The 57,671-nt window shown below is 36.7% G+C and carries 55 protein-coding genes and 2 pseudogenes (1 of these 57 running past the window's edge); 40 read left to right on the top strand and 17 right to left on the bottom strand.

Annotation, left to right across the window (positions count from 1 at the left end; translation table 11 throughout):
- Positions 1-78: the 3' portion of a VOC family protein gene (locus AC3WJF_RS11765; protein ID WP_492452346.1), read on the top strand. The gene continues 363 nt to the left of window position 1, outside the view; 78 of the gene's 441 nt are visible here — the last part of the coding sequence; its start codon lies off the left edge, out of view; it ends in the stop codon at positions 76-78.
- A gap of 177 nt (positions 79-255) precedes the next feature.
- On the opposite strand, the gene AC3WJF_RS11760 is transcribed toward AC3WJF_RS11765, so the two are convergent.
- Positions 256-468: a hypothetical protein gene (locus AC3WJF_RS11760; protein ID WP_492452344.1), complete on the bottom strand. Its 213-nt coding sequence runs from the start codon at positions 466-468 to the stop codon at positions 256-258.
- Positions 469-1,101: 633 nt separating this feature from the next.
- Here AC3WJF_RS11760 and AC3WJF_RS11755 point away from each other — a divergent pair.
- The 14 genes from AC3WJF_RS11755 (at position 1,102) to AC3WJF_RS11690 (ending at position 13,975) form a co-directional block, all read left to right on the top strand.
- Positions 1,102-1,338, top strand: a complete 237-nt coding sequence (locus AC3WJF_RS11755) for a hypothetical protein (RefSeq protein WP_492452342.1) — start codon at positions 1,102-1,104, stop codon at positions 1,336-1,338.
- Between the two features lie 36 nt (positions 1,339-1,374).
- A complete protein-coding gene (locus AC3WJF_RS11750) occupies positions 1,375-1,608 on the top strand; it encodes a hypothetical protein (RefSeq protein ID WP_492452340.1) in 234 nt (77 codons plus the stop codon).
- Between the two features lie 26 nt (positions 1,609-1,634).
- On the top strand, positions 1,635-1,871 hold the full coding sequence (locus tag AC3WJF_RS11745) for a spore germination protein (RefSeq protein ID WP_492452338.1): 237 nt from the start codon (positions 1,635-1,637) through the stop codon (positions 1,869-1,871).
- A gap of 637 nt (positions 1,872-2,508) precedes the next feature.
- Positions 2,509-3,369, top strand: coding sequence for an AraC family transcriptional regulator (locus tag AC3WJF_RS11740; RefSeq protein ID WP_492452336.1), 861 nt, complete (start codon positions 2,509-2,511; stop codon positions 3,367-3,369).
- Between the two features lie 168 nt (positions 3,370-3,537).
- On the top strand, positions 3,538-3,846 hold the full coding sequence (locus AC3WJF_RS11735; RefSeq protein ID WP_492452334.1) for an iron-sulfur cluster assembly accessory protein: 309 nt from the start codon (positions 3,538-3,540) through the stop codon (positions 3,844-3,846).
- A gap of 654 nt (positions 3,847-4,500) precedes the next feature.
- Complete coding sequence (locus AC3WJF_RS11730) at positions 4,501-5,358, top strand: SAM hydrolase/SAM-dependent halogenase family protein (RefSeq protein ID WP_492452332.1); 858 nt, start codon at positions 4,501-4,503, stop codon at positions 5,356-5,358.
- A gap of 46 nt (positions 5,359-5,404) precedes the next feature.
- Positions 5,405-5,962, top strand: a complete 558-nt coding sequence (locus tag AC3WJF_RS11725) for an ECF-type riboflavin transporter substrate-binding protein (protein WP_492452330.1) — start codon at positions 5,405-5,407, stop codon at positions 5,960-5,962.
- A 33-nt stretch (positions 5,963-5,995) separates the two neighbouring features.
- Positions 5,996-7,708 (top strand): ABC transporter ATP-binding protein, encoded by a 1,713-nt coding sequence (locus tag AC3WJF_RS11720; protein ID WP_492452328.1) that lies wholly within the window; start codon positions 5,996-5,998, stop codon positions 7,706-7,708.
- The gene (locus AC3WJF_RS11715; RefSeq protein ID WP_492452326.1) at positions 7,699-8,532 is read left to right on the top strand and encodes an energy-coupling factor transporter transmembrane component T family protein; all 834 of its coding nucleotides are present in this window, start codon (positions 7,699-7,701) and stop codon (positions 8,530-8,532) included. Before AC3WJF_RS11720 ends, AC3WJF_RS11715 begins: the two co-directional genes overlap by 10 nt.
- A gap of 164 nt (positions 8,533-8,696) precedes the next feature.
- Positions 8,697-9,464 carry an ABC transporter ATP-binding protein gene (locus tag AC3WJF_RS11710; protein ID WP_492452324.1) on the top strand — a complete coding sequence of 256 codons (768 nt, stop codon included), beginning with the start codon at positions 8,697-8,699 and terminating at the stop codon, positions 9,462-9,464.
- Positions 9,451-11,382, top strand: a complete 1,932-nt coding sequence (locus tag AC3WJF_RS11705) for an FtsX-like permease family protein (RefSeq protein WP_492452322.1) — start codon at positions 9,451-9,453, stop codon at positions 11,380-11,382. The genes AC3WJF_RS11710 and AC3WJF_RS11705 overlap by 14 nt, the downstream gene beginning before the upstream one ends.
- A gap of 21 nt (positions 11,383-11,403) precedes the next feature.
- The gene (locus tag AC3WJF_RS11700; protein WP_492452320.1) at positions 11,404-11,760 is read left to right on the top strand and encodes a YxeA family protein; all 357 of its coding nucleotides are present in this window, start codon (positions 11,404-11,406) and stop codon (positions 11,758-11,760) included.
- A gap of 94 nt (positions 11,761-11,854) precedes the next feature.
- Positions 11,855-12,562, top strand: coding sequence for a response regulator transcription factor (locus AC3WJF_RS11695; RefSeq protein WP_492452318.1), 708 nt, complete (start codon positions 11,855-11,857; stop codon positions 12,560-12,562).
- A gap of 3 nt (positions 12,563-12,565) precedes the next feature.
- On the top strand, positions 12,566-13,975 hold the full coding sequence (locus AC3WJF_RS11690) for a sensor histidine kinase (protein WP_492452316.1): 1,410 nt from the start codon (positions 12,566-12,568) through the stop codon (positions 13,973-13,975).
- Between the two features lie 97 nt (positions 13,976-14,072).
- Here AC3WJF_RS11690 and AC3WJF_RS11685 read toward each other — a convergent pair whose 3' ends face one another.
- Positions 14,073-14,351, bottom strand: coding sequence for a hypothetical protein (locus AC3WJF_RS11685; RefSeq protein ID WP_492452315.1), 279 nt, complete (start codon positions 14,349-14,351; stop codon positions 14,073-14,075).
- Positions 14,352-14,495: 144 nt separating this feature from the next.
- Positions 14,496-16,313, bottom strand: coding sequence for a terpene cyclase/mutase family protein (locus tag AC3WJF_RS11680; protein WP_492452314.1), 1,818 nt, complete (start codon positions 16,311-16,313; stop codon positions 14,496-14,498).
- Between the two features lie 392 nt (positions 16,314-16,705).
- Between AC3WJF_RS11680 and AC3WJF_RS11675 the strand changes: the two genes are divergently transcribed.
- On the top strand, positions 16,706-17,212 hold the full coding sequence (locus AC3WJF_RS11675) for a CcdC protein domain-containing protein (protein WP_492452312.1): 507 nt from the start codon (positions 16,706-16,708) through the stop codon (positions 17,210-17,212).
- Positions 17,213-17,256: 44 nt separating this feature from the next.
- On the opposite strand, the gene AC3WJF_RS11670 is transcribed toward AC3WJF_RS11675, so the two are convergent.
- The gene (locus AC3WJF_RS11670) at positions 17,257-18,495 is read right to left on the bottom strand and encodes an MFS transporter (protein WP_492452310.1); all 1,239 of its coding nucleotides are present in this window, start codon (positions 18,493-18,495) and stop codon (positions 17,257-17,259) included.
- A gap of 112 nt (positions 18,496-18,607) precedes the next feature.
- Between AC3WJF_RS11670 and AC3WJF_RS11665 the strand changes: the two genes are divergently transcribed.
- The 3 genes from AC3WJF_RS11665 to AC3WJF_RS11655 all read left to right on the top strand — a co-directional run bounded on the left by AC3WJF_RS11665 (position 18,608) and on the right by AC3WJF_RS11655 (position 22,589).
- Entirely contained in the window at positions 18,608-20,380 is a 1,773-nt protein-coding gene (locus tag AC3WJF_RS11665) for an ABC transporter substrate-binding protein (RefSeq protein ID WP_492452308.1), read from the top strand.
- Between the two features lie 73 nt (positions 20,381-20,453).
- A complete protein-coding gene (locus AC3WJF_RS11660) occupies positions 20,454-21,917 on the top strand; it encodes a response regulator transcription factor (RefSeq protein WP_492452306.1) in 1,464 nt (487 codons plus the stop codon).
- Between the two features lie 150 nt (positions 21,918-22,067).
- Positions 22,068-22,589, top strand: a complete 522-nt coding sequence (locus AC3WJF_RS11655; protein ID WP_492452305.1) for a YcxB family protein — start codon at positions 22,068-22,070, stop codon at positions 22,587-22,589.
- A 126-nt stretch (positions 22,590-22,715) separates the two neighbouring features.
- Here AC3WJF_RS11655 and AC3WJF_RS11650 read toward each other — a convergent pair whose 3' ends face one another.
- Positions 22,716-23,063, bottom strand: a complete 348-nt coding sequence (locus AC3WJF_RS11650; RefSeq protein WP_492452303.1) for a YkgJ family cysteine cluster protein — start codon at positions 23,061-23,063, stop codon at positions 22,716-22,718.
- Between the two features lie 343 nt (positions 23,064-23,406).
- On the opposite strand from AC3WJF_RS11650, the gene hutU reads away from it, so the two are divergent.
- From hutU to AC3WJF_RS11615, 7 genes are all read left to right on the top strand, one after another.
- Entirely contained in the window at positions 23,407-25,074 is a 1,668-nt protein-coding gene (gene hutU / locus AC3WJF_RS11645; protein WP_492452301.1) for a urocanate hydratase, read from the top strand.
- Positions 25,075-25,094: 20 nt separating this feature from the next.
- Positions 25,095-26,372, top strand: coding sequence for an imidazolonepropionase (gene hutI, locus AC3WJF_RS11640; protein WP_492452299.1), 1,278 nt, complete (start codon positions 25,095-25,097; stop codon positions 26,370-26,372).
- Positions 26,366-27,367 (top strand): agmatinase family protein, encoded by a 1,002-nt coding sequence (locus AC3WJF_RS11635; RefSeq protein ID WP_492452297.1) that lies wholly within the window; start codon positions 26,366-26,368, stop codon positions 27,365-27,367. The genes hutI and AC3WJF_RS11635 overlap by 7 nt, the downstream gene beginning before the upstream one ends.
- 417 nt (positions 27,368-27,784) lie before the next feature.
- Positions 27,785-28,534 carry a sulfite exporter TauE/SafE family protein gene (locus AC3WJF_RS11630; protein ID WP_492452295.1) on the top strand — a complete coding sequence of 250 codons (750 nt, stop codon included), beginning with the start codon at positions 27,785-27,787 and terminating at the stop codon, positions 28,532-28,534.
- A gap of 347 nt (positions 28,535-28,881) precedes the next feature.
- On the top strand, positions 28,882-29,406 hold the full coding sequence (locus tag AC3WJF_RS11625) for an RNA polymerase sigma factor (RefSeq protein WP_492452293.1): 525 nt from the start codon (positions 28,882-28,884) through the stop codon (positions 29,404-29,406).
- Positions 29,393-30,346 carry a DUF4871 domain-containing protein gene (locus AC3WJF_RS11620; RefSeq protein ID WP_492452291.1) on the top strand — a complete coding sequence of 318 codons (954 nt, stop codon included), beginning with the start codon at positions 29,393-29,395 and terminating at the stop codon, positions 30,344-30,346. The genes AC3WJF_RS11625 and AC3WJF_RS11620 overlap by 14 nt, the downstream gene beginning before the upstream one ends.
- A 74-nt stretch (positions 30,347-30,420) precedes the next feature.
- Positions 30,421-31,530 carry a DUF1835 domain-containing protein gene (locus AC3WJF_RS11615; protein ID WP_492452289.1) on the top strand — a complete coding sequence of 370 codons (1,110 nt, stop codon included), beginning with the start codon at positions 30,421-30,423 and terminating at the stop codon, positions 31,528-31,530.
- 111 nt (positions 31,531-31,641) lie between these two features.
- Here the strand turns inward: AC3WJF_RS11615 and AC3WJF_RS11610 are convergent, their stop codons facing one another.
- The 4 genes from AC3WJF_RS11610 to AC3WJF_RS11595 form a co-directional block, all read right to left on the bottom strand.
- Complete coding sequence (locus AC3WJF_RS11610; RefSeq protein ID WP_492452287.1) at positions 31,642-32,088, bottom strand: C40 family peptidase; 447 nt, start codon at positions 32,086-32,088, stop codon at positions 31,642-31,644.
- Between the two features lie 181 nt (positions 32,089-32,269).
- Positions 32,270-32,818, bottom strand: coding sequence for an NADPH-dependent FMN reductase (locus tag AC3WJF_RS11605; protein WP_492452285.1), 549 nt, complete (start codon positions 32,816-32,818; stop codon positions 32,270-32,272).
- A 342-nt stretch (positions 32,819-33,160) separates the two neighbouring features.
- On the bottom strand, positions 33,161-34,693 hold the full coding sequence (locus AC3WJF_RS11600) for a glycine betaine ABC transporter substrate-binding protein (protein ID WP_492452283.1): 1,533 nt from the start codon (positions 34,691-34,693) through the stop codon (positions 33,161-33,163).
- A gap of 32 nt (positions 34,694-34,725) precedes the next feature.
- Complete coding sequence (locus tag AC3WJF_RS11595; RefSeq protein ID WP_492452281.1) at positions 34,726-35,856, bottom strand: ABC transporter ATP-binding protein; 1,131 nt, start codon at positions 35,854-35,856, stop codon at positions 34,726-34,728.
- 563 nt (positions 35,857-36,419) lie between these two features.
- Between AC3WJF_RS11595 and AC3WJF_RS11590 the strand changes: the two genes are divergently transcribed.
- The 10 genes and pseudogenes from AC3WJF_RS11590 to AC3WJF_RS11545 all read left to right on the top strand — a co-directional run bounded on the left by AC3WJF_RS11590 (position 36,420) and on the right by AC3WJF_RS11545 (position 44,579).
- On the top strand, positions 36,420-37,166 hold the full coding sequence (locus AC3WJF_RS11590) for a GNAT family N-acetyltransferase (protein WP_492452279.1): 747 nt from the start codon (positions 36,420-36,422) through the stop codon (positions 37,164-37,166).
- A gap of 13 nt (positions 37,167-37,179) precedes the next feature.
- Positions 37,180-37,617: pseudogene (locus AC3WJF_RS11585) on the top strand (NUDIX hydrolase); the annotation flags it as partial.
- Positions 37,618-39,237: 1,620 nt separating this feature from the next.
- On the top strand, positions 39,238-39,771 hold the full coding sequence (locus tag AC3WJF_RS11580) for a GNAT family N-acetyltransferase (RefSeq protein ID WP_492452277.1): 534 nt from the start codon (positions 39,238-39,240) through the stop codon (positions 39,769-39,771).
- Between the two features lie 17 nt (positions 39,772-39,788).
- Positions 39,789-40,331: a GNAT family N-acetyltransferase gene (locus AC3WJF_RS11575; RefSeq protein WP_492452275.1), complete on the top strand. Its 543-nt coding sequence runs from the start codon at positions 39,789-39,791 to the stop codon at positions 40,329-40,331.
- A gap of 229 nt (positions 40,332-40,560) precedes the next feature.
- Positions 40,561-40,890, top strand: a complete 330-nt coding sequence (locus AC3WJF_RS11570; RefSeq protein ID WP_492452273.1) for an HIT domain-containing protein — start codon at positions 40,561-40,563, stop codon at positions 40,888-40,890.
- A gap of 19 nt (positions 40,891-40,909) precedes the next feature.
- Positions 40,910-41,983, top strand: coding sequence for a DUF3626 domain-containing protein (locus AC3WJF_RS11565; protein WP_492452271.1), 1,074 nt, complete (start codon positions 40,910-40,912; stop codon positions 41,981-41,983).
- A 162-nt stretch (positions 41,984-42,145) separates the two neighbouring features.
- Positions 42,146-43,177, top strand: a complete 1,032-nt coding sequence (locus AC3WJF_RS11560; protein ID WP_492452269.1) for a S66 family peptidase — start codon at positions 42,146-42,148, stop codon at positions 43,175-43,177.
- Positions 43,178-43,196: 19 nt separating this feature from the next.
- Positions 43,197-43,661 (top strand): GNAT family N-acetyltransferase, encoded by a 465-nt coding sequence (locus AC3WJF_RS11555; RefSeq protein WP_492452267.1) that lies wholly within the window; start codon positions 43,197-43,199, stop codon positions 43,659-43,661.
- A gap of 16 nt (positions 43,662-43,677) precedes the next feature.
- Positions 43,678-44,026 (top strand): annotated as a pseudogene (locus AC3WJF_RS11550) (cupin domain-containing protein).
- Positions 44,007-44,579, top strand: coding sequence for a 2'-5' RNA ligase family protein (locus AC3WJF_RS11545; protein WP_492452265.1), 573 nt, complete (start codon positions 44,007-44,009; stop codon positions 44,577-44,579). Before AC3WJF_RS11550 ends, AC3WJF_RS11545 begins: the two are co-directional and overlap by 20 nt.
- A 630-nt stretch (positions 44,580-45,209) precedes the next feature.
- On the opposite strand, the gene AC3WJF_RS11540 is transcribed toward AC3WJF_RS11545, so the two are convergent.
- A complete protein-coding gene (locus tag AC3WJF_RS11540; protein ID WP_492452262.1) occupies positions 45,210-46,430 on the bottom strand; it encodes a CynX/NimT family MFS transporter in 1,221 nt (406 codons plus the stop codon).
- Positions 46,431-46,448: 18 nt separating this feature from the next.
- A complete protein-coding gene (locus AC3WJF_RS11535) occupies positions 46,449-47,126 on the bottom strand; it encodes a FadR/GntR family transcriptional regulator (protein WP_492452260.1) in 678 nt (225 codons plus the stop codon).
- 130 nt (positions 47,127-47,256) lie between these two features.
- Between AC3WJF_RS11535 and AC3WJF_RS11530 the strand changes: the two genes are divergently transcribed.
- The gene (locus AC3WJF_RS11530; RefSeq protein ID WP_492452258.1) at positions 47,257-47,709 is read left to right on the top strand and encodes a GNAT family N-acetyltransferase; all 453 of its coding nucleotides are present in this window, start codon (positions 47,257-47,259) and stop codon (positions 47,707-47,709) included.
- 168 nt (positions 47,710-47,877) lie between these two features.
- Here the strand turns inward: AC3WJF_RS11530 and AC3WJF_RS11525 are convergent, their stop codons facing one another.
- Together AC3WJF_RS11525 and AC3WJF_RS11520 are read right to left on the bottom strand one after the other, a co-directional pair.
- Positions 47,878-50,475 (bottom strand): ABC transporter permease subunit, encoded by a 2,598-nt coding sequence (locus AC3WJF_RS11525; RefSeq protein WP_492452256.1) that lies wholly within the window; start codon positions 50,473-50,475, stop codon positions 47,878-47,880.
- Positions 50,456-51,358: an ABC transporter ATP-binding protein gene (locus AC3WJF_RS11520; protein WP_492452254.1), complete on the bottom strand. Its 903-nt coding sequence runs from the start codon at positions 51,356-51,358 to the stop codon at positions 50,456-50,458. The genes AC3WJF_RS11525 and AC3WJF_RS11520 overlap by 20 nt, the downstream gene beginning before the upstream one ends.
- A 143-nt stretch (positions 51,359-51,501) precedes the next feature.
- Between AC3WJF_RS11520 and AC3WJF_RS11515 the strand changes: the two genes are divergently transcribed.
- On the top strand, positions 51,502-52,152 hold the full coding sequence (locus AC3WJF_RS11515) for a histidine phosphatase family protein (protein WP_492452252.1): 651 nt from the start codon (positions 51,502-51,504) through the stop codon (positions 52,150-52,152).
- Between the two features lie 49 nt (positions 52,153-52,201).
- Here the strand turns inward: AC3WJF_RS11515 and AC3WJF_RS11510 are convergent, their stop codons facing one another.
- The gene (locus AC3WJF_RS11510; protein ID WP_492452250.1) at positions 52,202-52,723 is read right to left on the bottom strand and encodes a MarR family transcriptional regulator; all 522 of its coding nucleotides are present in this window, start codon (positions 52,721-52,723) and stop codon (positions 52,202-52,204) included.
- Between the two features lie 146 nt (positions 52,724-52,869).
- Between AC3WJF_RS11510 and AC3WJF_RS11505 the strand changes: the two genes are divergently transcribed.
- Positions 52,870-53,901: a quinone oxidoreductase family protein gene (locus AC3WJF_RS11505; protein WP_492452248.1), complete on the top strand. Its 1,032-nt coding sequence runs from the start codon at positions 52,870-52,872 to the stop codon at positions 53,899-53,901.
- Between the two features lie 78 nt (positions 53,902-53,979).
- Positions 53,980-54,945: a quinone oxidoreductase family protein gene (locus tag AC3WJF_RS11500; protein ID WP_492452246.1), complete on the top strand. Its 966-nt coding sequence runs from the start codon at positions 53,980-53,982 to the stop codon at positions 54,943-54,945.
- 317 nt (positions 54,946-55,262) lie between these two features.
- Here AC3WJF_RS11500 and AC3WJF_RS11495 read toward each other — a convergent pair whose 3' ends face one another.
- Genes AC3WJF_RS11495 through AC3WJF_RS11485 form a run of 3 tightly spaced genes read right to left on the bottom strand, consistent with a single transcriptional unit; the run spans position 55,263 to position 57,282 of the window.
- Positions 55,263-55,874: an alpha/beta hydrolase gene (locus tag AC3WJF_RS11495; protein WP_492452385.1), complete on the bottom strand. Its 612-nt coding sequence runs from the start codon at positions 55,872-55,874 to the stop codon at positions 55,263-55,265.
- Between the two features lie 14 nt (positions 55,875-55,888).
- Positions 55,889-56,860 (bottom strand): ring-cleaving dioxygenase, encoded by a 972-nt coding sequence (locus tag AC3WJF_RS11490; RefSeq protein WP_492452244.1) that lies wholly within the window; start codon positions 56,858-56,860, stop codon positions 55,889-55,891.
- 14 nt (positions 56,861-56,874) lie between these two features.
- Positions 56,875-57,282: a MarR family winged helix-turn-helix transcriptional regulator gene (locus AC3WJF_RS11485; protein WP_492452242.1), complete on the bottom strand. Its 408-nt coding sequence runs from the start codon at positions 57,280-57,282 to the stop codon at positions 56,875-56,877.
- Positions 57,283-57,671: the final 389 nt, after the last annotated feature.

Below are 57,671 nucleotides of genomic sequence, written 5' to 3'. Positions count from 1 at the left end.
TCTTGGCAATTGAACTTTGCAAAAAATAATGAAAAGGGCCATCGTTTTGGCCCTTTTTCAAAAGGTAAGAAAGTATAAATTTTTAATAAAATTAATTATTTAACTAATGTAGACTCTGTCTAGCTCCAGGTGAAATTTACACTACAATTTCAATAGCTTGTGGACTACCTCAGCACGGGTTCCTAAGTCTTGCGTCGAAGACTACGAAATTCGTACGCTAGAGCTGCGGCGCTTACGCTTTTCTTACTACTTTGATTAGTGTTGTTCTGTAGTGGTGTTCTCAGAGGACATTTCCGTACTTTCTTGAACTCTTTGCTGGCCTCTCCAGAAGAAATCCCATGGATTTCTTCTCTCTGGTTGAGGTGGAGTGTGATTCTCTTGATGCTCTTGAATAATCTCCACATTTTTAGCATGGATGACAAGATTGTCGACATGAATAACTTTTTCACGTTTCTTATTAGATGACATAATTCCCCTCCTTTATATCCCGTTATTAAATGGTATTCAATAAAACCTAAATGGTTTGGGCATTAATCTAATGTATTTCTTAGAAAGTGTTCGGGAAGTGGATGAAAAACGGTTGTATATTTTAAACGCTTGAAAGGGAACGAAGCAAAATGATTAAAGCTGTTTTATTTGATTTAGATGGTACGCTGCATAATCGTGATGCCTCTATATAAAAAGTTTGTACACCCTCAATGCGATCGACTTTATCAATGGATAAGTCATATTCCAAAAGAAAAATACACTTCTAGACTTTTAGAATTAGATTGTCCTTCAGCGCCTGTCGGCTAGCGGATTTCTCCGTCTTCTCCCTACGATAAGTCAACATCAAGTGAAATTTGAAGTGCCAATTTCAATAGCTCGTGAACTACCTCAGCACGGGTTCCTAAATCTTGCATCGAAGACTACGAAATCCGTACTCCGATGGACAAGGGGCTCTTGCGCCTTTGTTCTTAGGAAATCATATATCTCACAGTAGTATATAAAATCCCTAATGATAAAAGCAGGACAGGAAATAAAAAAGTTATACAGAATATTATTCCTCTGCTTTACATAATATTAAATAATTCTTTTAGTCTTTGGGAAGGGAAATGAGATATGAAATTTAACCCGACACGGATAAATCTTAGTGATTTAATTATTGTTAACGCTTCTCATTTAAGTAGCGTTTCTTTAGGATCAACATTTCAAGTAAATAAAAATGTCAGTGAAAAACTAAATCAAGCATTCGGACAACAATTTTCCGATGGCAGTGTTCAATTTATTAACGCAAGTGAAATAATTGATGATGATATTTTAGATTTTTTCGGAACAAAACAATCCAATATTGAGTAAATGGACAGTTGCATTCTTTAGATTAGGAGGTAATCTATGAATTTTGCCCCAGTGGAGATAAACCTGCAAGGTTTTAAAATAAATATTGTGGATCATGCCTCCGTTGTTAATATGGGTGCTAGCCAACACATTGATGTATTCGTTTCTTATAAACGAAATCAAGGAACTGGAGAAGTGAATGGTGACTTCTCCCCAGTCTTTTTCCCTGTTACAACTGCTATTGATTGTGATTTCATAGATACACCTTCTGTAAAGAATAGCATAATATAGGTTTATGTTTATAAGGAGGTATAAAAATGGTGTTTATTACTCCTTTCGCTTTAAATCTCCTGGGGTTCAAAGTTAATAATGTTGATAATGCATCAGTGGTGAATGTAGGTCCTATTCAATATATAGACCAATTTACCACATATAAGCGTAATCAGGGTTTTGGGGAAGTAAATGGTGATTTATCTCCGACATCTATTCCAATAGATTATTTAATTGATCCTGATGTAATTGACACTCCTTCAATAAAAAATAGTGTTGTGTAGCCTGTATAGGGAAGGAGAGGTATTTAACGAAGAGTTAAATGTAAAAAAAGCACGATAGTGAACTACATCCCAATTTTTAGTTGGCCAAACAATTGAGATGCAGTTTTACTGCGTGCTTTTCTTATTTCTAATAATCACTTGCAGGGAAGATGACTATGTTCTATTTAAGATAAAATGAATATGGATTATTTCAAAATGAGGATAAACATTGTAAAATATAATCAAAAATAGCTAGAAAAAATGAATAGTTTTAAACTAAATATAATTTATGTAGATAATTTTCTATTTTAATGACTTTTTAATGATAAATAATTTAATATATAAAACGATTTTAAACTCCTTAGATAACCACCCAATACCAATAGTTCGGGGTATACCAACAAGATAAAATTGTATCAATATCTCGTATACATTTCATGTACAAATCTTTTCATGCCTTCCATTCTTATATCCAAAACCGGCATAGGCACAAAAGTAACGCTTACCCTTCCGATACTATAAGAAGTCTTTATAAAGGGGATGGAAAGGAAGAATCTATTATTTTAGGGATTATCAAATACTGCCATCATAAAGCACAAACAGACAGGATAGAAGGATATTCAGATGTTAGGATAGAACTAAGGAGTGGGGGAGTAATATGGCTTGGGTTGAGTCATTACAGAGGGCTATCGACTATATAGAAAAACATTTATTAGACTCTCTTCGTATCGATGATATTGCCAAACAAGCGAATGTATCCGTGTTTCATTTTCAACGAACATTTTCTGTTTTGACAAATACATCGATAGGGGAATATATACGTCGTCGCCGTCTAACACTGGCCGCAGAAGAATTATCTAGAACTAATGAAAAAATCATCGATCTAGCCTTCAAATATGGCTACGATACTCCCGAGGCTTTCACCAAAGCCTTTCGCAGGCAGCATGGTGTGTCACCGAGTGAAGTAAGAAAAGGGATTGGGAAGCTGCAATCTTATAACCGCCTGACGATTCAGGTGAGTCTGAAAGGGGTAGAACCAGTGAAATATAGTATTGTGGAGAAGGATGCGTTCCAAGTAGTAGGTATCAAACGAGAGTATTCTGTCGAAAATAATGAAAATTTGATTGAAATCCCAAAGTTTTGGGAAGAGGTAAATGCGGATGGTACGAGCAGGCTATTAGGTAGTCTGAATAATGGTCCGGTCAAAGGTGTTCTAGGTGTTTGTGTGGATAACAGTTCGACGGAAGCAAAGAAAATAGATTATTGGATAGGGGCTGCATATGAAGGAGAAACGCCTAAGGATATGCTTAGCTTGGAAATTCCTGCTTCTAATTGGGCTGTTTTTGAAGTACATGGACCAATGCCAGAAGCAATGCAAAAAACATGGGAAAAGATTTTCACAGAATGGTTTCCGTCCAGTGGTTACAAACATGCAGGGACTCCTGAACTAGAAGTTTATCCTGAAGATGATGCGTATCAGCCTGAGTATTACTCAGAAATTTGGATTCCAGTAAAATAATAATAAAAGTTGTAATAGCCCTTTAATGAATAAAGGGTCTTTACTTTTCACAAAACTTAATATGTATAAGGTGGATTTTTAGGATCTTATCATGTTTTTCTTTTACACTATTGTGATAAAATAATGGAATATATAGTAAATGAATGAATTAGAATCGAGGTCTTATCCATGCAGGTGAAAATAAACCGTAACGCAGCAAAAATCATGAACAAGATGTTGAATGATGAAGAATCAGAAGGGAAAATGCTTCGTGTTATTATCACTGAGATGCACGGAGATCATGCACATTATGCTTTACAATTCGATAACCAAACAGAGCACGATGAAATTGTAAAGACGGATAAAGGCATTGATATCCTATTAGACAAGCGGGATGCGGAATACCTGGATGGAGTTTGGATTCAATTTTTCTTTGTTCCTGAAGAAGAATTTGTTATTACCAACCCTAAAAAAGGCCACACAGATCACCACCATTAAAATGGTGGTGTCATTAATGGTGTCAGGCACCACTAGTGGACACATAAAAGCAACGTTTTTTATTTTAGGTGTTGATGCTGTGGTGGCTTAGCTGACCATATTTTTTTCATCTATTTTTTTCTATTTTTTTATTAATTCTCCGCTACGAAATGAATCCCACACAAATGGCTAAATTCACACTATTTTAAATTTACTCTTGCATTGTCAAATATTGTTCCGTATAATAACGATAATATTAAAACAGAATATGAAAAAACCTTTTAAAAACGATGAAGAGAAAAGTAAGATTTCAATATTTTTACAAAGAGAGCTTCGGTAGCTGAAAAGAAGCAAAAAATAGAAATCTGAACAATGGCCTCTGAGTTTCGTGCTGAACGTATCAAGTTTAGCTTTTTGAATTAAATGTGTGCTTTCGATAATATAAGCAACCGTTTAAGAAAAGAGCCATTGATACTAGTAGGTTCCGACGAGATTTGGTACTCGTTATCCATACCACAGTATAAAGAGTCCTTATGACTTATGTACTTGATGAGACTGTATGTGTGAGCATGCAGTGAAGTAAGGTGGTACCACGTTGATTCCAACCACGTCCTTATCAATTATTGATAATGGCGTGGTTTTTTATTTTTTATAAACAAAAAAGGAGGAAAGAAAATGGGAAAAAATTTAGTTCTTCAAACAGACTTTGGTAAAAGTGATGGTGCGGTATGTGCGATGTATGGAGTAGCCATATCCGTCGATTCTTCCCTAAAAATATTTGATTTAACACATGATATTCCACAATACAATATATGGGAAGGTTCATATCGTCTCTATCAAACGACCTCATATTGGCCAGAAGAAACGGTATTTGTTTCCGTTGTAGATCCAGGAGTTGGATCTGATCGATTAAGTATTGTTGCAAAGACAGCCGATAACCGTTATATCATTACACCAGATAATGGAACTATCACACATATCAAACAGAATATTGGGATTGTTGAGGCGCGTGAAATAGATGAATCGATAAATCGTTTGCCAAACTCAGGAGAATCGTACACATTTCATGGCAGAGATGTCTACGCATACACTGGTGCCCGTTTGGCTGCAAATATTATTTCTTTTGAGGAGGTTGGCCAAATTGTAAATGTGGATGACCTTGTTGAACTGCCTTTATCTGATCCTACCCTACAGGGAGATCTAATTACTGGTACTATCGATATTTTAGATATTCGTTTCGGTAACCTTTGGACAAATATAAGCCGGAAATTATTTGAAAAAGCGGGAATATCATATGGCGATTCCTTACAAGTAACCATCGATAATAATACTCGCCAAGTTTATAAAAACATTATGACCTTTGGTCGATGCTTCGCTGATACCCATTTAGGTGAACCGTTGCTTTATGTGAATTCGCTAGATAATTTAGGGGTCGCTATTAATCAAGGGTCATTTGCTAAAGCGTATCATATTTCCACGGGAGCGAATTGGAAAATCACTATTCGCAAAGTCCCGAAAATCAGCTATAATTAGAAATCGAAAGTTTGAAAACTAAAAAAATTCAGAGGGGGAAGAATAGATGAAAAGAAAAGGATTATCTGTTAAAACGATTGTTGCAATCGGTATAGGAGCAGCCGTTTTTGCTGTATTAGGGAAGGCCGCATCCATTCCAAGTGGAATAGCTAATACTTCCATTGAAACTTCATATGCCTTTCTAGCATTAATGACGATTGTTTTTGGACCAATTGCAGGAGGATTGATTGGATTAATTGGTCACGCTCTAAAAGATGCGATATTCTTTGGATCTGTTTGGTGGAGCTGGGTAATTGTTTCCGCATTTGTTGGATTTTTTATTGGTCTAGTGTCTAAGAAAATCAATATTGAATCAGGTGTCTTTGGAGTGAAACAAATTGTGACGTTTAACATTGTGCAAGCTATTGTGCAAGCAATAGGTTGGTTCCTCATTGCGCCATCATTAGACGTCTTAATTTATGCAGAACCATCCAATAAAGTATATGTACAAGGATTGGTCGCAGGGACATCGAATATTGTAACTGTTGGTGTAATTGGGACGATATTATTACTTGCCTATGCAAAAACGCGCAGCAAAACAGGAAGTCTGACAAAGGATATGTAATGAAATAGAACTAGAATTATAGGGAGTACTTTGATGAAACAAGCCATTATTTCTTTTGAAAACTTTACTTTTAAATACCGAAGTCAAGCAGAACCGACTCTTCACGATATTAATCTAACGATATTGGAAGGGGAAAAAGTATTAATTGTAGGCCCTTCAGGTTCTGGAAAAAGTACACTGGCTCATTGTATCAATGGGCTTGTTCCCTTTTCTTATACCGGGGAGATACAAGGAAGTCTTAAAATAAATAATAAGGAAACAAAGGAATTAGATCTGTTTGCTATCTCCAAAATGGTTGGTACCGTTTTACAAGACCCTGATGGACAATTTATTGGTTTATCGGTTGGCGAAGATATTGCTTTTGCTTTAGAAAACGACTGTGTATCTCAAGAGCAGATGATCGATCAAGTCGTCGACGTTTCGAAACTTATCGAAATGGAGGGCTATTTAGATGCCTCTATTCATGAGCTCTCCGGTGGACAAAAACAACGAGTATCACTCGGAGGGGTAATGGTAGATAAGGTTGATATTCTGCTTTTTGATGAACCTTTAGCAAATCTTGATCCTGCAACAGGAAAGCATGCAATCGAACTGATTGATCGCATAAAAAGAGAAACCAATACAACGGTTATTATCGTGGAACATCGTTTGGAGGATGTTTTACATCGTAATGTTGATCGAATTATTGTGATGAATGAGGGAAGGATTGTAAGTGATTCAACACCGGATGAATTATTAGCCTCCCATATTTTAGAGGAAAATTATATTCGTGAACCACTGTATGTAAAAGCAATGAAATATGCTAGCTGTAATATAACGAAGGACATGCATCCTGCACAATTGGAAGCTCTAGATATCCATTCATGCAAAGAAAAATTACATCAATGGTTTGCGAAAACAGAGCGGCCAAATGTACAAGGTAAAAGTGCACCAATTTTAGAAGTGGAGAATCTGACATTCGGGTATCATGCTGGTAAGGATACATTACAGGAAATTTCTTTTTCCGTTAATAAAGGAGAAATGGTCAGTATTGTCGGCAAGAATGGTGCAGGCAAATCCACCTTGTCTAAGCTAATTTGCGGATTTGAAAAAGTAAGGTCTGGAAAAATTCTTTTTGATGGAAAGGATATTACAAAGGATACCATTAAAGAGCGGGCGGAAAGAATCGGAATGGTCATGCAAAATCCGAACCAAATGATATCAAAGCATATGATTTTTGATGAAGTAGCTATGGGCCTTGTAACACGCGGTGTTCCTGAAAAGGAAATAAAGGAGCGGGTTGAGAAAACATTACAAGTTTGTGGACTGTATCCTTATCGAAATTGGCCAATTTCTGCTTTAAGCTTCGGGCAAAAGAAGCGAGTTACGATTGCATCTATTTTAGTTCTAAATCCAGAGATTTTGATACTCGATGAACCGACTGCTGGTCAAGATCTTCGTGCGTATACAGATATTATGGAATTTTTAGTAGAGCTAAACAGCCGAGGGGTAACCATTTTGATGATTACTCACGATATGCATCTTATGCTTGAGTATACGCCGAGAGCAATCGTGATAGCTGATGGAAAACTTATTGCAACTGATTCTGCTGCCCATGTACTTACGAATAAACAATTAGTTGAAAAAGCAAATTTAAAGGAAACATCCTTATATGAATTAGCAGTTCGTGCCGATTTCCCGGATCCGCAAGAGTTTGTGGAGAGATTTATTGATTATGATAAGGGGGTCAGAAAGACATGGCAGTAGAGATGCTCTCTTATATTAACCGTAAATCGCCAGTACATGCTCTTTCAGGTGCAACCAAACTTATCCTTTTTATCATGTGGTCAACTGCAGCCATGCTAACATATGATACTAGAGTATTATTATGTTTATTATTCATTAGTATAGCTTTCTTTATTGTTTCAAAGATTCGTCTTTATGAGGTTTCTTTCGTATTGCTATTTATACTATTCTTTTTATTTTTAAATAATATCGCTATTTATATTTTTTCCCCGCAAGAGGGTGTCCAAATTTATGGAACAAGCCATGTATTATTTGAAATAGCTGGGAGATATAATATCACCTTAGAGCAGCTTTTTTATCAGTTTAATATAACGATTAAATATTTTGTTGTGATTCCTGCGGCACTTCTTTTTATTGTAACGACACATCCAAGTGAGTTTGCTGCCTCTTTAAATAGGATCGGTGTTCCGTATAAAATTGCCTATGCAGTTTCTATCGCACTTCGCTATATTCCGGAAATTCAACGAGATTTTCGAAATATAGCCCAATCACAACAGGCACGAGGTATAGATCTTTCCAAGAAAGAAAAACTGATAAAAAGGATAAAAAATGTAATATCTATTATTATTCCATTGATTTTGTCGAGCTTGGATCGTATTGAGGTAATTACGAATGCGATGGAACTGCGAGGCTTTGGAAAAAATAAAAGACGTACATGGTATAGTAGTAAACCTTTTAAACGAGCGGATTATATTACTATTACTTTAGGTACATGTATTTTAGCTGCTACCTTGATTATTACATTTCATGATGGCAATCGTTTTTATAATCCTTTTGTAAAATAGCTTGTTTTTTAGTAAGAGTGAAGCTTTTAGCTTCACTCTTTTTCATTTTTATTTCCATCTTTAAGGTTTATGTAAGGTTCATATTAAAATAGGTTAAGCTTCGAAGGGTATACTCACTTTTGTAGGCAAGATTGCTTAAGTCAGATTTTAATAGGAGATATCACATGAAAACAATCTTAACAGCTATAAATGTACAAAAAGTTTTTGGTGCTAAGGGAACGGTGTATACGGCACTTAAAGATATTAATATAGATATTCAAGAAGGTGAGTTTGTCGGAATTATGGGTCCATCTGGTGCGGGAAAATCTACACTATTAAATATTTTTTCTACCATAGATACTCCATCATCAGGCGATGTTATCATCGATGGACAAAATATCGTGAAAATGAACGAAGAACAATTATCTGATTTCAGACGGAATAAGCTAGGATTTATTTTCCAAGATTATAACTTACTAGATACCTTAACTGTAAAAGAAAATATTTTATTGCCTCTAGCATTATCAAAAGTTTCCGCTAACGAAATTGAAAAACGCGTGGAGAAAATCGCTGATACCTTTGGGATACGTGAAATATTAAATAAATATCCATATCATATTTCGGGTGGTCAAAAGCAAAGAGTGGCTGCATCACGCGCTATCATTGCCAATCCAAGTTTAATATTAGCTGACGAGCCAACGGGTGCGTTAGATTCAAAATCTGCTACTAGCTTGCTTGTAAGCTTAAGCAGTTTAAATGAAAAGAACCGATCTACGATTATGATGGTTACCCATGATGCATATGCAGCTAGTTTCTGTAAACGAGTTCTATTTATTAAAGATGGGAGATTGTTTACGGAACTTCGAAAAGAACAACAATCTAGCAAGGAATTCTTCCAAACCATATTAGATGTTCTCGCTTCACTTGGAGGTGGGCATAATGACGTTATTTAGTATAGCAAGAAAAAATATTATTAAAAATTTCACTAATTATTTTTTATACTTTGCATCCATGATCTTTAGTATTGTCATATACTTTACATTCGTTTCATTAAAATATGATAAAACGATTCAGGCTACATCTGATTCATCACCAAAAATTGGTTCAGCGTTTAGTGGAGCGGCTGTCGTATTAATGATTTTCGTGGCTATTTTTATATGGTATTCTAACTCCTTTTTTACCCGAAAACGAAAAAAAGAGGTAGGACTCTATTCCTTATTAGGAGTTCGTAAAAAACAAATTGGTCGTATGCTTTTTTATGAGAATTTTATTATGGGGATTCTTGCACTTATTATCGGAATTGCATTAGGATCCATTCTTTCAAAGGGTTTTGTAGGACTTCTTATGATGGTCATGGGCTATAATGCCATTGCAACATTCTCTATCTCTTTTGCAGCAATCATGAACACGATTGTCGTTTTCTTAATTACTACCTTGATTACTTCGCTACAGGGATACCGATTAATCTATCGCTTTAAATTAATTGAATTATTCCAGGCTGATAAAGAAGGTGAAAAAGAGCCGAAAGCATCTCTTGTCATTGCTTTTCTATCAATTATTTTAATCGGCTTTGGTTATTGGGTTGCTTTACAAAATCTAGTGACTTCAAGTGTCTGGAAAACATTAGGTTTTATGATGACGCCACTAGTAATTTTATTTACAGTTATCCTTGGAACCTATTTCTTGTTCAGTACATTAACGGTCTTTTTATTAAAAATAGCAAGGAAAAACAAAAAAACCTATTGGAAGGGTATTAATTTAATAGGAACATCACAGCTTCTATATCGAATTAAAGGAAATGCACGTACATTAACCATTATTTCCGTTTTGAGTGCTACCACATTAACAGCGGTTGGAACAGCTTATAGCTTGTATTACAACAATCGAAGCATGGCGGAAAAATCCAATCCAAATAGCATGATGTTTATTGATTCCGATAAAAGCGCAACAAAGCAAGTGAATCAGCTTGTGATGAGCAGTAAAAATCATCAAGTGGAATACCATGAAACATTGCCAACCCTTCAAGTGGAGGCAGATATTACAGGTCTCAATGATAAATTCTCGGATAATAAAAAGGCATATACGATTATTGCTAATAGCAGCTTTAACAAACTAGCAAAAGAGCAAAAAAGAAGTGATCTCCTATCATTACATGGAAATGAGGCTACGGCTTTGGATCCAATGAATATGGAAGGGATGTCACCAAAATATGTAGGCGCAACTATTTCTTTAGATATCAAAAAACATGATGAAAATATAACTTTTAAAAGCTTAAAGAAATACAGTGTCCTCAATATGTATACAGCTTCTTCAACCATTGTAGTCAGTGATGACCTATTTGCGAAATTAGAAAAAGAAATAAAGCCTATCAATATGGAAGTGTTCAGTATTACCAATGAAGATCATGCCAAACAATTAACCAAAAAAGTTCAAACGATCTTACCGGAAGAAGCGGCATTCTCTAACTTTTATGAGAATTATTCAGCAGGCTTAGAATCGTCAGGCCTAATGATTTTCATGGGTGGATTTCTAGGCCTTGTTTTCTTAGCGGCAACAGGCAGTATCATTTACTTTAAACAACTGACAGAAGCAAATTCTGATAAAGGACGCTATGAAATTCTCTACAAAATTGGTGTGAAGAAAAGAGAGATGAAAAAAACAATATCTAAACAGGTCTTGTTTATCTTTGCTTTACCTTTGATAGCTGGAATGGCACATTGTGCAGTTGCCTTAACGGCATTATCTAAACTAATGCTTACGAATCTAGTCATCCCTGTCATGATTTGTATGGGTATCTATACATGTATTTATATTGTGTATTATTTTCTAACCGTCCATTCTTATTTCAAAATCGTGACCAAAACAAAATAAGTAGAAAGTGGTGGATATAAAATGAAAAAATTTATGATTCCTGGAATTATTATTATATTGATCATTGGATTTATTTTATTTATTCAACATGTAAATATAAATCGAATTGGTGCAGATAACTATTATGTTCAAATTAAAGGTGCAGGTGAAAAAATAACAGACAAAGCAGATAATGGCCAAGAATATGTATCATATAAATATACTTTACCTGCATACGACAAGAATGGTAACGAAAAACAAGTCAGCTTTACAGCTATTAAACAGCTTCGCGAAAAAGCATATTTAAACTTGTTTATTAAAGGAGAAAAAGGTGTTACCTCATACCAAGAAGTAAAGCTGAAAGACATACCTAATAAGGTGAAAGAAAAATTGAAGTAATTACTAAGTTAAATAATTTGGACAAGTAGAGAACCTGATTTTAATTTAGGTTCTCTCTTCTATATAATGGATACGACAATGAGGAGGAAAATCGATGTCTTTTATAAATAAAAAGGTGTTAATCATAGATGATGAAGAAGATCTGTTAAGACTACTCAAAACCGTTTTGCAAAAAGAAGGATTGGAGAATATCATTACTGCGACAACAGCTAAGGATGGTTGGAACCAATTTCAACAAACACAGCCTGATATTGTATTGCTAGATATCATGCTTCCTGATGGAGAAGGCTATGATGTGTGTAAACAAATTAGAATGATATCGAAAGTACCTATTTTATTTTTATCAGCAAAATCAGAAGAAATTGATAAAATTGTAGGATTTGCTATCGGTGGAGACGATTATATAACCAAACCATTTAGCCCGAAGGAAGTTGCCTATCGTGTAAAAGCACAGTTACGGAGATCCGATTATCTACAAGAAACCGAAGTAACTCCAATCATAAAGTTAGGTCCATTCGAGTTAAATGAACAAAGTGCAGAATTAAAAAAGAATGGAAAAATAATCGAGTTAAAACCGAAAGAGCTTGGAATCATGAGCCATTTACTTAGGCACCCAAACCAAATTATTAGTAAAGAAAGTATTTGCGATAAAGTATGGGGAGAAGATTTTTTTGGGTTTGACAATACGATTATGGTTCATATCAGAAGGTTACGTGAAAAAATCGAAGAGCAGCCCTCCAACCCAGAGTACTTAGTCACGGTAAAAGGCTTAGGGTATAAGCTTGTCATAAAGGAAGAATAGTTTATGAAATGGAAATTAACCGGAAGATTTCTGTTTTCTGTCGTAATCGTTGTGATTCTAGTTGTATTTATTAATATTTTCATCCTATTAGGTTTTTTCATTGTTCAAGCATATGTAAATCATTCGGCGCTCCATAATAATGAAACTTCTGCAGAAGCTTTTACAAGAGTGTTTCAAAAGCAAATCATCATTTCAAATGAGCATATTACCCTTACCAATAAAGGAAAGAAAGAGCTCATTAAAAAGAATGCCTGGGTACAAATATTAGATGATAACGGTAAGGAATTATTCGGTTATCGAATACCGACAAACCTAAAGGAAAAATATACTCCTTTAGATATTATCCAAATATATAAATATCGAGAGATCGATGGCGACACTCTTGTATTTATTGGCGAAAAAAAGGTAAATCACAAAAAATATAGTTATTTTATTGGATTTAAGAACCGTAACATTCAAAGAATCGTTGTATCCTATGATTATCGAGATATCGCACATTTATTCAAGGTAGGCGGAGGTACATTGATTTTTATTGATAGCTTAATCGCTCTATTTATCGGTTACTTATTTAGTAAAAGGCTAACCAAACCAATTAATACTTTAATTGATGGAATTAAAAAATTAGCTAATAAAGAATACGATATTCACTATCCACCTAGTGGAGTCTATAAAGATGTTTTTTATAATGTAAATCATTTATCCTTTCAATTAAAAGCGAATGAAAACGAAAGAAAGAAATTAGATCAAATGAAAGAAGAGTGGATTGGAAACATCTCACATGATATTAAAACACCACTCGCCTCTATTCAAGGCTATGCAGAAATGATGAAAGATATGGACTACCATTTTACAATTGAGGAAATGAGAGAATACGCAGAAATCATTGAACGAAAGTCTCAATACTTAAAAGAGGTTATTGAAGATTTAAATTTATCAACAAGGCTAAAAAATAAGGAGCTTTCCTTAACGAAAAAAAGGATAAACCTTGTTGCTTTATTAAGAAGCATCGTGATTGATATTTTGAATGATGCGAAGTACTCCAATAGAAATATTGACTACCAGTTTGACGAAGAAAAAATCGACATCGAGATGGATGAATTATTAATTCGTAGAGCTATCAATAATTTAATTTATAATGCGATTGTTCATAATAACGAGGATGTTCATATAATGGTATCTATCGAGAAAACAGATCGAGTACTTATTGTCATTAAAGATGATGGGAAAGGCATAAAGAAAGAAGATCTTGACCGTATTTTTGACCGTTATTATCGTGGAACAAATACGGGAGAGGCACATAAAGGATCAGGATTAGGAATGGCTATTGCCAAGGATATTATTCAGGCTCATGATGGTGATATTAAAATCGAAAGTTCCCTTAGACATGGGACAGTTGTTAATATTACTTTATAAAAGAAAAAGTGGGGACGAAGGTGAGTCCCCACATATAAAAAATAAGCAAAAATAAAGAGTAGACAAAAATGTTAGAAAGCAGTCATGAAATAAATGTTTACCATCCACCCCTAACCATATTCCACATTTGTCTGCGGTGCATTGGATTCCGTGGATCAACACCACAGCCCATTAACCACTGTGCTGCGTTATGTCTTTGTGCTGCGTTAACTGGAACCCCACATGCACGGGATAGTCCATCAACCAAACCGTATGCACCTGCGGGACTTCTTAAATTACCACAACGTCTTAGAACACCGCAACAACGGGCAAAACATCTAGGATCTCTAATCCTCCCTCGAAAAGTATTCATCAAATACGGATCAATATACGCCATTTTCTCCCCCCTAGCTGTGTTTCATTTCAAGCATTTTATTATGCTTTATTTAGATTATGAGCAGTCTATGAGAGAGAAAACGGCATAAACCCGTAGACATTTTAAATTGAGTCATTGTCCTAAAAATAAGCATATGTTTTAAAGCTATCTAATAAATTTTTGTTGATAATGACTTAAGGTAACCAATGGCCAAATTAAATGATAGCTATGGTAATTAATATAAAAATGCCCTGGTAATCCAGCACCTGTTGGATACATTAACGATTTTGTCGAATGATAATTTGTTAAAAAACGAATACCTCGTTCGATTTCCGGTGTAGATACTTCCGATACGGAGATTAAAGCATCTACGGCCCAGGAGGTTTGCACAACTGTGGAATATGGAAGGGGGACATAGGATCTTTCTTTATCACTTTTGCATGATTCTCCCCAGCCTCCGTCTAATTGTTGGATTGTCTTTAGCCACTGGACAGCCTTTTGAATGGAAGAATGTTCAGCAGTTACTCCCACAGCTCTCATTCCTGTAATAGCTGCCCACGTACCGTAAATATAGGATACTCCCCACCGTCCGTACCAAGAACCATTTTTTTCTTGATGTTTTATTAACCACTGGACGCCGGAATTTACTTTCGAATGTGAAACGGTCATATTTACATAGTTTCCGAGAAAATCTAACGTTCTTCCTGTTAAATCTGCGGTGGAAGGATCAATGGCTGTATCTTTAAAATTTTCAATAGGGAATAAGCGAATCATTGCTTTGTATTGGTTTCTCTCAAATGCCCCCCATCCGCCATCATCATTTTGCATGGATAGCAACCAATTAACCCCGGCATTCCAAGCCCTTCTACATTGCGGATCTTCTGATGCTAATCGTGAAATGGCTCTAAGGGCTGCTTGTGTGTCATCAATATCCGGATGAATCGTATTACTTTCGGAAAAGCCCCAGCCGACAGGCATATTTTTCGCATCTAATTGTTGAATGGATTGCAGGTACTGGACAGAGGACTTTACTGCAGGATTCTCAAGGCTTGCACCTGCTTCCTGTAATGCATAACTTAATAATGCTGTATCCCATATGGTAGATGGAGAGTTTTGCAAATGAAGTTCTCCGTCTGCTTCAAATAGCATAGATTTCAAGCCATCAGTGGCATGTTGAATATAAGGGCAACTCGGCTTAAACCCGAGTGCAAGTAATGCATAGACAAGATAAAACGTTGCGCTGGCATAGCTATATAGGGTACCATCACTTTCAATACTACCGAGCATATACTTTTCAGCCTTTTTTATGGCGGATTTGGGAAATAGATTGATTGGGAGAAGTCGAGAAAAGACTGAGGATAGTTTCCTTTTTATTTTTTTAGATTTTGAATGTAGATATAAATGGGATATATCAGGTGTCCAATCATTTTTAATTGTATATCTTTTATGGCCAAGAATTAAAATAGGAGCTAAATGGGCTCTTATATAGGAACTGAATTGATAAAAGCTTAATGATAAAAAAGATGGTAAATTCATCAGAACAAGCGGAAGAGGAAAGTGACCGGGCCATGGATAGAGATTATGCAAGGCAAGCATAAACTTGGTGGTGGGATGGATATTTTCTAATCCACCATGCGCGAGAATGAATTCTTCAGCCTTTTTCATGTTTTCGTCATTGGCATCTACAAATCCTGAATATAATAATGCTGCATAGGCCTCCACGGTAGCAGATAGATTGCCCTCCTCATCCTCAAACAGCCGCCAAGCTCCATTTGCCTCCTGTGTATTGATTAGCCGTTGATAAAGTTTAAAGATTAACTTCTCATCATCAAACTCAAGGGAACGTAGCAACATTAAAAAATAAGCATCGGTCATTGGGCCGCTCTCGAAGCAATATCTCCATGTTCCATCTTGTGATTGATGTTCCTTAATATGTTGTATTAACCTGTTAATTTCCGTCTGTATATTTTCACTAATTTTCATTTTTTCTACCCCGCATTAATAAAAAAATGAGCGTAAAATCGCAATGATTTTATTAATAGACTATGATAAGGGGGATTTTGAAGGAATAGTGATATAAACTAATTTAGATTAACTTCATTACACCTTGGTAAAAGGCAAAAAATTTTAAAGCAATAGAAAAAAGAATAATAACTTCTCCATAAGTCATCATTCTTCTTTGAGTTTTCCATTAGAAAGGATTCCGTCCTTTGTTGGAATCCTTTCTAATGATCATTTGCATCAATCGGAGTCTAATTCATGAAATTTCTCATATGGAAAACGTGAAGGATTGCACTTATATTTACATATGTTCCTTAATTATAATAGCAATATAAAAAAGAGCAGAAATAAAAAAAAGAAAGGTTGAGGTTCAGATGCAAACCATTATTACATTTGGAATTATGGCGGTTATTATAGGATTAATCATTTTTATAAGAGTAAAAAGAGGAGGTCGGCCAATTAAAGGTAATGGTCTTGGGATTCTCGCCCCCGTTTTGCTTTTATGTATTGTTTATACCCTTATTTTCAGTCAGTTAATGAATATACCAGGAAAACCATTTCACTTACCTGTTGCTTGGGAAATGTTGATTGCCGGCACCCTCGGGTTTTTGTTTGGAGTTATTATGTTAACTCAAACAGCGTATGAGGTAAGAGAGGATGGTCTTGTTTATTCAAAACGAAATAAAAATTTTAAATATGTTATTATTGCGCTGATTGCGATTCGTGTCGCCTTAAGCCAATATTTCAAAACCTTGGATTATATAGAGTTTACCGTATTAACAATGGAACTTGCCTTTATTTATATAGCTGTTTGGAGGATTGGAAGCTTCGTAAAGTTTCGCAAAGTATGTGCGGAAGATATTAAGGTGAAAATGGTCTAAATAAAAAGTAAAAAACTGTGTGAAAACCTTTCGGCACACAGTTTTTACTTTTTCCATAATAAACTAAAACGACAAAATAGAAATATAAGGACATCTCCAATACATGCCAGCAGGAACACTATGTTTGGATGCACGAGTGCGGAGATCCATCCTGCTCCATAGATAGCAAATGGCATACCTAGTTTAAACATGGAGCCAGTAATTCCGCTGATTCTGCCAATTAAGTGATGAGGGGTAGATTCTTGACGAAATGTCCAAATACAAACACTACTAATGGTACTAAACAAGCCGTTCAACAGCAGTGCTGCACCCATCATAAAAGGCGAGTTTGCGATGTACATCAGGAAGTACGTAAGACCAATTAATAAGGTGGTAATGGTTGTAATAAAACCGGTAGACCATTTACTTCGAATTCTTCCGATGATAATACTCCCGATTAAACCTCCAATGCCTGCTGATGATAAAAGGACCCCGAGCTCTCCATCTGTTAACCTAAGAACATCTTTTGAATAATAAATAATCGTGGTATCCACCATGCCTGCGGTTGAATTCATAAAGATAACAGCGATAGTGATGTACCAGAGGACTTTATTATGAATAAGCTCTATCCATCCTTCTTTTAGCTCTTTCCAAAATCCTTCCTTAGCTGCTAAACTCGGAGTTTCGTCTGTTTTTAACCATAACAAAATAATGAAGGCGAACGAAAAGGATACTGCAGTGATTAATAGTCCCAAATGCAAAGTGGATAGCATAAGAATGATACCTGTTAGAGCAGGTCCCATAATTTCAATAAAGGTGCTGACGAAATTAAAGGAAGCATTTGCTGACGTTAACATTTCATTCGGAAGTGCTTGCTTCACCATACTTGCACGTGCGTTAAAAAAGGCATAACTAAAAGTCATTAATAAAAACCCACAAATATAGAACAGAAGAAGGGAAGGGTGCCAAAATTGTATAGAAAGATATAGTGTTATCAAAATGCTTGCTTGTAAAAAGATCATCCATAAAGACCAGCGTTTTTTATGGACACGGTCTACTAAAACCCCTATAAACATTGCTAACAATAGGTTTGGTAAAAATTCAATCCCTCTCATCGTAGACATCACAACAGGAGAGTTGGTGAAATGATAAAGAATTAAGGGAAGTGTCAGTTCATAGATCTTACTTCCGAACGCTATCACTGCCCCAGAAATAAGTAAAATAATAAAGTTTTTATTTTGCCATACTGTCTGCTGTTTCGTTATTTGATCTGATACCATTTGTTTCTTTTCCATTCCTAACATCGTCTAAAACTCCTCTTTACTAGTCTTTTCAAAAAAATTATACTTTTGAAAAAGACGTAGAAAAAGTGAAAGGTGAAAAAATAAATTTCGCCTTTTTAAGGAGCGGATATATTTGAATATAGAGCAATACTATATTTCACTGCGAAAGCACTATGGTATGCGGAAGGATGGAGAAAGTTTTCCGATTTCCATAGATGAACTCATGCGTGTTCTTTGTTGTACAAAAAGAAATACTCAGCTTGTTATAAATAAAATGGCAAGTCAACATTTTATTATTTGGCAACCAGGAAGAGGACGTGGTAATACGTCTAAAATAATCTTTATAGAACCATTGCATGACTTAATTCTAGAAAAAGCAAAACAGTTAACACTGGAAGAAAAGCTAGAGGAGGCATGGAAGCTGATTGACCAGCTGCAAGTGGTGAAGTTCGAATTTACCGAATGGCTATATCACCACTTAGGGTTTCAACAGGATGAAGAGAAAGATATCCTGCGCTTCCCTTTTTATCGCCCGGTACTTAACTTAGATCCTACCTTTGTTCATCGAAGAACAGAGTCACATTTGGTGAATCAAGTATTTGATACGCTTGTTTCCTTTGATGAAATACGGAAAGAGATTGTTCCTCGGCTTGCCCATTATTGGGAATGCAATGAGGATAAGACGGTTTGGCGCTTTTACTTACGGAAAGGTGTTCGGTTTCACCATGGAAATATATTGACTGCAGATGATGTGAAATTTACTTTTCAACGAATGATTACTCATTCTCCGTTTGATGAACCTCGAACCATATTGAAGAAAATAAAGGTAATTGGAACATACAAAATAGAATTTACTTTAAATGAGGCAAATGTATTATTCCTTCATAATCTTTGTTCAGAGCGTTATTCCATCGTCCCTCATGATTTGGGTGAAATTAAGAAAAACCATCCATTTGCAGCCGTACCCATTGGTACTGGCCCATTCCGGATGAAGAAGAATAATGAATCTGTCTTGCTTTTAGAAGCGAATGATTATTATTTTGAAGGCAGGCCGCAATTGGATGCAATTGAAATGTGGATTTGGCCAAATTATGAGGAAGCGAAAATGATTCAGCGTTTGGAGCAAGATGATATTTTTTACGGAGAAAATCCTGTTGATCAAAGTATCCAAAGACAATTAACGAATATAGAGGAAGGTGCAACATACTTAACCTTTAACTTGAAAAAAGAAGGTTTATTGCAGGATTCACTTTTACGTGAAGCGATTCATTACGGTTTGGATCGTGAAAAGTTGATTATGGAATTAGAAGATATGAGGGAAATACCTTCCTGTAGTTTTTTTCCAAAGTATAGCAAGAATTTTTTTCAAAATGAGTATGATATTGAACATGCCAGGTTGCTTTTAGAACAATCAAGCTACAATGGTGAACAACTTACTCTTTATACTTATGAAATGGTAAGTAATGAAATAAATGCAAAATGGCTGCAAAAGGAATTGGCGAAGCTTGGGATTAATACATGTATTGTTGTTCATCCAATAAGAGAACTTGCAGACCCAACTATTTTAGGAAAGGCTGATATGGTAGTTGCAGGGGAAGTATTAGGAATTCAGACGGATGTAGAGCTAATAGACATGTACTCGTTCCGGAAAGGGTTCATTCACAACCATTTAGGAGATAAGCAACTTTCTACAGTTAACCAATATATATCCTTATGTAAAAAAGAAGAGGATGTAGAGAAAAGAATCAAGTATTTGTTAGAACTTCAAGAGAAATTAAAAGAAGAATATCAACTATTATTCTTATACCATACGAAACAAATGGTAAATCACAGTCCGATTTTGCAAGGTATGATGCTAAATGCTTGGGGCAAAGTGGATTATAAAAATATCTGGATTAAACGGTAATACAAAAGCTTTACCACTTACATGAACTTTGAAATAATGATGGGTAGTAGGGATTGGAAGTAGGTGTAATCGTATGATAGAAATAGTTATTGCTGATCATGATGAATTCGAGGCAAAGGGAATACAGTGGCTTGTGGAATCTTCTATTTCCAATGTAAGCGTTAGGGTGACTGCGAGCTTAAAAGAAACGATATCGGTGCTTGAACAGGATTCGCCTGCCATATTGGTATATGACATGAATATTGGAAGCTCAGAATCTTTGACAAGACTTTTGAAAATTCATGAACCAGCGATGATTTGTTTGACGATGGAAGCGACCTATGAGACTGCAAAAAAAGCGATCGATATTGGGACCAAATATTTATTATTAAAACCTTTCTCTCCACAAGAGTTATTAAATTATATAAATATATTAATTCGTGAGCAACATCAAAAACAAAAAACGGTTAATTACACTGATCTGGAAATAAAGCAAGAGGTTATGTACGAGGAACTATTTATGATGGAAAAAAAGCAAGCAAAACCGTATGTGTTTATTGCTTTTCAGTCAGAGAATACACGGAAGTTGCCTGCCTTAAATCAATTTTTAAAGGATTACATCTTTCCGGTAGCTCCTATTATCTTTCCGTTAAGTGATATGCTGCTTTGTCTTTTCAAGGATTCCGCAGAAGTAAATTGGAGTGAAAGATGTAAACGATTTATGCATGATTGGGAGCTGGAACAAAAAGACCCCATCTCCGTCATTATCAATCATGACCGCTATTCAGGGAGAACCATTCAAGAAAGATACGGTCAAACGAAAAAAATAACCGAAGTTACCTTTTTTATAGGGTATCGACAAGTACTAGAATTCGAAAGTCCGTTACAATGGACATTTATTGATCCTTTTCTGACTCCGAATGAACAAAGACAATGGATTGGTTTTTTGAATGAAGGAAATAAAGAAGGAATATCGCAATTTTTAACAAGTGAATTTTTACAGTTTCAAGAGCCGTATCCAGACCCGGGGCTGCTACGGATTCGCTTAACAAGTATTCTTGCTCAAATTCGCCGTCACATGAAATCTGCTAATCTAGATTCCACTACATACGAGAAGGAGTATCTCGAGATATTTGATACTATCCTATATAATCCATTAATTTATCGTATTATACAGAAGCTCATTATTTTCACGTCAAAATTGGTGGATGCTGTTCGTGAAACTAGTAAAAGTGACCATCTTGAGCTTATTGACAAATGCCTTCATTATATGGAACTGCATTTTTGGAAACCAGAGTTAGATTTAAATGAATTATCTCGCTATGTTGGAAGAAACTCTACTTATTTAAGTCATTTGTTTGTGGAAAAAACAGCGAAAACATTTCGCGAAAGCTTAACACAATTAAGAGTGAAAGAGGCGAAAAGATTACTGGATGAAACAGAATTAGCGATGAAAGAGATTGCGTCGTTAACTGGCTTTCAAAACCAGCATTATTTTTCACGTGTTTTTAAAAAAGTCGTTGGAAAAGCACCAAAAGAATATAGGATGAATCATTAAATAGATAGAAATCACTTGCTAGTAAACCCACCATTTACCCTGTAATAATACAGTTGGCTCTATTAAAACTTTTATTTTTGCAAAAAGTCAGAGATTCAAGGGTATTTAGGATTTGGTGATAGATATAATCATATTGAAAGGAGGCATAGTATGATTGTTCATTATGACATTGATTTTGACGACTTAATGGCTCTACAAAAGGATTTTATAGAGAACTCTGAAACACATAAAAATAAGAAAACAAAATACGCTTGGTATGGAGCTATTATTGTCTTTTTAGTTCCTTTTATAGTTATGACGTTATATGCACACACTATTACTAAATGGGGATTGGTAATCCCAATCTTTTATTTCATATTATGGGTCTTAATCGCAAAAACAGTTTATAATAAACGTATTTTTGCTGCTATAAAAAAACAATTTAGAAACAAATTCTCCTACTTGATAGGAGAGTGGAAAGTAACTTTTACTGATGATGAGTTAATCCATGAAACAGAAAATTCAAATAGGAAGTTTAAATGGTCTGAATTTGAAAGCCTTTCTGCGGATTCAACACATTATTTTTTATACACTTCTGATTCAGAGGGTCTTATTATAAAAAAAATACAAAACGGATTATCTGATGATGAACAGCAAGAATTACTTTCCCTAATAAGAAAACGTTTCCGATAATATTCATCTATTTTTCAAGATAGTGAGATTTTATTTTTTTTATTAGTTAGTCCATTGTTATCTTAAATGGAAATATGTTTTTTTTATTAATTATGAGTCATTTTCGAAGTACTCAACAGCCCTACATTATTTAAAGTATTCCCATGTAAAATCTACGGATAATATCCCGGTGGGGTCTTCTAATCTAGCAGGTAAATCTTTTGTTGCTAGTTCCGGTTTGCGAAAACAAACAAGTTGCTTATAATAACCGAACATTCTACAAATCTCAGGTCTTACAGCGTGAATACCGCATTTGTCATTATCCAAATCGTAAAAGATACATGTTCCGAAATGTCTTGTTTGATTTTCGAGATTAGATCGTAGCTTTTTTGGCATGCTTTTAATCTTTCGTTTTATTTTTGTTAATTCCTTTTCTGTGACTGGGACAGGTCCGCAACAAAGCCCTCTACATCCTTTACAAGGAAGTGTGTCCACTCTTATCTCCTCCCCAAAAGATCAATATAAAAAGAAATTTACCATAGATAAAACATCAATTCAATTGCAAATATTCTATCATAACACAAAAAATATTTTTTGTCAATGAAAGATTAAGATTATTGTTTTGACTGTACAATTACAGAAGTAACAGAGGTTGCTTTATATTGAATGAATATAAAAATCTAAAATAAGTATAAAAAAATAAGCAGTTTATTATAAAAATTTAATAGTAAATAATGAGTATATATAAGAAATCAAACATTTTTCATAAACTTTCCAGAATATTTTATTTATATAATAATAGTAGGAAACAATCAAAAGTAGATTTGGAGGGAATGGAATGAAAACGGATACAAAAAGAGAAATCGTTAACTACACAGGTACAGAATTACATGCAAAAGGCTGGGTTCAAGAAGCTGCATTGCGAATGCTCATGAACAATTTAAATAAGGATGTGGCGGAGCGTCCTGAAGATTTAGTTGTTTATGGCGGGATCGGAAAAGCTGCCCGAAACTGGGATTGCTATGATGCTATTGTGAAAACATTACATGAACTTGAATCAGATGAAACCTTGTTGGTTCAATCAGGTAAGCCAGTTGCTGTGTTTAAAACACATACTGATGCACCTCGAGTTCTTATTGCGAACTCAAACCTTGTACCAGCATGGGCAAATTGGGATACTTTCCACGAGTTAGATAAAAAAGGCTTAATGATGTATGGGCAAATGACAGCGGGAAGCTGGATCTATATTGGTAGCCAAGGAATCGTACAAGGGACGTATGAAACGTTTGCGGAAGCGGGCAGACAGCATTTTGGCGGATCTTTAAAGCAAACCATTACTGTTACAGCGGGTCTTGGAGGTATGGGTGGTGCGCAACCACTTGCGGTTACAATGGCAGAAGGTGTATGTATCGCGATTGAAGTAGATGAAACAAGAATAGACCGCAGGATTGAAACTCGTTATTTAGATACAAAAACAGATTCATTAGAAGAAGCTATTCGTCTTGCTAAGGAAGCAAAAGCAGAAGGGAAAGCATTGTCTATTGGATTGTTAGGAAACGCGGCAGAAATTTTACCAAAGATGATTGAAATTGGCTTCATTCCGGATGTTTTAACCGATCAAACATCTGCGCATGATCCGTTAAACGGTTATGTTCCAATAGGGTATAGTCTGGAAGCTGCAGATAAATTACGTAAGGAAAATCCATCTGAATATGTGAAGAAATCAAAAGCAAGCATGGCAGAACATGTGAAGGCGATGTTGGTATTACAAGAAAAAGGCGCTGTTACATTTGATTACGGAAACAATATTCGTCAAGTTGCAAAGGATGAAGGGGTTGAGAATGCTTTTGACTTCCCTGGATTTGTGCCTGCTTACATTCGCCCACAGTTCTGTGAGGGTAAAGGTCCTTTCCGTTGGGTAGCATTATCAGGAGATCCAGAGGATATTTATAAAACAGATGAAGTTATTCTTCGTGAATTTAGCTATAATACGCATTTATGTAACTGGATTAAAATGGCTCGTGAAAAGATTCAATTTCAAGGACTTCCATCTCGTATTTGCTGGTTAGGATACGGAGAGCGTGCTCGTTTTGGAAAAATCATTAATGATATGGTGGCGAGCGGCGAGTTGAAAGCACCGATTGTAATCGGTCGTGACCACTTAGATTCAGGTTCTGTTGCTTCACCGAATCGTGAAACAGAAGGAATGAAGGATGGCAGTGATGCTGTAGCAGATTGGCCGATTTTGAATGCGATGATCAATGCAGTTGGGGGAGCTAGCTGGGTATCTGTACATCACGGTGGCGGTGTAGGCATGGGCTATTCGTTACATGCGGGAATGGTTATCGTGGCAGATGGTACGAAAGAAGCGGAAAAACGTCTTGAACGTGTATTAACGACGGATCCGGGAATGGGTGTTGTCCGTCACGTGGATGCGGGTTATGACTTAGCGATTAAAACAGCGGAGGAAAAAGGTATCCATATTCCAATGCTGCGTTCGAAATAATTTTAGCGGAGGTACCACAAATGTTTGAAAAACCAATTTTTATTCAACATGCGAATGAATTGATTACCGTAAAAGGCGGTTCGGAAAAACCTTTAACAAAAGAGGCGATGAATGAGCTTCATATATTCAATGATGGCGCACTTTGGTTAGAGAATGGGGAGATTCAAGCTGTAGGGACAACGGAGGAATTGAAGGAGAAATATGCAAACCGTGTCTCTGAAGCAACAGTGGTCGACGCGAGTGGGAAAATTGTGATGCCGGGTCTTGTGGACCCGCATACGCATCTTGTTTATGCGGGAAGCCGGGAAAATGAATTTAATATGCGTTTAAATGGTGCCACCTATATGGAAATCATGAATAATGGCGGTGGTATTCATGCCACTACATCAAGGACTCGTTCGGCTTTGCCAGATGAGCTTTTCTCTGAAAGTATGAAGCGCTTAGATTCCTTTTTAAAGCACGGGGTTACAACTGTGGAGGCGAAAAGCGGATACGGACTTGATTGGGAAACAGAGAAAAAACAGTTGGAAGTGGCGAAACAGTTAAATGATGAACACGTCATCGATGTTGTTCGCACTTTTATGGGAGCTCATGCAGTTCCGGGAGAGTATAAGGAAAATCCAGATGAGTTTGTGAGAATCGTAATAGAAGAGATGCTTCCTTTAGTTGCTGCTGAGAGTTTAGCAGAGTTCAATGATGTTTTTTGTGAAAGAGGAGTGTTTACTCCTGAACAAAGCCGTTTGATTTTGGAAGCGGGTAAAAAGCACGGACTTATTCCAAAGATTCATGCTGATGAAATTGAACCGTATGAAGGGGCAGAACTAGCGGCGGATGTTGGAGCCGTTTCTGCAGATCACTTATTACGGGCATCAGACCAAGGTATTAAAAGAATGGCGGAAGAAGGAGTAATAGGGGTATTACTTCCAGGCACAGCTTTCTTTTTAATGGCAGATTCTGCAAGAGGACGAAGAATGATTGACGAAGGCGTTCCTGTTGCATTATCGACAGATTGTAATCCTGGTTCATCTCCTACAACTTCTTTACCGTTCATTATGAATCTAGCATGCATGAAAATGGGGATGACTCCTGCGGAAGCTATTACGGCAACTACCATTAATGCTGCACATGCGATCAATCGTGCGAAAGAAATTGGTAGTTTAGAAGTTGGCAAGAAAGCGGATGTTGTCATTATGAATGTGCCAAATTATATGCAGCTGCAATATCATTATGGAATGAATCATACAGATACCGTTATTAAGTCCGGTAAAATCGTGGTAGAGAGTGGTCAGCTATGTTAAATAAAATAAGTACATTACCGATTGAAACTCCAGCTTTTTCTTGGAAAAAAGTCGCTTGGGGACAGGATTTAAAGGTAAATGAATGGATTCAATCTATTCCTCATTTGAATGAAGAAGATGGGGAAAATCCATGGGATGTAGTGATAATGGGCGTTCCGATTTCCAGATCATCGATTAGTGCCTCTGGTGCATCTGAATTTCCAGAGAGTTTTAGACGCGCTTGGAAAGGATTCAATACGTACAATCTCGATGAAGAAGTTGATTTAAGGGAATTGTCTGTTGTAGATGTCGGTGATGTGAAAATGCACTTCACGGATATTCTTTTAAGCCACCAAAATATTAAAGACACTTTCCGTGGGTTGACGAAGGAATTTTCAGGATCCATTCCAGTAAGCATCGGTGGGGATCATTCCATTACTGCGATGCTTGTAAAAGGCTGGAAGGAAACTTTTCCAAATGAGGAGATCGGAATTTTGCAGCTCGATACTCATCTCGATTTGCGTGATTTAAAGGATCATGGGCCAACAAACGGAACACCAATCCGCAACTTGATTGAAAGCGGAACGATCAAAGGGGAAAATGTATTTAATATTGGTTTACACGGATTCTTTAATGCGCCATCCTTAGTGGAATGTGCGAAGGAATACGGTGTAAATTATATTACATTGAAGAAAGCACGACAAAATGGTGTGAAGGAAACGGTAGAACAAGCACTTAATACTTTGGCGGGGAAAGTAGACCGCATATATCTGACTTGTGATATGGATGTCTTAGATATCGCTTATGCACCTGGTGTTCCAGCTTCCACACCAGGTGGAATGAGGACAGATGAACTGTTTGATGCAGTCTATACAGCTGGTCTTCATCCAAAGGTGGGAGCAATGGATATAGTTTGCTTGGATCCAATGCGGGACGGAGTAGTACAGCCTACCGTTAAGGCAGGAACACATGTGTTTTTATCGTTTATGACGGGATTGGTTATGCGGAAGAAATAGAACAAAAATGAACAAGGTCTAATTCCTATACGGATTTAGGTCTTTTTTATGTTTCTAAATAAAGATACTTTGAAAGGAAAGTTTAGGGAAAAATCACCCCTCTGAATACGGTGTTATTTTTCGATTTGAGAGGTTTTGCTGCGTCTTAATACATTCCCTTTAAAATAGATTTTAGAAGTCTGAAAACCGCCTTTAAACACGTATAAAAAGTGGAAAAAACCTTATTGAATAGCGGTTTTGAACATGATAATATGTTATAATAATAGAAGAGGTACATTAATGAATGATAAGGTTTAATAATAGTTTTTCCTTTGTTAATGCACATTAATAATAGGGGAAGGAGGGGGATTTCTGTTTCTTTTTGCTACCACAAAAAGTAAAATATTAAAATATATGGATTTTAAGTGAGGTTGTGCAATGACAATAAACATTATGATTTTAATCGTCGCTGCTGTTTTTATTGGTGCATTGATGAGAACTATGTTCGGATTCGGAGAAGCAATTGTTAGTATGCCACTGCTTGCGTTACTGCCAATTCCCCTAAATACATCTGTTTCTCTGATTGGTTTGGCTGGCCTTACCGTTGCTGCTTTAACCGTTGCCAGCGGATGGCGTCATATAGAAAGGCCAATCCTAATTAGACTCGCAATTACCACGGTGATTGGAATCCCGATAGGTCTACTTATGCTTAAGTTTACACCTGCAAATGTCATTACAACTGGACTAGGTATTTTCCTAATAGCTTACGGATGTTACTCAATCGTAAAGAAAAAGCTTTTAAAAGGGCTGGATCGACCATTACTAAATGCTAAAGGTTGGGTCTTACCATTTGGATTTGCATCTGGTGCCCTTGGGAGTGCCTACAACTTTAATGGTGTCCCGGTTGTTATTTACGGAACATTACGACGTTGGAATCCAGAGCGTTTCAGGGGAACATTACAAGCTCATTTTTTAATATCAGGTGTTCTTGTTGTATCTGGGCATGCACTAGGAGGCTTATGGACTAAGGATGTATTTACTCTTTATTCCATCTCTATTCCAGCAATATTGTTAGCTATTATAATAGGAAAATATTTTAATAAAAAAATACCAGCAGGGAAATTTGAAAACTCTTTATTTATTATTATTATTTTACTTGGAATTCTGTTGTTGTTTCCAAGCAAATGAAATCAGCGGGACTAAAATTTTAAGCGGACACAGGATCCGTTATTTTGATAAAAAGCCCCTATTTTAATGACTTAGAGGACACAGAATCCGTTATTCACTGAAAAACACAAGAAAATCACTGCTTTTTTACTAAATAGCGGAACCTCTGTCCGCAAACCGAGAGAAAAACCCTATTTTGTCACAGATAACGGAACTGGTGTCCTCTGAATTCAAGATGCTACTAGCAAATGCCGCTTTTCTTACCTCTCTATCAACTAATCTTTTATACTAATTATAATTAAAATGAAATTTCCAATGCTCACGAACGTCTAATAATAAATAGCGTTTTTTGGAGGGGAGGACCTTCAGTGGATAAGGAACGGATAATTGAAGATTTATTCCGCAAGTACAACGCCTATATTTATCACTTTTTGGTTTATTACACGCAAAGCACCGATGTTGAAGACCTTGTTCAGGAGTGTTTTTTAAAAGCTCTAAAAGGCATTCATCAATTTGAAGGCAAAGCGGATCCGAAAACATGGTTAGTCTCCATTGCTCGCCATATCGCCATTGATCATCACCGCAGAAAACAGAAGCTGCCTCACCTACCAGACAACATTTTACAACTCATCCCGTCTAATCAACTGAATCTAGAGGACTATTTAATCCATAAAGAAGAAATCCAACAAATCTACAAAGCAATAAACGAAATGAAAAAGAAGTACCGGGACGTCCTGATTTTAAGAGGAATCATGGATCTATCGGTATCGGAAACAGCTGAAGTTTTAGGCTGGACGAAAAATAAAGTGAATTTAACATTACACCGTGCACTAAAAAAGCTTCAACTGCAATCAAAGGAATGGAGGGAGGGGCTGGATTATGGAATTCAATAAGGAGGAGGAGTACAAATTAAAGCTTTTACGATCGTTCCCAGTTCATCAATTACAACCGCTTCAGCAAGAAAAAATCCTTAACCAATTGCGAATTGCTGCTAAAGCGAATGGAAAAAGACCAAATTACAATAACGTTTTAAAAAAATTAACCGTTGTTATCTCAATGTGCTTAGTTGTTTTCATTCCTATTCTGTTGTTAGTGTCCCATCACCCAAATAAGCCCTCTCAAACAATGAAGCCATTGCAAAAAGAATCTTGGCAAGTGAGTCCTACATTCGATCGAATGGACAAAAACGGAAAGATTGTTTCAAAAAATGATGTGCGTGGAATAAAGGGGAGAATTGGGATTCTGGACACTAAATTTATTGCAAAAGATCCGCGAACCGTTGCCAAAATGTTTTGGTATGTCTGGGGAGAGCCAGATAAATTATTATTCAAAAAATTAAAGGCAACGGCCACGCATGAAGGAACAGGTGAAAAATTTGTCGTCAACGAAACAGAGCTTCAAGGGCCAGTTTATGGAGAAGATGCAAGTGCATTGACTACCTTTAAGCCCTTTCCAGAAAAGGGTTTGTGGAAAATTGACGTTTCCATCGATGGCCATCCATACGGATCTATTGTAGTGAATGTGAAAGCTCCTAATATTACAACAGAAAATACACAATTTAATTTATCAAGAGATGATGTGAAAGTTGGACTATCAAAGGACATTAGCATGGAGGTTAAAGGGGAGAGTATAGAATCCATCATCACTGTGGTAGCCTCCTATTATAAGGACAAAGATCATGTGCTAAGTTTCCCTTATATTCAAGATGCTCCCTTTAATGATGCAACTGGAGACACCTATACAGGATATACAGGGAAACTCGATATTGATAAACCAGGCAAGTGGAAAATTACCGTTCTTGGCGAGAGTACGATTGTGGATGTGAAGAAATAAGAAGGTTTTTTATACAGTTATTGTATTTTATGTTAAGGTAACTGTAAGATAATTCCGACAAAAGGGGTAGTATTGTGAAAACAAGGGTAAATGGATCATCTATATATTTTTTCACGGAACCGAACATTGTATTTGTATATAGAATAAGAGTTCTTTGTTATGTAACTTCAAGTCAAGCTAAGAGGTTGGAAACTTATGAATTAGCAGATGGGGAATCATTTGAGACGTTCGACCATGAAGAATCTAACCCTCTGGAAGGCCGCGGTTATTTTCTCCATCAAGAAGGCATTCAAATGATGATAGAAAAAATAAACGAACAAATCCATATTTCCCGAAGCAAGGAAAACAGGATAGAAAATACAGGTGCATATCACCTTGTTAGTTCGGAACATGCTGCTGGATCCTTAAGAGTAGGATTGGAAAGGCCAAAAACGGTTATTGGATTTCCTGGATTTTTTAACATTGGCCCAATTTGGAATCTGGAAGATAAAAAAGGTCGTACCAATCAAAATGAATGGCTTTTGGAAAATATTAATTTTGGTTCCGATGATACTTGGTATGAAAATCACTTTACAAATGCGCTTTATGAGATAGAGGATATTCCAGAGTGTGCTCCTATCCACATCTGGTATGCCAATAATGCAGAAGAACAAACTTATCTTTGCTATATTCTTTATTTATTAAAGAACAAAGCGAATGATATTTTTCTTCATAACTCGACTGAACTGTATCATGTTTATAAAATAGCTCCTGAAAATGAAGAACACTATATACATCATTCAGGTGAATTGGCGCCTGGACATTATAGATTTATTTTTGAAAAAGAAAAAGCAGCAGCTCCTTTAACTTCAACAGAAAGAGAGAAATTTCAACGGGAATGGGAAAAACTTTCTAATACAACGGGTGTTTTACGAGTTTGGATAGATGGAGAGATACATACAGTATCTGAGGGTTATTTTGATTCATTAATATTAAAAGCTTTAAAGGAACTTCACCGAGAAAAAGGGGATGACGAATTTATTAAGGCTGGGAGATTGATTGGGCATATTTTGGGAGAAATAGAAGAACCGATAGGGGATTCCTATTTAGAGTATCGGATTCGTCATTTGATTTATAGCGGAATGCTGGAGTTAAAAGGGATACCAAAATCGTTACGTCATTATAGTGTAAGATTAAGGAAATAGGTTATTGCTCAGCTTTTAAAATGAAGCTTATAAAGTATGAGTGATTGTAGGAGCACTTTAGATTCAAAACAAAAAAGCTTCGGTTCCTCACCGAAGCTTAGTAGCATTATATTAAATATGTTTTGCTCCAACATAAAGTGGCTTCCAATATGGATTGCTCAATGTTGTAATAGAAACACCTTTAGAAGAAGAAGCGTTAATAAATTTTCCACTGCCGAGATAGATTCCGACATGTGAAGGTTTAGTAGCCTTACTTTGAGAGAAGAAAACTAAGTCGCCTGCTTTCAATGTTTTCGCACGAGTTCCTTTACTAAACATATCTCCAGCTGTTCTAGGCAGGCTGATACCTGCTTTTCCGTATGAATATTTTACAAGACCGGAACAATCGAAGCCAGTTGGACTTATTCCTCCAAAACGATAAGGAACACCAAGATTACTTTTGGCAACAGCAATCGCCTTTGTGTTGTAATACGCAGCTTCAGCATTGTGACCTTTAGCTGTAACCCCAAAGATTAGTGCAGATGCAATTACTACAGTCGAGATGATTTTTTTAAACATACTGTTATACCTCCTGATGTCATTTGCTAAAACTACTATACAAGTTTTTGCATGACTACGTCTTCACAGGGGAATTACAGTTGCATTACATAATATGACACAGTGTGACAGTTGTTAATTATTTATTTATATTGAATAAAATAAAAGATCAAACCTTGACGGGCTTGATCTTCTTATTTCATTAATAACCTTTTGTTTGCTCGATCCAGTTAATATAATTTTCCACTACAGAATCGATAAATTGGATAGTAGCTTCATCTACCAATTTTCCTGTTTCATCTATTTTGCTTTGAATTGCACCGATAAATACTTCGTTTCCAGGTAGAGTAAGTGCAGAAACTCCAGGTGAGTTCAAGATTTGGCGAAGATGCATTTGAGCACGCACTGTACCTAATACGCCACCGGATCCGCCAGCAATCATTACTGGTTTGTTTACCATTACTCGATCTACTCTTGAAAACCAATCAATCGCATTTTTTAAAACAGCCGGAATGGAATGATTGTATTCAGGTGTAACCATTAGCACACCATCACTTTCAACCACTTTATCTTTAATTTCTTTTACAATTTTTGATGGATCAAGCTCATCATCTTGATTGTACATAGGAAGCTCTTCAATTGGCAGAATTTCAATATCCAATTTGCCTTGATAGCGCTTTTGCATATATAACGCGAGCTTTTTATTATAAGATTCCTTACGATTACTTCCAACTAGTGCTACTATTTTCATTTGAAATTCCCTCCTGATGTTTCTTTGGTTACAAAAAGTAACTAACTATACATATTATATCATCTGTTTTAAAAAAATCAAATCATGTGACTTGCATAGTAGTCATAGAATGCTTGCTTGGTTTCTTCTATATGATTTCCTTCTTTTAGGTTTTTAAATTACCTTTATTTTAAATATGATACACAAACGCTAGGAATATGAAAAATATTTTGTTTTATTGATGAAGCAATAAACCAATGGTATTTTTTATCTAAACGATAACTAGATTTTATCCGTATAAATAATAGGCTTTGTATTGAAAATAAAAAAGGACCAGTGACACTTCTTCACTGATCCTACTACTTAATTTTTTAATAGGCCGTCGTCAACTAAAAACTGATGTGCAACATCCTTATACGTTTTCTTATGAATATCTACCTCGGCATTTAATTCCTGCATTTTTTTATCTGTGATTTTTCCTGCAAGTAAATTCAGTACTTTTTTTAGTTCAGGATGTTTCTTAAGAACTTCACCTCTTACAACCGGTACTGCATTATATGGAGGAAAAACATGCTTATCATCCTCTAATACTTGCAAATTAAAAGCTGGTATTCGCCCATCAGTTGTGTAGGCATCAATGACATCTGCTTTATGATTTTTAGCTGCACTATAAATGATCCCGGAATCCATTGCTTGTGTTTTCTTGAATTCAATCCCGTATGCTTTTTTTAAACCAGGATATCCATCTTCACGTTCCAAGAATTCCGGTTCAGAAGCTAATGTTAATTGCGGTGCTTTTTCTGTTAAATCAGAAATGGTTTTTACATTCCACTTTTTCGCATCTTCTTTACGAATTGTTAGGGAATAAGTGTTATTAAAACCAATTGGATCTAACCAAATAATGTTGTACTTCTCTTTAAAACGTTTTTTTACATAATTGTATACTTTATCAGGATCGGTTGAGTCGATATCTTCTTTTAAGTAATTCATTAATCCTGTACCTGTATATTCAACAGTTATATCATAGTCACCCTTTTTTAACCCTTGAAAAACTCCAGCCGAGCCACTGATGAACGACTGTTTATCGACTTTTAGATTCGTTTGATTTTCGATTAATTCTTTATAGATATTGACCAAAATCTCTTGTTCCGTAAAGCTTTTTCCAGTAATGGTAATTGTATTTTTGTTATTTACCGCTTTTACAACTCCAACCGTAATTCCGGTAAGGAGGACGGCAGCAGCAATTGTAGCAGCAATCCATTTTTTCGTTTTGGTGATTTTCTTTTTTGTACCTGGCTTTGCTGCATTTTCAAATCGTTTCAATATCATATCGAATAAAATCGCGATTAACGCAGAAGGCAGTGCTCCAGCTATAATAAGTCCGGAGTTATACGTTTGTAAACCGCGGAAAATTAAATCTCCTAAACCGCCGGCACCAATTAACCCTGCAATGGTAGCTACCCCAACAACCATAACAGCTGCGGTACGAATACCACCCATAATAACGTTTAAAGCGAGGGGAAGCTCAATTTTCCAAAGAACCTGTCTGCTCGTCATTCCCATACCAATCCCTGCTTCCACCGTACTGCTGTCCACATTAACAATACCTAAATACGTATTACGAAGGATAGGCAATAAACCATAGATCGTTAATGCGATAATAGCAGGCGGTTTACCTGTTCCGATGAAGGGTACTAGAAAAACAAGCAGGGCAAGACTTGGAATGGTTTGCAAGGCGGCGGTAATCCCAATGACAATATCTGCGATTTTTTTCTGACGAGTTAGAAATATCCCAAGCGGAACAGCAATCACAATTGCGATAATAATAGAAACTAATGACAGATAAATATGTTCTACTAGTAAACTACCAACTTCAGGTAAACGATTGATAAACACATCTTTTATTTCATTCCATAAACTATTAATATCTATATCCCTCCCATTGAATCGTCAAAACGATCGGCAACAAATTTGACAATACTAGACCGATTAATAATCCCTCTAACCTTTTCGTTATGGTCAATTACAGGTACAAAACCATATGGTGATTCGTTGACTAGTTGAAAAGCTTTTTCAGGGTTTTCATTCGGTGTGATGGTGGGAATATCTTTTTGAATAAGATCAAGTAAAGTTAATTGCTCATTTCCATAGGCACGTCGCATATCCCAAATATTGACGATTCCATAATAGTTGTGCTCTGTATCCACAATTAATAAATTATCCACTCGTTTTTGACGCATGATTTTTACTGCTTCAGCAATTCCTCGTGAAGGATAAGCAGTGATTGGGGGAACCATGAGTTGTTCAATTTCAGGAAGGATAGTGGAGTCCTGCAAGCGATCTTCACCAATAAATTGTCGTACAAATTCATTTGCTGGATGCCTTAATATCATTTCTGGCCGGTCCATTTGAATGATTTCCCCATCTTTCATAATACAAATGCGGTCGGCAATCTTTAATGCCTCATCCATATCATGTGTAACAAAGACAATCGTTTTCTTAATTTCCTGCTGCAGTTTGACTAACTCTTCCTGTAACTGTTCGCGACTGATTGGGTCGAGCGCACTGAATGGCTCATCCATTAAAATGATGTCTGGATCTGCTGCTAATGCTCGGATAACCCCGATTCGTTGCTGCTGCCCGCCAGATAATTCATCTGGAAAGCGATCTCCTAATTCATTTGGATCAAGTCCAACCATCTTCATGAGCTCATCTACCTTGTCCTTGTACTCCGCTTCATCCCACTTTTTCAGCTTCGGAACTAAGGCAACATTTTCCCTGATCGTCATATGTGGCATCAACCCAATTTGCTGAATAACGTAACCAATATTTCGTCTGAGATTTACTGGATTTTGTTTTTTAATGCTTTCTCCGTTGATGGTTATTTCGCCATTGGTCGGTTCGATAATTCGATTAATCATCTTCATCGTGGTTGTTTTACCACATCCACTGGGACCAATTAGAACAAGCAACTCATTGTTCTTGATCGTGAAATTCAAATTCTTAATGGCCAAATAGCCACCATCGTATTGTTTGGAAACATTTTTAAATTCTATCAATGCTCACACTCACCTCCAGTGTATCTTTACCCTAAATATTTTTGTGGTAAACATGTTTTTGGATTTTTGGGTAAATAGTTTGGGTACTGGGTGGAGATGATGAACTCAATTAGGTGGAGGAAAATTTCTGGTGAAAGCTCCGAAGAAATGGGTGAGAACACCGAAAAAAGGGAAGAAAATTCCCGACTTTTAGAGGAAAATCTCCGAAAAAATAGAAGGAAACGCCTAAGCCGTGTGAAAGCTCCCAAGAAGTTGATGAGAACACCGGAAAAAGGGAAGAAATCTCCCAACATTTAGAGGAAATCTCCGAAAAAATAGAAGGAAACGCCTAACCAGGGTGATACCTCCGAAGAAGTGGATGAGAACACCGAAAAAAGGGAAGAACGCTCCCAACTTTTAGAGGAAATCTCCAAAGAATAGGAGAAACTCACCTATCTCGTACGGAAAACGTAAAGTGAACGATCGAAATAGCAACGCCTAACCATTTGAGAAAACGAATATAAAGGAAATTTTATTAAGAGAATAGAATAGTTTAAAGGAATACAACGAGAGGCTGATAAACATTGCTTATCATATCAAATATAGAAAAACTTTTTCAAGGAACATTTAAAGTGTTGAACGGTCTACCTCGATATATTGCGTTAGAGGAAAATGAGGCGCAACAACCGTGTCCAGATTTTAAAGAAAAAATAAGTGATCTGGTAACAGCTGGGGAAATCAATAAATTAAATTATATAGCTGTACTGATTCAAAAATCGAACAATGACTATTCGAATATCCTCTTAACCAATGGATTTCAACATAGATCATCCATTGTGGAATATACAAAAGAGCTAGAGAACATAGATGAATATCCTTCTGTTTTTCAATGGAAGTTTCTAGAGGATGAGCTTTCGGAAGATGAATTCAAGAATATTTGGGAACAGAGCATGCTTTTTTCTGATAACAAACCTTCTACTTTTACAATGGATCAGCATCTTGATTCTGTAAAAACAGAATTAGGGGATAATTGGAGAACTTCATGTTGTGTTTTTATAAAAGAAGGAAAACCAATTGGTGTAACTATCCCCCATATAGAGCCAAGAACAATGAATGAAGGCAGGCTATTTTATTTTGGAATCATTCCTGAAGTGCGGGGAAAGGGTCTAAGTTCTATTCTTCATAAACAATCGTTACGTTTTCTAAAAGAAATGGGTGCCACGTATTATATTGGAGGCACCCATTCAACAAATATAAAAATGCAACATGTTTTCAGAAGTAATGGATGTCGTCTGAAATCAGAGAAGGAATCTTACTATAAATATTTTTAGTGAGATGTGGCAAATGGGAATGTCCGATTATTATAAGAAGCTTAGGGAAAAGGTAGGGAACGAATTAATCTTCATGCCAAGTGTGGCGGCAATTGTTCGAAATGAAACGGGAGAGATCTTATTTCAAAACAAAGGGAACGGGGAAAAGTGGAGTCTCCCTGCCGGAGCAATCGAACCTGGTGAAGCACCTGCAAAAGCAGTTGTTCGTGAGGTATGGGAGGAAACAGGACTGCATGTAGTTCCGAAAAAGCTATTAGGAGTGTTTGGCGGGGAGGATTTTCGATACCAATATCCGAATGGTCATAAAGTCGAATATAATGTATTTCTTTTTGAGTGTGACGTTAAAGATGTCGAGCTAAACCCAGTTGATAGCGAAACGACTGAGTTACGCTACTTTGATGCAGAACAAATGCCAGAGCTTGCTTTACCTTATCCGAAGTCTTTATTTTTACAAAAAAATCATGAAGAAACTTATTTTCAATGGAAGGAAAACTCTTTGAAAACGAAAGATACCTACGATAAATTGGCGGAGGATATAATAAACTTGTCCCAGCACTGGCCTGGATTCGAGGCAGTTGCTTTTGCGCTCTATGATCAAGAAAAGGTTCATCTGTACCGTCATCCGAAGTTCAAGCAACAAGTTCTGCCATGGGATGAACAATTTCTGGGGGACACCATCATACTGTTTGAAGATTATCCAACCGCCATTACTTGTGTCGAACGCTATGAGGATATGGAAAGCTTATACTCCATCCTTTCCCATGAATTATTTCATGGATTTCAATATGTCAAAGAGGAAAAACGATTTCCTGACGAAATGCTGGGAATATCGTATCCACTAATAGAGGAGAATGTGGAGCTAAGGAATCAGGAAAGATTTCATCTTTATCATGCGGTCGTAGGAACAGGGGAAATCCGAGTAGAACATCTTCAGAATTTCGTTGCACTAAGGGAAAAAAGGATGAGTCTCATTGGCGAGTATATCCTATATGAAACCAATTTAGAAACAGTTGAAGGACCAGCTTGGTATGTAGAATTGAAAGCATACTCTGAGAAAAGTCCGCTGACATATGAGAAAGTAATAGAAAAATATAGTCGTCATCTATTAAATAAAAAAGATGCTAGTATGCACTTAAGAAGAAGTTGCTGTGGTTCCGGATTGTTTCTCAGTCTGCTGTTGGATGAAATTTCACCTGATTGGAAGGAAAATTTTTTCGAGTCCAATCAAACTTTATATGATTTATTAAAAAATAACGTCAATCATAAAATCCAGCAAATAGATAAAGTAATCATTTCGGACGAAACGAAATCAATTGTAAAAATCGTTAAAGGCAATAAGGAAGCAGAATTTGAAAAGTTTCAAGTGGAAAAAGGCTACCACCTTGTTTTGGAAGGAAATATGAAAGCTGCTTTAATTGACCCTATGAATATCGTAAAAAGTGAAAATAAACTATTACACAAAAACTTTTTGAAAGTAAAAGTGAACGATAAAGAATATCTATTTCAACAGCCGGTTGTCGCTTACACTAATGAAAATAGCCGGGATATATCTAAACTCCATGTCATACTTGAGGAAAAACCGGTTGAAAAGGATGGATCGCTCATTATTAAAGACGTGGGGGAATTTGATGGATTGTTCTTTCAAGTGGATGCTGTTTATCATTTCTGTTTGAACGATACAACTAAGATATTTTGATTTTCTTATAAAATGAGCTCAGGAATATACTCCTGAGCTCATAAATTTATTATTTAGTTTTCCTCTATTCGATATATTCCCATAAATAATAGATCCCCAATAAACCATCAGGGATAAAAAAGCTAAACTGTTTTTGTGTAATCAAACTTTTATATCGTGGGCCCTCGGATACACTGTTAATGGTCAGCAAAATTCAAGTAACTAAGGTCAATCATTTAATCTCCTCCAAATTTATTTCGTTTCATTATTTCATTTATTTTCCACATGTTCAATTCGGAATTTTAAAATTCGCAAAATATTATTTTGTTTATAATATTCGCTATACACACAACGGTAATTGTAGTAAGATTTTTACAATCAAAGGAGGGACCGAAATTGGCTTATGAATACATCATTCGCGCGGAAATGCCTGCTGATTATGAAGGAATTCGCTTGGTAAATTATCTTGCTTTCGGTAATAAACCAAATGAAGCAAATTTAATTGAAGCTATCCGGAAAAGCGATTTATTTATAAAGGAACTTTCTCTTGTTGCAGTAAATGAGGGAGAAATCGTTGGACATATATTGTTTAGCCCAGTTTTCATCACAACAAATGATGGCGAGATTCCCACCATCGCGCTTGCGCCAATGGCGGTAAAACCGGGATATCAAGGAGTTGGAATTGGCTCGGCACTTGTAAAGGAAGGTTTGCAGGCTTGTAGCGAACTTGGTTATCCGCATGTATTTGTGCTTGGACACCCAGATTTTTATCCTAAATTTGGCTTCGTTCCTTCCCAATCATCTTTTGGAATTGAATGTCCTTTTCCAGTGAAGGATCCATATTTTATGGCGATCGAGCAGAAAGCAAATTCTCTCAAGAACATTAAAGGAAAGTTAAAGTATCCAACTGCATTTGATGCGGTATCTTAAATAAATGAGGTGTTCGTATGTCATTTCCTATTTTAGAAACAGAGAGGCTACAACTTACGGAAATAACAGAAGAATATGTTGGGGCAGTCTATGACATTTTTTCACAAGAAGAAGTAACGCAATATTACGGCATGATGCCTTTACGTGAAGTAGAACATGCTCAAAAAATGGTCCAATCCTTTTCCAAGAATTTTGCTGAAAAACGTGGGATTCGCTGGGGTATGATTTTAAAAGAAACAGGTGAATACATAGGAAGTGTAGGATTAAATAATCTTGTTTTAATGGGAAAACGAGCGGAAATTGGCTATGAGCTGCATCCGAATTTTTGGCGAAAAGGACTGGTTTCGGAGGCCGTAAAAGCAGTCCTGCAATACAGCTTTGAAGAATTGGATTTATATCGAATCGGTGCCGTTACCTTCCCGGAAAACAAAGCATCATCCAATCTTTTATTAAAATTGGGATTTCAAAAAGAGGGACTACTCAGAGGATATTTATTTCAAGGAGGAGTTTCCTACGACGCCTCTGTGTTTTCAATTCTGAAAACAGATTGGATAAAGTAGTTTAATTCTTGATCTTTGTGGACACTGGTTCCGCTATCTGTGACAAAATTGCCTATTTCAACCTTTTTGCGGACATGGGATCCGTTATTTAGTTAAAAAGCAGTGTTTTCACAGTGTTTTTTCACAAATAACGGACTCAGTGTCCGCTCAGCCTTTAAATTAAGGGAATTTCATAAAAATAACGGATTCTGAGTCCGCATATAAAATATTTCTAAAAAGGGGTGTCCTTATGACAGCGGATTTTTACTGTGAAGAAGTACTAAGCGGAAAAACAGCAGTAAACAAGGTAATGGAGACGGAAAATGTTTTAGCTTATTATCATACAAAGCCTTTTTATCCTGTTCATATCGTGACGATACCGAAAAAGCATATTCCATCGCTTATCACACTTCAAGATGAAGATAACGAATTACTCCTGGAGTTATTCGATGTCATTAAAAAAGTTGCTGCAAAGGTAACAGAAGAGAACGGTGCATGCAGAGTCATTACGAATATAGGAAACTATCAGGATTCCAAACATCTGCATTGGCATGTCGTGTATGGTGCACCTTTAAGATAGATTGGAAGGAGGACTCAATATGGCATTAACACCTGCCCAATCCTTTGCGATTGACTATGTGAGATCGAAAGCGAGAGAGTCTCGGAGCCTATCTATTGAAAAGATTAAAGATATTTTAAACCGTAACCAAATAATATTGTCTATTGAGGAGTTATTGTGTACCATTCGCACTCATGGTAGAGTGACGCTCAATTTTCATCCTGATCGAATACTTTCAAATGGTCGTACGATTATCGAGTGTTTTATAGAAGATGGAATGTATTACAGTCAATTTGTAACCCAGGTTACAAACGGAAGTAAGACATCATTTGCTGGAGGCGACCGGGACCTGTGGGAAGATATTTTGTTCGGTGGAGCCTATCAAAATCTATCCGTAAGAAATATGGAACGTCCGAAGTATGGCGGTTTGAACTTAATGAATTATGTGGATGGTGCTTCACCGCGTTTTGGTTCATGCCATTTTCGATTGAAACCACATATAGTAGAGCGGTGTACCTTTACATTTGGAGACAGTCATACAGGACCTGATGTTATCGGAACAATAGATGCATTTGAGCCAATCCTTGCTGCATTATTGGAAGCTTCTGAAACAAATCACGAGGCCCTTGGTAAATCAGAGATGGATACTCCTAATTTGGTAAAGCAACTTCTTACCCTTCCATCGTGTGGTGAGCAACTAGGAAAATTAGGACGCTCGTTAGATGATTATATTGAGGCACAAATCCATGGTGATATTGACCTTTCTAAAGATGTTGAGGTATTGGTAGCGGACCCATCCTTTAAGGAAACACAATTTGGTGTTTTCATGGAGGAACTCTGTGCAAAGTATTCCATTACTCTTTGGTGGAATCCCGGTTTTCGATTAGCCACTTCCTCTGTACCCGCTGATTTTCGAGGACCTGCGATGCTGCCGCTTGCAAAGCGCCTAGATGAATATTATGCTCACACTCCCGGTTTACTCGATGCTTTTACGATAGGAAATGCCGCTGCTTCTTTCTACCATAATTCAGAACTTTGGGGGGATTGGGGAACGCCTGAGGAAACATTTCAACATTTGAAACAGCTTTGGCATGTTCTTGTGAAATACGGATGATGATTGAGGGGATATTACACGATTTGTTTTAAAATCTAATCTTCATTTGGTTTTGGGGCAGCTTTTTTTCAAAAGGTTGTTTATTTTTAGTCCGAAAAAAGATTTTCGTCTAAAAACCAAAATAGTTAAGAAAAGACACTTGTTGAAATAGGAGGAATTCAAATGGATAAATCAATTTGCTATCCTAAAAATCTCGAAAAAGGTGATACCATTGCGGTCATTGCACCGTCAAGTGGTGTAGAAGAGCCAATGCACCGCTATTTTATGGATGCCAAAAGAAATGTTGAGCAATTAGGTTTTAAAGTTGTTATTGCAGATACTGTTTGGACAAATGAAAAAAGTGTCAGTGCTTCGAAAGAGATTCGTGCAAAGGAACTTCAACAATTTTTACTGGATGACCAAGTAAAGGCGATTATTCCACCTTGGGGCGGTGAATTTTTAATGGATATTCTGCCATTACTAGATTGGGAGGAGATTAGATCCACTAATCCAAAATGGATTCTCGGCTTTTCTGATATCAGTACCTTTATTTTTGCATACACATTGTTGACAGGAACTGCATCTGCACATGGTAACAGTTTCTTTGATCTATGTGCAAATAAGTTAGATTCATTGACGGAGAAGTGGGTCGATGTATTGAGCAATCGTCCAGGGGAAACGATTTCACAAACTTCCTCTAGTTTCTACCAATCTACTTGGGGAGATGACCTAAATAAAGGTTTCAATTTGGATACGGCGACTGTTTGGAAGTCGCTAAATTCAGCCGAGTCAACTCAATTCTCTGGTAGATTACTAGGAGGCTGTTTAGATACGATTTCCACTCTTATTGGAACTCCTTATGCACCTGTTTCACAGTTTGTTGAAGAGTATTGCCATGATACGGGCATCGTTTGGTACCTGGAAAGCTGTGAAATGAATGCGGCTGAAATATATCGCCATCTATGGCAAATGAAAATGAACGGATGGTTTCATAAAGCCAACGGGATTTTGATTGGAAGACCAGCAGGATATTCCGACGTAAAAGATTTTACAATAGTAGATGCTTTACATAATGCATTTGATGATATGGATATTCCTGTAATATATGATGCTGATATTGGACATGTTCCCCCGCAAATGATTTTAGTGAATGGGGCTAAGGCAAATGTTTCTTATTCACAAGGGAAAGGTACTATAGATCTTATATTTAAGTAAAACGCAACAGGAGGATTTTATGGACACAAGTTTGGAACACTATCAACCAAAGTATTTAAAGGAACTGAGAAATTTCCATTTACCACAAGATCAAGTACAATTCACTGCATTGCCATTCGAAATGCTGGAGTCATCGGATCGACGGTTTCCAATCGTTATTATAAACCAAAATGAACCAGTAGGCTTCTTTGTACTACATTCTAGTGAAAGAGTCGCGGAATATACGGATAATCCAAATGCTATGTTATTAACAGCGCTTTCTATTAATCATGCACATCAAGGAAAAGGATTTGCCCAGAAAGGCATGAAACAATTAAATGACTTTGTTCAGCAAGAATTTCCACAATGTAATGAGATTGTTTTAGCTGTAAATAAAAAAAATATTCCAGCACAAAAATTATATGAGAAGGTTGGTTTTACAGACACTGGACGGAGAAAAATGGGGAGAATTGGAGAGCAATTGATTTTGTCCGTTAAACTGTAATGAAGGAATGGTGACAGTGAAAATTAGTAAATACAACGCAGAACATTATGTATGGGGAGAGCAATGTGACGGATGGCACTTAGTGAAGAATAAAGATCTAAGTGTCATTCAAGAAAGAATGCTCCCTCATACATCGGAAGTTCTGCATTATCATCAGCATTCTCGGCAATTTTTCTATGTTGTCTCCGGTACAGCAATTTTGGAACAAAATGGAGAACGAACAATCATAAATATGGGTGAAGGTTCCACCTCTTATTACACATCAAATGAAGAATGAATCTTCTAGTGAAGTGGAGTTTTTAGTTATCTCACAACCTCATAGTCATGGGGATAGGATTGTAGCGGATGAGTGGAAAGGAGATTAACATGTACGGATTTATTGCATTATTGGACAAGGAAACAGAAGCATTAGTAAAAGAGATTTGGAAGGAGTTCAGCCAACAATCGATTTCCTTTTATGCTGAGGAAATAGTGGGAAGAAAGCCGCATATTACCATCGCAAGCTATAATCAGCTGGATCAAGGTGAGTTTATCCAAATGATGGATCAATTCTATGGTTCTGCTCCACAGGTGGAAATTACATTCAATACATTAGGAACCTTTTTAAACTCAGGAACATTGTTTTTATCCCCAACGATGTCAGCATCACTGTCCAAACTTCATAGAAATCACCACGACCATTTTAAAAAATTCAATGATAATCATGAATCTCTCTACTTACCAGGAAAATGGATACCACATTGCACAATAGCCAATCGGCTATCCCACAAAAAATTGAGTGAGGCATTCGCATATTGCACTCAGAATATAAGCACCATCCATGCACGGATAACAGAAGTAGCGTTGATAGAAACGATTTTTGGGGATGGCAAATGTATAGAAGCTCCGGTGGTGTATTCTAAAAGATTACTTGCTTAAATACAATCGAGGTGGTTAGAGGGCAAATGACCAAATAAATTTAACCGTAGAACGTCTTTCGAAAACGTGTAAAGGAATTGGGTATGAAGTTCTTGTAAAGGAGAAAATATCGACGGAACTGAGTTTGGATAATAAATGAATTAAAAGCGAGATGATTGGTAATGAAGCATTTAAGTCATCTCGCTTTTTCATGGTTTAACAATATTTTTAGAATGAGATTAGAATGGTTGTAAAGGACAAGTTGCCATGAAAATTAGAGTAAGATGTCCTTTGGAGAGGTTGTAAAGGACAGTTTACCATAAGAAATAGAGCGAGATGTCCTTTAGAGAGGTTGTAAAGGACAGTTTGCCATGAAAATTAGAGTAAGATGTCCTTTAGAGAGGTTATAAAGGACAGTTTGCCATGAAAATTAGAGTGAGATGTCCTTTAGAGAGGTTGTAAAGGACAAGTTCCCATGAGAAACAGAGTGAGATACCTTTTAGAGAGGTTATAAAGAACAAGTTGCCATGAGAAACAAAGTGAGATGTCCTTTAGAGCGATTGTAAAGAACGATTTGCCTAGAGATCGATCTCAATTTGTTTTATGGAAAAATTTGAAAAACAAACAGGATGGCCAATAAGCCATCCCACTTTATTTTTCCGCAATATATTTATTTCTCCCAGCACCAATACCTGATATAAAAATCAGCACGGAAGCAATAACGAGCATCCATAAAGGAACTGTCCAATTGTGCGTGATATCATGCAGCACTCCAAAAAGGATTGGACCAACAGCTGCAAGAAGGTATCCAAAGGACTGTGCCATCCCGGATAATTCAGCTGCTTGATAAGAGTTTTGGGTACGGAGACTAAAGAACATCATGGCTAAGCTAAAAGCACACCCTCCTCCAATACCTAACAATATTACAGACACTGGGATAAGAGCGAGATTTCCAAAGAGAATACCAATCATGCCAATAATAAATAAAAGAGAAGTAATCGTGACAAGCAAGCATTGGTTTTTCATGCGTCCAGCTATTATTGGGACGATAAAGGTAAATGGAAGAACGGCAAACTGCATTAAGGACAGCATCCAACCAGCTGTACTGGAGCTTTGTCCTTGCTGTTGCAGAATTTCAGGCAGCCACGCAACAATGGTGTAAAAGATTAAAGACTGCAGTCCCATGAAGATTGTTATTTGCCATGCCAATCTAGATTTCCATATGTTTACCGTTGGTGATTTTTCAGTTACCCGTATGTCTTGCTTTCGGGTTGAACGAATTTGAGGAATCCAAAATAGAATCGCAATGATCGAAATAATCCCCCAGTATCCAAGGGAGCCTTGCCACCCAAATCCCGATTTAGATGAAATCGGAATACTAAGTCCCGATGCAATTGCCCCGCATAGATTCATAGAAACAGAGTATATTCCCGTCATAATTCCTACATTTTGTGGGAACTTTTGCTTGATAATGCTTGGGACTAATACATTCCCAATAGCGATGGCCAAACCAAGAAAAATCGTACCGGTAAATAGCGTTCCTACTCCTGAAAGGGGGCGTAAAACGATTCCTATGGTAAGTAAAATTAGTGAGAAAAAAAGCACCGCTTCCATTCCATAGCGTCTCGCTAATTTTGGAGCAAATGGAGACAATAGTGCAAAGGCAAGTAATGGAACCGTTGTTAAAGCTCCAGCGAGTGTACTTGATATCCCTAAACTTTCACGAATGGAAGGTACTAACGGTCCGACTGATGTTAATGGAGCCCTTAAATTCGCTCCAATAAAAATGATACCAATAATAAGTAATAATAATTTTGGTTTTACATCCACTTTCAATTGTTCTTGTTGTATGGCTTCTGGTTGAATGTTCAAGATAATACCTCCGATTTCTTACGTTAAAGATTCAATAAATTGTTCAATGTATTCATTAACAGCCTCTGCTGCTTGATCGGTGTTTTGCTCAATAATTGCCATTACTAATTTCCGATGAACTTGATGATGAAAATCTGAATGGCAAGTCAGTTCCGATAGGTTATGGATGGATTGCTGTAAAGGCGCGGACATTTGCTCGTATAGATCCACTAGCATGCTGTTGTGGGCAGCAATCACAATCGCTTTATGCAATTGAATATCCGCTTCCACATATTTCTTGCTATCATTTTTCTCCGCTGCTTCCCGGCATGCTTCAAGATGTGTTTGAATGTTTTCTAGATCTTCCTTATTTCTTCTGATGGCCGCTAGCCGTGCAGCTTCCCTTTCTAAGGCATGACGAACTTCCAGTATTTCTATAAGATTAGCCTTTTGTAACCGCTTTTGCAGTGCCGCTCCAAGTGTACTGGATGAACATACATATGTACCACTGCCTTGTTTTGTTTGAAGAAGTCCTGCATGAACGAGAGCTCGAATTGCCTCCCTTAAAGTATTGCGGCTTACATCCAGTTGCTGCATTAAATCTAATTCTGGAGGAATACGGCTACCTACTGGCCATGCACCAGATTCAATGAGTGATTCTATCTGAGAAACGATTTGTTCGACAAGCGATAATCGGTTTGTTTTTGCGATATCCATATTGCACCTCAAATTTGTAGGATGATTGGTTCATTGGGTAATATAACATATCACAATAAAAATGTAAAATTAAAGGTAAGGAGAAAATAAATGACGAATAATAAAGTATTGAGCTTCGAGGAGTGAAATCATGAAAATACGAAAATTAAGACCTGATGAGCAATGCCCGCTGGAATTACTTTTATTAGCAGATCCATCACGGAAACTAGTGGAGGATTATTTTTCTCGGGGTGAATGCTTTGTTGCGGAAGAGGATGGGAACATCATCGGTGAGTATGTTTTACTACCGACACGACCAGACACAATAGAGATTGTGAATATAGCGGTTGATGAAAATTTTCAAGGAAAAGGAATTGGTAAGAAACTAGTAAATGATGCAATAAAGAGGGCAAAGGAGCTAGGCTATAAAACACTTGAAATTGGTACTGCAAATTCAAGTGTCGGCCAACTGTTACTCTATCAAAAATGCGGTTTTCGAATGGCTAGCATCGACAAGGATTTTTTTATTAGACATTATGATGAAGAAATTTATGAAAATGGAATTCAAGTTATAGATATGGTGAGGTTGTCTCAGGATTTATAGTAAAAGATTTGAGCATACTTTGTAATCAAGTATAATCTACTAGGTGTTATGCTAATGTCTGTAAGTGAAAAATCTCCTTTCGTTAATAAAAGTGGGGCTTCCAAGCAATTATCAAAAAACGAAAGGAGATTTTACTAATAAAATATGGAATCTCCGAGACGGAATAGATCAATGCATCTCCTTTAAGTGTGTATTCCTTCCTAATTCGCTCTTAATCGATTTCTTTGGCCACTTATTTGTTTCCTTTTTAAAACTAACCAATCCGATTCCGAACAATAGAACAGAGCTTCCTAATATAATCCAAAAACCAGTCCAAGGTTCAATGGAACTATTATTTAATATTGCCGCCAATTCTCCATTTGTGATTTTCCCTATATTTAAGTACGTAAATGGCGATAAATGGGCTATGGATGAACTTAAAATAGTGGTGCTAACAAAATAACCGCCTAATGCTAATATTAGAGTTGTGATTATCGATATAATATGGTTCCGAATAAATATGGAGAGAAACACAGCAATAATGATTAAAAATAACAGTCCGACTAAAAATAGCAGACTTGTTTGTAATAGATAATCTCCCATTTTTATAAAATGATAGCTTCCTTCTTGTGCAATGTACCCGCTATAATGTTTTGCCTTCGTCATATCAGCTGTGTCGTAATGCAAAACAGGAAATGTCCAGTCTCCGAAGCGATTTCCCACTGTTCCAATCAAAAGCATAAAAGCAATTAATCCAATGCCGATTCCAATCGATAAAAGAATAGGGTGAACATATTTCGCTAATAAAACTCCTGTTCTCGCTATTGGTTGGGTCATTAAAAAGTGGAGTGTTCGTTTTTTTCCTTGTTCTGCTGTTAGCCCCATACCCAACAGAAAGAGTAAGATTCCCCATGGAACAACATAAAGGAAGTTTTGATAAAAAATATTCAAATAGAATAATCCTGTATTATCCACTTTTTTCTGTTCGTTTTTAAATTCCGCCCAATCTAACTTAGAGTTAAAATAGCCCTTATCGTAGATCGTGGACAGTTTATCAGATGGAAAGGCAGGCTTTAAATTTTGCTTCGCCAATATTTCTTTTTCTTTAATACTTGCACTATAGGTAAAGAAACTTAAAGATCGAATATATCCTGTGTTTTCAAGTTTGATTTCTCCGTTCCAAAGCTGATTATCGTAGATCCAATATTTATAAAATGCCTGCCAATCTCTTTTTTGATACGCAGCTAATGCATCTTTCTGTTTTTTTAACAACATTTTTTCTAATTTAAGGCCAGTTTGTCTACCTGATATTTTGCTTTTAGCTAGATCAAGCGACGCCTGTTCTTCTTTAGTTAAGTTGGATCCTTTCTTTTTTAGCTGATTGATTATGTTTTGCTGTTCTTCGATATACTTGGAGGATGTGATTTTGAATTTTTCCCTTGCCGCAATGTCGGTCTTCATACTCCCGATAAATTCCTCTTCCTTATGTCCAGTTTGAAATGATAAAAAAACATAACCGACAATAAAAGAAATTAAAAGGATCAAAACAGTTTTATTCAAATATCCTTGCCGCCAAGATTTTCGCCATTCAAATAAAAGCAGCGCTGAAAAACCTTTGGAAGCAGCTGTAATACGCCCTTTACTGAACGGACGTCTAGAAGGTGACTCCAATTTTATAAAATGTTCCTTCCCTAATAAAAAGCAGCATAACATGATAGTTACAAAAGAATAGGTAAAGGGGACCCAGATATTTGCAAAGTTTCCTAAAGTATCGGGTCTTTCAATTAACTTAGTATAATTAAGGTAAAAAAATGGATTGTACACAGTTTGTAATGTTTCCGCTTGATATGTGATAAAATAGCCACCTGAAAGGACCATTAAAGAAACTAAAAGCATACTAAAACGATTTTTAAATATAGTACTTAATAACAGGACAAGGCTAAAAGCAAAACAAACACTTCCAAAAAATAAAAGGAGAAGCTCCAGAATGTACTTACCTGTAGTGATATAATAGAAACCATTTGCATGGATAATTAATTGGGGATAGCTAAAACTGCCTCTTCCTCCATTGAAAATCAAGGGAACAACGAAACATCCTAAAAGCAGAATTAGAATACTCCATATCACCGAAATAAGCATACTAGCATATTTGCTCCCCAAAATTCTCCACTTTTGCAAAGGTTGCGTATACAAGGTTCGAATCGTCTGATTCTCCATCTCTTCACTTAGTTGATCACCTAAAAAGAATACAAAGAGTAAAACTCCGAAGAAACCCAAGGTGAAAGTAGCAGCTATTCTTGTAAAGTTTGCGGCAGCTAGTGAATAATTTTCATCTTCGTAAGCTAAGTGTTCCTTTATAAGAAGTTTATCTCTTTCTATATTTCGCTTTAACTTTTCAGGATCATATGAATGAAACTGACCTCCTGATTCGAGATAAGAGTTCAATATTTTAAGAAAGGCATACTCCCTTTTAGGATACGACTTCCAATCTTTTGACTTAATGGCATTCTGCAAATCCTGAATGGCGACCTCTATATTAACCAAGGTTTCATAACGTGATTGCAAAGAAGAATCCTTTGGAGTATTCTGTATTTCTGCTTTTGCTTCGTTAAGTAAATCATGGATTTCTTGAATGTTACTGTTGGTAATTAGGTTTTCGCCGATTTTGTCCTGCATAAGCGTATTACGGAAAAATAGACCTGACACACTAAGCATGATAATGAGGAAGAGAACCATAAACTTTTTACGACGCCAGTTCTTTTTTATCTCAAACTTTAACAGTTTCATTCTGTTCCCCTTTTTTACCAAATATTTGCTGATATCTATCTTCAGAACCTATTACTCGTTTTTCTATATCGATAAACTGAATTTGTTCTGCATATAAGAGTTGTAGTACCTTTTGAATAGACGAGTTACCTATTCCTACCTTTAATTGATTTTTTTCGATTGTTGCGGGAATATGCTGATTTTGTAAAATATGAAGAGCTTGTTTTTTCTTATCAACCTTTATGTGATAGACGATATTTTCAAATAGGGAAAGGTCTTCCTCTATGAGTTTCCCCTTTTTCAAAAATAGGATATTCGACGTAACCCTATCAATCTCCCCTAAGTTGTGGGAAGATAACAAAATAGTGGTTCCATCATTATATAATTTTAGTAAAAGTTCTCGAACTCTGATGGCACTAGTTGGATCCAAGCCATTCAACGGTTCATCAAGTATAAGCAGCTTTGGCAGATTCACAATTGCCAACGCCAAAAGCAGATGCTGTTTCATTCCAAGAGAATAATTTTTCACCCTTTTATGTAAGTATGGTTCATTCCCAATCAACTTCGCTGTCTCTATAATCCTCTCCTTTGGAAGGGATTGAACATCCGCCACAAACTGAAGATGATCATATCCGGTTAAATAATCGTATAAAACGGAATTATCCTGCATAAACGACATTTCTTTGAAAATTTTCGGATCTGTACTGGGCTTGCCTAGAACTTTCACATACCCGCCATCCGCTTTTAAAATATTTGTAATAATATTCAACAACGTCGATTTTCCCGAACCATTTGGACCAACTAATGCGATGATACTTGGCCTAGTTATTTCGAAAGATACGTTATCTAGAACATTCTCTTTTCCATAAGACTTTTGGATATTATTGACCTCGAGTATTGACATTTGGGAAACCACCTCCATGAAATATTCAATCCCAGTTCATTTCATAAATTTTTACATTCAACATAATTTGATATATTCCTTCCTTTTGTTAAAAAAATGAAGATAGTATATTACCCACTATAGGGAGGTACTTGGATATTTAAATGGAAGGAGAAAAGGCTTGGTGGGGAGAATTAAAGATATTTGGTAAGCGGAGAAAAAATTTCAAAAAGTTTCTAAGGAGATATAAAATGGAAATCTCATTGATAAGGCATGAAAAATCAACATTGAAGGAAAATAAGCGAATAACTTGTGAGGAATATAGAAATTGGATTCAAAAGTATGATGATCACGGTGTACTTGCGGTAGCCTCTTTTCCCTTCCATACTATAGAAAAAATAGCTAATGCAAAAGTTATTTTTACTAGTGATTTAAAAAGGGCCATAGAGTCTGCAAAATTATTAAACCCACAAATAAAAACGCTTATCGACCCAGTCTTCCGAGAGGCCGAGCTACCTATCCCTCTAAGGAAATTTCGCATCATAAAATTATATCCCGGCATATGGTCTGTCATAATGAGATGCTTATGGTATAGTGGTTATTCAAGTCAGTGTGAGTCCTTTAAAAGTGCAAAAGAAAGGGCAAAAAGGGCATCGGAAATAATAATAGAATATGCGGAAAAACATCAATCCGTAGTTCTTGTAGGACACGGGATTTTTAATATACTACTAGCCAAGGAGCTGCAAAAGGTAGGATGGAAGGGGAATAAAAGGTCTGGCACTAAACATTGGAGCTGTTCGACTTATTCATTTTAAAAAACCAACACTGCATAAAATAGCTTACAGTGTTGGTTTTTTAGTTCTCCTAATCATCCTGTTCAGTTCCAAGTTGAACCCAAGAAGTTACTGAAGCATCGCGTATAAAACGTGAAAGAACTTGTAATTCATTAACATCATACTTTTGAAAAAAACGAACGACATTTTTGTTTATTTCCTGATGCAGTCTTTCATGTAACTCAAAGAGTTCTTTGCCTAAGGGTGTTAAGGAGAAAAGAATTTCTTTTTTATTATTAGGCAAATATCCCGCTTTAATTAGGTTTTTTGATAGGAGCTTGCGAGTTACTTTTGAAACAGTGCCTTTAAATATTCCCATTTCTTTTGATATGGTAATCCCATTAACAGGCTCAAATTTCCCTATTGCCTCGATGACATGCAGCATTATTACGGTTATTTCTTTTAAATGAACCTTCAACTCGGAGTTATGGCAATTTTGCAATAGCCACTGTTTTTCATCATCATCCTCTGCTTCCATCTTTTGCTGAATATGGCCAAACAAATTCATAATTTCTGAAATAAGAGGTTGTTTTTCATTATGAGTAGGAGTCATTGAATCACCTTTTGCCTTTTATCTTGAAAATAGTATATCAGAAAAAAATATCATGTTAAAGTTTCTTGGAAACAATATTGACAGAGTGGTTTGTCTGATGTTATATTGTTTCCAGGAAACAATATAACGATATTGGAGGGAATGAGATGGGAGCAATGTCAAACAACAATGGGCAAAAAACGATGAAGGCAGTTCGTATTCAGCAATACGGGGATCCAAATGTGATGCGGGTGGAAGAGTTGCAGAAACCAAAAGCAGGGATGGGGCAAGCGATTATCAGAGTCAAAGTAGCATCAGTTAACTTCCTTGATATTCAGCAAAGAAGAGGGGAGCTCGTTAACCAATCCTTTTATAAGGATAAGGCAGGAGTAGATGCATCGCTTCCAATTACTGTCGGTAGTCAGGCAGTGGGAGTTGTAGAAGAAATCGGGCCAGATGTAAAGCATGTAAAAGTAGGCGATCGTGTTGCTTGTTTCGGTGGAAGTGGCACATATGCTACTCATGTGTTAACGAATGCAAACTTCTTGATTCCTCTTCCGGATGCTCTTAATTTTGAACAAGCAGCAGCGGGACTAAATCAAGGATTTCTTGCTTATGCCTTCACACATTATGCTTATCCGATTCAGAAAGGCGATTGGTGTCTTATTCAAGCAGCGGCAGGAGGACTTGGGCTTTTGATCTGCCAAATGGCGAAACTTTGCGGTGGACGTGTGATTGGAGTAACCTCAAAGGAGGAAAAGGCTGGTTATGTGAAAGAAGCTGGTGCAGAGGAAGTGATTATCTCATCCAAAGCGGATATTGCTAAAGAAGTAAGACAAATTACAGAAGGAAAAGGTGTAAATGTTGTCTATGATGGGGTAGGAAAAGATACCTTTGAAGCAAATCTGGACAGTCTAGGAATTGGCGGATATTTCATCATGTATGGACAATCAAGCGGTTTTGTCCCACCATTTGATTTAATGAGACTTCAAGAAAAAGGCTCAATTTTTATTACTAGAACGAATGGTCTACCTTATCGAAAATATTGGCCGCAGTATATTCAAGACTTAACAACATGGATAAAAGAGGGGAAGATTTCCATTAGAGTTGATAGAAAATATCCATTAAGTGAGGCAGCAGAGGCACATGCGGCCATTGAACGAAGAGAGGTAAGTGGAAGGATTCTATTGGTTCCATAAATATTTCACTAGTAAAAGATAAACGAAATTGGATAAAATAAAATACGAACTTATCTTGATAGAGATGGAGCGTACAACATGAAAGCACTCGTATTTGATTCATTTGGCGGACCTGAAGTCCTCCAGTATCGTACTATAAAAGATCCGGAAATCGGTTCCGAAGAAATTTTATTAGAAATGAAAGCTATCGGCTTAAATTTTGCCGATGTCTACCGAAGAAAAGGTAATTATCATTTAGTTGGTGAACCCCCATATATTTTAGGATATGAGGGTGCAGGTATTGTACAGCAAGTCGGGAATAAGGTGGAAGGTATTAAAGTAGGAGATAAGATAGCTTTCGCAGACGTTCCTTTTGCCAATGCAGAGCTTGTCACGGTACCTCAGGATAAAGCAATTCCAATTCCAGAAGATATTACATTTGAAACAGCAGCATCTTTGTTATTGCAAGGTTTAACTGCACATTATTTAACAAAAGATAGCTATTCCATTAAAAATGGTGATGTAGCTTTAGTTCACGCCGCTGCCGGAGGAGTCGGACAGCTACTAGTTCAAATCATCAAATTGCTTGGTGGAAAAGTTATTGGATTAACATCCTCGGAAGGTAAACGCCAAGCTGCAAAAGCAGCAGGAGCGGAAAGTGTGTTTTTATATACGGAGGACTGGAAAGCACAAGTTAAAAATGTAACGAATGGTCGTGGAGTAGATGTTGTGTATGAATCTGTTGGAGCGACCCTTATGGATAGCTTTGATGTAACCAGTATTGGTGGAACCGTTGTATTTTTTGGAATGGCAGGCGGCGATCCAGCACTAGTTGACCCAAGAATGTTGATGGATACTTCCAAAACGTTAACTGGGGGAGACCTTTGGAATGTGCTAGTATCACGTGAAGAACGTGTTGCACGTTCCGGAGAATTATTTAAATGGATTCAAAGCGGTCAACTAAAAATTTCCGAACCCACCATGTTTCCGTTAAGTGATGGCGCAAAAGCACATGAATTCATTGAAAGCAGAAAGAGTACTGGGAAGGTATTATTAATTCCATAATGCAATTAGCGGATTATTTCTATTTGGATAGGAATAATCCTTTTTGCTAGCATTGGAAGTTGGTACGTACACCAATTGAACCGGCTTAAACGTATCCAGTTGCTATGAATAATTTCTTGGTAACCGGTGGAGATGGGGAGAACTCCGAAAAAAGTAAGGAAACCTTCCAACAAAGAGAGGAAATCTCCTAACATTTGAATTAAACCGCCGAACCCAAAGAGGAGTGCAGAAAATTTGGGGAAGAACGTGAAATGAACATACTACAACAAAATAAAATGTCCAAATAGGGGTGCCAATATAGACACCCCGCAAAAATTTTATTTAGGAAATTTTTTATGAAACCAATCTCGCGCAGCATATACTTCGTTAGCCGATAACTGATGTCCGTTCTGCTCAAATAGCACTTCTACATCCGCGTTCGCAACCTGCAACAACTCCGCAAGCTCTCTCGTCTCTTGAAGCGGAACCAATGGATCATTCTCACCAGCTCCGATAAAAACGGAAGTTCCACTTAAATCGGGCAATTCAATCCCACGTCTTGGTACCATTGGATGGAAAAGCGTAGCTCCTGCCAACGCATTTTGATAATGAAATAGCAAGCTTGCCGCAATATTAGCTCCATTCGAGTAACCAACTGCAACAATATTGTTCCGATCGAATTGATATGCTATCGCACTTTCATCTAAAAACCCATTGAGTTCTGTTGTGCGGAAAATTAAATCCTCTTCATCAAAAACTCCCTCAGATAAGCGGCGAAAGAAGCGAGCCATTCCAAACTCGGATACATTTCCTTTCACACCTAATAAAGAAGATTCCGCGGAAATCATTTTTCCCACATTGATTAAATCGTGTTCCGTTCCTCCTGTTCCGTGCAGTAAAAGGAGGGTAGGGGCATTAGGATTTTGCCCTTTTTCAAAAATATGTTTCATCATTCTTCACCTTTCTATTGTTTTGTATCTAATGGTTTTAATTTAGCTTCAATTTGTTCGCGTTTCTCTTCTAAAAATGGTGGCAAGGCAAGGGACTCTCCAAGTGTAGCCAAGTCTTCATCTGTATCAAAACCGGGGCCATCTGTTGCAAGCTCAAAAAGAATGCCGTTTGGTTCTCTAAAATAGAGAGAACGGAAATAAAAGCGATCGACAAATCCGGAATTCGGGAATCTTGCTGCTCGAATTTTCGTAATCCATTCCCGCAATTCTTCTTCATCCTCTACCCGAAATGCAACATGGTGAACCCCGCCGCGTCCAAGACGTTCCGGTGGAAGATCGTTTCTTTCTTCGACATGAATTTCAGCACCTGTACCACCTTTACCAGTTTCAAATACAAGAATATCCGGCTGACCTGCAACTTCTGAAGGATATTGTCCTTTCAAGCGAAATCCTAATATGTCTGTCAAAACATCTACTGTAGCAGGTGCATAACGAACGGTTAGTTTTACAGGACCTAATCCTAGCATTCCGTACTCTTGTGGAATCGGACTTTTATCCCACGGTTTTCCGCCTTTTACTCCAACATTATTCTCATCCGATACTAAAATCAAACGCTGTCCCTCATGATCTTTAAAGGCAAGAGTGGAGCGGCCGGCACGATTTTTAATCTCTTCATGTTCAATATTCAATTCATCAAAGCGTTTTTTCCAAAAGACAAGTGCTTGATCATCTGGAACACGCAAGGAAAGAGCAGAAATACTATTTACTCCTTCATGCGTACGAGCAGCATGTGGAATTTCAAAAAACGTTAGTTCCGTACCCGGATTTCCTTTTTCATCGCCATAAAACAAATGATAAACGGAAATATCATCTTGGTTAACCGTCTTTTTCACTAAACGAAGACCTAGTACTTTTGTATAGAAGTCAAAGTTTTCGGGAGCTTTCGCTGTTAAGGCTGAAACATGATGAATACCTTTTAATTCCATAAAATATCTCTCCATTAGTTTTGTATTTTTCTAAGTAACTCTAACAGTTGCTTTTTCTCTTCTTGATTCAAATTACTAAACGATGATGCTTGAAATTGTTCTTGCTTTGGAACTACTTCATCAAATAGCTCTTTCCCTTTTTCCGTTAAAGATAAATATTTTGTTTTCCATTCCTGTTCTCTTTTTATCAAACCTAGTTCTTCTAATTTCGATAAAAGCTGAGTGATGTTTCCTTTTGTAACTAAGAGTTTATCTGCCAATTCTTGTTGTGATAATCTATTATCTGAACCAATTTGAGCCAGCACATCAAATTGAGCAATGGATAAGTTCCATTTTTTTAGGTGTTGGTTAGATTCACGAATGCTCTTGTTATAGATTCGTGATAATCGGAACCAAATCATTAAACTAAGTCTTTCTTTCATAACATCACCTCTTGTTGTTATCAGTTTATAACTAAACTGATGAGGAAGTCAAGCTATTGTCACGATACAACTAGTATTGTTCCCGAATCTCGCCTCCACCCTCATTTGTGGTCACGATACAACTAGTATTGTTCCCGAATCTTGACTCCATCCTCATTTGCGGTAACGATACGACTAGTATTGTTCCCGAATCTCGCCTCCATCCTCGTTTGCGGTCACGATACAACTAGTATTGTTCCCGAATCTCGCCTCCACCCTCATTTTTGGTCACGATACGACTAGTATTGTTCCCAAATCTCGCCGCCATCCTTGTTTGCGGTCACGATACAACTAGTATTGTTCCCGAATCTCGCCGCCATCCTCATTTGCGGTCATGATACGACTAGTAT

It is taken from the genome of Heyndrickxia sp. FW510-T9 (genome assembly GCF_058781025.1).
Note: the sequence above shows the minus strand (reverse complement) of the source record. Positions and strands in the feature narration are given on the sequence as shown.

What these genes read in the sequence shown, in the direction of transcription:
- AC3WJF_RS11670 (WP_492452310.1), bottom strand. Translation starts at nt 18,495, where the DNA reads ATGTTAGGAATGGAAAAGAAACAAATGGTATCAGATCAAATAACGAAA.
- AC3WJF_RS11635 (WP_492452297.1), top strand. Translation starts at nt 26,366, where the DNA reads ATGTTAAATAAAATAAGTACATTACCGATTGAAACTCCAGCTTTTTCT.
- AC3WJF_RS11490 (WP_492452244.1), bottom strand. Translation starts at nt 56,860, where the DNA reads ATGGAATTAAAAGGTATTCATCATGTTTCAGCCTTAACAGCGAAAGCT.
- AC3WJF_RS11565 (WP_492452271.1), top strand. Translation starts at nt 40,910, where the DNA reads ATGGCATTAACACCTGCCCAATCCTTTGCGATTGACTATGTGAGATCG.
- AC3WJF_RS11705 (WP_492452322.1), top strand. Translation starts at nt 9,451, where the DNA reads ATGACGTTATTTAGTATAGCAAGAAAAAATATTATTAAAAATTTCACT.
- AC3WJF_RS11735 (WP_492452334.1), top strand. Translation starts at nt 3,538, where the DNA reads ATGCAGGTGAAAATAAACCGTAACGCAGCAAAAATCATGAACAAGATG.
- AC3WJF_RS11560 (WP_492452269.1), top strand. Translation starts at nt 42,146, where the DNA reads ATGGATAAATCAATTTGCTATCCTAAAAATCTCGAAAAAGGTGATACC.
- AC3WJF_RS11505 (WP_492452248.1), top strand. Translation starts at nt 52,870, where the DNA reads ATGGGAGCAATGTCAAACAACAATGGGCAAAAAACGATGAAGGCAGTT.
- hutU (WP_492452301.1), top strand. Translation starts at nt 23,407, where the DNA reads ATGAAAACGGATACAAAAAGAGAAATCGTTAACTACACAGGTACAGAA.
- AC3WJF_RS11575 (WP_492452275.1), top strand. Translation starts at nt 39,789, where the DNA reads ATGTCATTTCCTATTTTAGAAACAGAGAGGCTACAACTTACGGAAATA.
- AC3WJF_RS11630 (WP_492452295.1), top strand. Translation starts at nt 27,785, where the DNA reads ATGACAATAAACATTATGATTTTAATCGTCGCTGCTGTTTTTATTGGT.
- hutI (WP_492452299.1), top strand. Translation starts at nt 25,095, where the DNA reads ATGTTTGAAAAACCAATTTTTATTCAACATGCGAATGAATTGATTACC.
- AC3WJF_RS11545 (WP_492452265.1), top strand. Translation starts at nt 44,007, where the DNA reads ATGAGTGGAAAGGAGATTAACATGTACGGATTTATTGCATTATTGGAC.
- AC3WJF_RS11695 (WP_492452318.1), top strand. Translation starts at nt 11,855, where the DNA reads ATGTCTTTTATAAATAAAAAGGTGTTAATCATAGATGATGAAGAAGAT.
- AC3WJF_RS11715 (WP_492452326.1), top strand. Translation starts at nt 7,699, where the DNA reads ATGGCAGTAGAGATGCTCTCTTATATTAACCGTAAATCGCCAGTACAT.
- AC3WJF_RS11745 (WP_492452338.1), top strand. Translation starts at nt 1,635, where the DNA reads ATGGTGTTTATTACTCCTTTCGCTTTAAATCTCCTGGGGTTCAAAGTT.
- AC3WJF_RS11710 (WP_492452324.1), top strand. Translation starts at nt 8,697, where the DNA reads ATGAAAACAATCTTAACAGCTATAAATGTACAAAAAGTTTTTGGTGCT.
- AC3WJF_RS11500 (WP_492452246.1), top strand. Translation starts at nt 53,980, where the DNA reads ATGAAAGCACTCGTATTTGATTCATTTGGCGGACCTGAAGTCCTCCAG.
- AC3WJF_RS11525 (WP_492452256.1), bottom strand. Translation starts at nt 50,475, where the DNA reads ATGAAACTGTTAAAGTTTGAGATAAAAAAGAACTGGCGTCGTAAAAAG.
- AC3WJF_RS11750 (WP_492452340.1), top strand. Translation starts at nt 1,375, where the DNA reads ATGAATTTTGCCCCAGTGGAGATAAACCTGCAAGGTTTTAAAATAAAT.
- AC3WJF_RS11555 (WP_492452267.1), top strand. Translation starts at nt 43,197, where the DNA reads ATGGACACAAGTTTGGAACACTATCAACCAAAGTATTTAAAGGAACTG.
- AC3WJF_RS11720 (WP_492452328.1), top strand. Translation starts at nt 5,996, where the DNA reads ATGAAACAAGCCATTATTTCTTTTGAAAACTTTACTTTTAAATACCGA.
- AC3WJF_RS11510 (WP_492452250.1), bottom strand. Translation starts at nt 52,723, where the DNA reads ATGACTCCTACTCATAATGAAAAACAACCTCTTATTTCAGAAATTATG.
- AC3WJF_RS11515 (WP_492452252.1), top strand. Translation starts at nt 51,502, where the DNA reads ATGGAAGGAGAAAAGGCTTGGTGGGGAGAATTAAAGATATTTGGTAAG.
- AC3WJF_RS11570 (WP_492452273.1), top strand. Translation starts at nt 40,561, where the DNA reads ATGACAGCGGATTTTTACTGTGAAGAAGTACTAAGCGGAAAAACAGCA.
- AC3WJF_RS11685 (WP_492452315.1), bottom strand. Translation starts at nt 14,351, where the DNA reads ATGGCGTATATTGATCCGTATTTGATGAATACTTTTCGAGGGAGGATT.
- AC3WJF_RS11605 (WP_492452285.1), bottom strand. Translation starts at nt 32,818, where the DNA reads ATGAAAATAGTAGCACTAGTTGGAAGTAATCGTAAGGAATCTTATAAT.
- AC3WJF_RS11530 (WP_492452258.1), top strand. Translation starts at nt 47,257, where the DNA reads ATGAAAATACGAAAATTAAGACCTGATGAGCAATGCCCGCTGGAATTA.
- AC3WJF_RS11725 (WP_492452330.1), top strand. Translation starts at nt 5,405, where the DNA reads ATGAAAAGAAAAGGATTATCTGTTAAAACGATTGTTGCAATCGGTATA.
- AC3WJF_RS11535 (WP_492452260.1), bottom strand. Translation starts at nt 47,126, where the DNA reads ATGGATATCGCAAAAACAAACCGATTATCGCTTGTCGAACAAATCGTT.
- AC3WJF_RS11610 (WP_492452287.1), bottom strand. Translation starts at nt 32,088, where the DNA reads ATGTTTAAAAAAATCATCTCGACTGTAGTAATTGCATCTGCACTAATC.
- AC3WJF_RS11740 (WP_492452336.1), top strand. Translation starts at nt 2,509, where the DNA reads ATGGCTTGGGTTGAGTCATTACAGAGGGCTATCGACTATATAGAAAAA.
- AC3WJF_RS11700 (WP_492452320.1), top strand. Translation starts at nt 11,404, where the DNA reads ATGAAAAAATTTATGATTCCTGGAATTATTATTATATTGATCATTGGA.
- AC3WJF_RS11675 (WP_492452312.1), top strand. Translation starts at nt 16,706, where the DNA reads ATGCAAACCATTATTACATTTGGAATTATGGCGGTTATTATAGGATTA.
- AC3WJF_RS11655 (WP_492452305.1), top strand. Translation starts at nt 22,068, where the DNA reads ATGATTGTTCATTATGACATTGATTTTGACGACTTAATGGCTCTACAA.
- AC3WJF_RS11730 (WP_492452332.1), top strand. Translation starts at nt 4,501, where the DNA reads ATGGGAAAAAATTTAGTTCTTCAAACAGACTTTGGTAAAAGTGATGGT.
- AC3WJF_RS11760 (WP_492452344.1), bottom strand. Translation starts at nt 468, where the DNA reads ATGTCATCTAATAAGAAACGTGAAAAAGTTATTCATGTCGACAATCTT.
- AC3WJF_RS11495 (WP_492452385.1), bottom strand. Translation starts at nt 55,874, where the DNA reads ATGAAACATATTTTTGAAAAAGGGCAAAATCCTAATGCCCCTACCCTC.
- AC3WJF_RS11690 (WP_492452316.1), top strand. Translation starts at nt 12,566, where the DNA reads ATGAAATGGAAATTAACCGGAAGATTTCTGTTTTCTGTCGTAATCGTT.
- AC3WJF_RS11755 (WP_492452342.1), top strand. Translation starts at nt 1,102, where the DNA reads ATGAAATTTAACCCGACACGGATAAATCTTAGTGATTTAATTATTGTT.
- AC3WJF_RS11660 (WP_492452306.1), top strand. Translation starts at nt 20,454, where the DNA reads ATGATAGAAATAGTTATTGCTGATCATGATGAATTCGAGGCAAAGGGA.
- AC3WJF_RS11680 (WP_492452314.1), bottom strand. Translation starts at nt 16,313, where the DNA reads ATGAAAATTAGTGAAAATATACAGACGGAAATTAACAGGTTAATACAA.
- AC3WJF_RS11620 (WP_492452291.1), top strand. Translation starts at nt 29,393, where the DNA reads ATGGAATTCAATAAGGAGGAGGAGTACAAATTAAAGCTTTTACGATCG.
- AC3WJF_RS11520 (WP_492452254.1), bottom strand. Translation starts at nt 51,358, where the DNA reads ATGTCAATACTCGAGGTCAATAATATCCAAAAGTCTTATGGAAAAGAG.
- AC3WJF_RS11485 (WP_492452242.1), bottom strand. Translation starts at nt 57,282, where the DNA reads ATGAAAGAAAGACTTAGTTTAATGATTTGGTTCCGATTATCACGAATC.